Source organism: Actinomadura sp. NPDC049753, assembly GCF_040674655.1.
GTDB lineage: Bacteria > Actinomycetota > Actinomycetes > Streptosporangiales > Streptosporangiaceae > Spirillospora > Spirillospora verrucosospora.
Genome location: NZ_JBFARL010000021.1, coordinates 1 through 53,736, shown reverse-complemented (window position 1 = coordinate 53,736; position 53,736 = coordinate 1). Strand labels below are relative to the sequence as shown.

At 73.0% G+C, this 53,736-nt stretch carries 61 protein-coding genes and 6 tRNA genes (1 of these 67 only partly in view); 43 read left to right on the top strand and 24 right to left on the bottom strand.

Going from position 1 to position 53,736, the window contains the following annotated elements:
• The 5 genes from AB0K37_RS08710 to AB0K37_RS08690 form a co-directional block, all read left to right on the top strand.
• On the top strand, positions 1–15 hold the final stretch of the coding sequence (locus tag AB0K37_RS08710) for a DUF2461 domain-containing protein (protein WP_363976880.1). The gene continues 621 nt to the left of window position 1, outside the view; only the last 15 of its 636 coding nucleotides appear in the window; the start codon falls outside the window, past its left edge; the stop codon is at positions 13–15.
• 101 nt (positions 16–116) lie between these two features.
• Positions 117–188, top strand: a tRNA-Gln gene (locus AB0K37_RS08705).
• A 24-nt stretch (positions 189–212) separates the two neighbouring features.
• Positions 213–285, top strand: a tRNA-Glu gene (locus AB0K37_RS08700).
• Between the two features lie 576 nt (positions 286–861).
• Positions 862–934: transfer RNA gene (locus AB0K37_RS08695), tRNA-Glu, on the top strand.
• A 165-nt stretch (positions 935–1,099) separates the two neighbouring features.
• On the top strand, positions 1,100–1,798 hold the full coding sequence (locus AB0K37_RS08690; RefSeq protein ID WP_363976877.1) for a phosphatase PAP2 family protein: 699 nt from the start codon (positions 1,100–1,102) through the stop codon (positions 1,796–1,798).
• Here AB0K37_RS08690 and AB0K37_RS08685 read toward each other — a convergent pair.
• Positions 1,701–2,423, bottom strand: coding sequence for a TioE family transcriptional regulator (locus AB0K37_RS08685; protein WP_363976920.1), 723 nt, complete (start codon positions 2,421–2,423; stop codon positions 1,701–1,703). The genes AB0K37_RS08690 and AB0K37_RS08685 overlap by 98 nt on opposite strands.
• Positions 2,424–2,513: 90 nt before the next feature.
• Between AB0K37_RS08685 and AB0K37_RS08680 the strand changes: the two genes are divergently transcribed.
• Positions 2,514–3,653 carry an erythromycin esterase family protein gene (locus AB0K37_RS08680; RefSeq protein WP_363976874.1) on the top strand — a complete coding sequence of 380 codons (1,140 nt, stop codon included), beginning with the start codon at positions 2,514–2,516 and terminating at the stop codon, positions 3,651–3,653.
• Between the two features lie 51 nt (positions 3,654–3,704).
• Positions 3,705–4,037, top strand: coding sequence for a YnfA family protein (locus AB0K37_RS08675; RefSeq protein WP_363976872.1), 333 nt, complete (start codon positions 3,705–3,707; stop codon positions 4,035–4,037).
• Positions 4,038–4,043: 6 nt separating this feature from the next.
• Here AB0K37_RS08675 and AB0K37_RS08670 read toward each other — a convergent pair whose 3' ends face one another.
• Positions 4,044–4,967 carry an NADP-dependent oxidoreductase gene (locus AB0K37_RS08670; RefSeq protein ID WP_363976869.1) on the bottom strand — a complete coding sequence of 308 codons (924 nt, stop codon included), beginning with the start codon at positions 4,965–4,967 and terminating at the stop codon, positions 4,044–4,046.
• A 219-nt stretch (positions 4,968–5,186) separates the two neighbouring features.
• Between AB0K37_RS08670 and AB0K37_RS08665 the strand changes: the two genes are divergently transcribed.
• The gene (locus AB0K37_RS08665; RefSeq protein WP_363976866.1) at positions 5,187–6,176 is read left to right on the top strand and encodes an AraC family transcriptional regulator; all 990 of its coding nucleotides are present in this window, start codon (positions 5,187–5,189) and stop codon (positions 6,174–6,176) included.
• A 121-nt stretch (positions 6,177–6,297) separates the two neighbouring features.
• Here the strand turns inward: AB0K37_RS08665 and AB0K37_RS08660 are convergent, their stop codons facing one another.
• Positions 6,298–6,810, bottom strand: coding sequence for a cupin domain-containing protein (locus AB0K37_RS08660; protein ID WP_363976863.1), 513 nt, complete (start codon positions 6,808–6,810; stop codon positions 6,298–6,300).
• Positions 6,811–6,867: 57 nt separating this feature from the next.
• On the opposite strand from AB0K37_RS08660, the gene AB0K37_RS08655 reads away from it, so the two are divergent.
• Positions 6,868–7,581 (top strand): helix-turn-helix domain-containing protein, encoded by a 714-nt coding sequence (locus AB0K37_RS08655; RefSeq protein WP_363976860.1) that lies wholly within the window; start codon positions 6,868–6,870, stop codon positions 7,579–7,581.
• Positions 7,582–7,612: 31 nt separating this feature from the next.
• On the opposite strand, the gene AB0K37_RS08650 is transcribed toward AB0K37_RS08655, so the two are convergent.
• Entirely contained in the window at positions 7,613–8,599 is a 987-nt protein-coding gene (locus tag AB0K37_RS08650) for an NADP-dependent oxidoreductase (RefSeq protein WP_363976857.1), read from the bottom strand.
• 61 nt (positions 8,600–8,660) lie between these two features.
• Here AB0K37_RS08650 and AB0K37_RS08645 point away from each other — a divergent pair, with 61 nt between their 5' ends.
• Positions 8,661–9,683 (top strand): YafY family protein, encoded by a 1,023-nt coding sequence (locus AB0K37_RS08645; protein WP_363976854.1) that lies wholly within the window; start codon positions 8,661–8,663, stop codon positions 9,681–9,683.
• Between the two features lie 511 nt (positions 9,684–10,194).
• Here AB0K37_RS08645 and AB0K37_RS08640 read toward each other — a convergent pair.
• Together AB0K37_RS08640 and AB0K37_RS08635 are read right to left on the bottom strand one after the other, a co-directional pair.
• The gene (locus tag AB0K37_RS08640) at positions 10,195–12,249 is read right to left on the bottom strand and encodes an MMPL family transporter (RefSeq protein WP_363976851.1); all 2,055 of its coding nucleotides are present in this window, start codon (positions 12,247–12,249) and stop codon (positions 10,195–10,197) included.
• A 115-nt stretch (positions 12,250–12,364) separates the two neighbouring features.
• Entirely contained in the window at positions 12,365–12,925 is a 561-nt protein-coding gene (locus AB0K37_RS08635) for a helix-turn-helix domain-containing protein (protein ID WP_363976848.1), read from the bottom strand.
• 211 nt (positions 12,926–13,136) lie between these two features.
• Here AB0K37_RS08635 and AB0K37_RS08630 point away from each other — a divergent pair, with 211 nt between their 5' ends.
• From AB0K37_RS08630 to AB0K37_RS08590, 9 genes are all read left to right on the top strand, one after another.
• On the top strand, positions 13,137–13,583 hold the full coding sequence (locus tag AB0K37_RS08630) for a hypothetical protein (RefSeq protein ID WP_345174862.1): 447 nt from the start codon (positions 13,137–13,139) through the stop codon (positions 13,581–13,583).
• An 89-nt stretch (positions 13,584–13,672) separates the two neighbouring features.
• Positions 13,673–14,017 carry an NADH-quinone oxidoreductase subunit A gene (locus tag AB0K37_RS08625; RefSeq protein WP_363976845.1) on the top strand — a complete coding sequence of 115 codons (345 nt, stop codon included), beginning with the start codon at positions 13,673–13,675 and terminating at the stop codon, positions 14,015–14,017.
• A gap of 8 nt (positions 14,018–14,025) precedes the next feature.
• On the top strand, positions 14,026–14,886 hold the full coding sequence (locus tag AB0K37_RS08620) for a hypothetical protein (RefSeq protein ID WP_363976842.1): 861 nt from the start codon (positions 14,026–14,028) through the stop codon (positions 14,884–14,886).
• Positions 14,879–15,742: a complex I subunit 1 family protein gene (locus AB0K37_RS08615; RefSeq protein WP_363976840.1), complete on the top strand. Its 864-nt coding sequence runs from the start codon at positions 14,879–14,881 to the stop codon at positions 15,740–15,742. The genes AB0K37_RS08620 and AB0K37_RS08615 overlap by 8 nt, the downstream gene beginning before the upstream one ends.
• Before the next feature lie 9 nt (positions 15,743–15,751).
• Complete coding sequence (locus tag AB0K37_RS08610) at positions 15,752–16,294, top strand: NADH-quinone oxidoreductase subunit J (RefSeq protein ID WP_363976837.1); 543 nt, start codon at positions 15,752–15,754, stop codon at positions 16,292–16,294.
• Positions 16,291–16,596: an NADH-quinone oxidoreductase subunit NuoK gene (gene nuoK, locus AB0K37_RS08605; protein WP_363976834.1), complete on the top strand. Its 306-nt coding sequence runs from the start codon at positions 16,291–16,293 to the stop codon at positions 16,594–16,596. Before AB0K37_RS08610 ends, nuoK begins: the two co-directional genes overlap by 4 nt.
• A gap of 40 nt (positions 16,597–16,636) precedes the next feature.
• Positions 16,637–18,274, top strand: coding sequence for a proton-conducting transporter membrane subunit (locus AB0K37_RS08600; RefSeq protein ID WP_363976831.1), 1,638 nt, complete (start codon positions 16,637–16,639; stop codon positions 18,272–18,274).
• Positions 18,275–18,278: 4 nt separating this feature from the next.
• Positions 18,279–19,760: an NADH-quinone oxidoreductase subunit M gene (locus AB0K37_RS08595; RefSeq protein WP_363976828.1), complete on the top strand. Its 1,482-nt coding sequence runs from the start codon at positions 18,279–18,281 to the stop codon at positions 19,758–19,760.
• On the top strand, positions 19,760–21,127 hold the full coding sequence (locus AB0K37_RS08590; RefSeq protein ID WP_363976825.1) for an NADH-quinone oxidoreductase subunit N: 1,368 nt from the start codon (positions 19,760–19,762) through the stop codon (positions 21,125–21,127). The genes AB0K37_RS08595 and AB0K37_RS08590 overlap by 1 nt, the downstream gene beginning before the upstream one ends.
• A 16-nt stretch (positions 21,128–21,143) precedes the next feature.
• On the opposite strand, the gene AB0K37_RS08585 is transcribed toward AB0K37_RS08590, so the two are convergent.
• Together AB0K37_RS08585 and AB0K37_RS08580 are read right to left on the bottom strand one after the other, a co-directional pair.
• Complete coding sequence (locus tag AB0K37_RS08585) at positions 21,144–22,277, bottom strand: hypothetical protein (protein ID WP_363976822.1); 1,134 nt, start codon at positions 22,275–22,277, stop codon at positions 21,144–21,146.
• Between the two features lie 124 nt (positions 22,278–22,401).
• A complete protein-coding gene (locus AB0K37_RS08580) occupies positions 22,402–22,800 on the bottom strand; it encodes an NUDIX domain-containing protein (protein ID WP_363976819.1) in 399 nt (132 codons plus the stop codon).
• An 83-nt stretch (positions 22,801–22,883) separates the two neighbouring features.
• On the opposite strand from AB0K37_RS08580, the gene AB0K37_RS08575 reads away from it, so the two are divergent.
• Positions 22,884–23,843: a LysR family transcriptional regulator gene (locus AB0K37_RS08575; RefSeq protein ID WP_363976818.1), complete on the top strand. Its 960-nt coding sequence runs from the start codon at positions 22,884–22,886 to the stop codon at positions 23,841–23,843.
• Here the strand turns inward: AB0K37_RS08575 and AB0K37_RS08570 are convergent.
• The 5 genes from AB0K37_RS08570 to AB0K37_RS08550 form a co-directional block, all read right to left on the bottom strand.
• Positions 23,840–25,072 (bottom strand): NAD(P)-binding domain-containing protein, encoded by a 1,233-nt coding sequence (locus AB0K37_RS08570; RefSeq protein ID WP_363976815.1) that lies wholly within the window; start codon positions 25,070–25,072, stop codon positions 23,840–23,842. The two genes, AB0K37_RS08575 and AB0K37_RS08570, sit on opposite strands and share 4 nt — an antisense overlap.
• A gap of 95 nt (positions 25,073–25,167) precedes the next feature.
• Positions 25,168–25,470, bottom strand: a complete 303-nt coding sequence (locus tag AB0K37_RS08565; RefSeq protein ID WP_363976813.1) for a DUF202 domain-containing protein — start codon at positions 25,468–25,470, stop codon at positions 25,168–25,170.
• Complete coding sequence (locus tag AB0K37_RS08560; protein ID WP_363976810.1) at positions 25,467–25,856, bottom strand: DUF202 domain-containing protein; 390 nt, start codon at positions 25,854–25,856, stop codon at positions 25,467–25,469. The genes AB0K37_RS08565 and AB0K37_RS08560 overlap by 4 nt, the downstream gene beginning before the upstream one ends.
• 96 nt (positions 25,857–25,952) lie before the next feature.
• A complete protein-coding gene (locus AB0K37_RS08555; RefSeq protein WP_363976807.1) occupies positions 25,953–26,630 on the bottom strand; it encodes a MerR family transcriptional regulator in 678 nt (225 codons plus the stop codon).
• A gap of 103 nt (positions 26,631–26,733) precedes the next feature.
• The gene (locus AB0K37_RS08550) at positions 26,734–27,453 is read right to left on the bottom strand and encodes an IclR family transcriptional regulator (protein WP_345174887.1); all 720 of its coding nucleotides are present in this window, start codon (positions 27,451–27,453) and stop codon (positions 26,734–26,736) included.
• Positions 27,454–27,586: 133 nt separating this feature from the next.
• Here AB0K37_RS08550 and leuC point away from each other — a divergent pair, with 133 nt between their 5' ends.
• From leuC to AB0K37_RS08530, 4 genes are all read left to right on the top strand, one after another.
• Positions 27,587–29,038 (top strand): 3-isopropylmalate dehydratase large subunit, encoded by a 1,452-nt coding sequence (leuC, locus tag AB0K37_RS08545; RefSeq protein WP_363976804.1) that lies wholly within the window; start codon positions 27,587–27,589, stop codon positions 29,036–29,038.
• Between the two features lie 9 nt (positions 29,039–29,047).
• Positions 29,048–29,635 carry a 3-isopropylmalate dehydratase small subunit gene (gene leuD / locus AB0K37_RS08540; RefSeq protein ID WP_363976801.1) on the top strand — a complete coding sequence of 196 codons (588 nt, stop codon included), beginning with the start codon at positions 29,048–29,050 and terminating at the stop codon, positions 29,633–29,635.
• Between the two features lie 203 nt (positions 29,636–29,838).
• Positions 29,839–30,027 (top strand): hypothetical protein, encoded by a 189-nt coding sequence (locus AB0K37_RS08535; RefSeq protein ID WP_218935032.1) that lies wholly within the window; start codon positions 29,839–29,841, stop codon positions 30,025–30,027.
• Between the two features lie 158 nt (positions 30,028–30,185).
• Positions 30,186–30,464: an HU family DNA-binding protein gene (locus AB0K37_RS08530; protein ID WP_021598708.1), complete on the top strand. Its 279-nt coding sequence runs from the start codon at positions 30,186–30,188 to the stop codon at positions 30,462–30,464.
• Positions 30,465–30,587: 123 nt separating this feature from the next.
• Here the strand turns inward: AB0K37_RS08530 and AB0K37_RS08525 are convergent, their stop codons facing one another.
• Together AB0K37_RS08525 and cofC are read right to left on the bottom strand one after the other, a co-directional pair.
• Positions 30,588–30,800, bottom strand: a complete 213-nt coding sequence (locus AB0K37_RS08525; RefSeq protein ID WP_363976798.1) for a hypothetical protein — start codon at positions 30,798–30,800, stop codon at positions 30,588–30,590.
• A 10-nt stretch (positions 30,801–30,810) separates the two neighbouring features.
• Positions 30,811–31,467 carry a 2-phospho-L-lactate guanylyltransferase gene (gene cofC, locus AB0K37_RS08520; RefSeq protein ID WP_345174897.1) on the bottom strand — a complete coding sequence of 219 codons (657 nt, stop codon included), beginning with the start codon at positions 31,465–31,467 and terminating at the stop codon, positions 30,811–30,813.
• Positions 31,468–31,572: 105 nt separating this feature from the next.
• Here cofC and AB0K37_RS08515 point away from each other — a divergent pair, with 105 nt between their 5' ends.
• The 3 genes from AB0K37_RS08515 (at position 31,573) to AB0K37_RS08505 (ending at position 34,732) form a co-directional block, all read left to right on the top strand.
• Positions 31,573–32,529: a lysophospholipid acyltransferase family protein gene (locus tag AB0K37_RS08515; protein WP_363976795.1), complete on the top strand. Its 957-nt coding sequence runs from the start codon at positions 31,573–31,575 to the stop codon at positions 32,527–32,529.
• Between the two features lie 17 nt (positions 32,530–32,546).
• Positions 32,547–33,536 (top strand): NAD(P)H-dependent glycerol-3-phosphate dehydrogenase, encoded by a 990-nt coding sequence (locus tag AB0K37_RS08510; RefSeq protein WP_363976917.1) that lies wholly within the window; start codon positions 32,547–32,549, stop codon positions 33,534–33,536.
• A 71-nt stretch (positions 33,537–33,607) separates the two neighbouring features.
• Positions 33,608–34,732, top strand: coding sequence for a D-alanine--D-alanine ligase family protein (locus AB0K37_RS08505; protein WP_360350947.1), 1,125 nt, complete (start codon positions 33,608–33,610; stop codon positions 34,730–34,732).
• Here AB0K37_RS08505 and AB0K37_RS08500 read toward each other — a convergent pair.
• Entirely contained in the window at positions 34,729–36,597 is a 1,869-nt protein-coding gene (locus AB0K37_RS08500; protein ID WP_363976792.1) for a beta-propeller domain-containing protein, read from the bottom strand. The genes AB0K37_RS08505 and AB0K37_RS08500 overlap by 4 nt on opposite strands.
• 159 nt (positions 36,598–36,756) lie before the next feature.
• Here AB0K37_RS08500 and AB0K37_RS08495 point away from each other — a divergent pair, with 159 nt between their 5' ends.
• Positions 36,757–37,329 (top strand): acetamidase/formamidase family protein, encoded by a 573-nt coding sequence (locus AB0K37_RS08495; protein WP_363976789.1) that lies wholly within the window; start codon positions 36,757–36,759, stop codon positions 37,327–37,329.
• Here AB0K37_RS08495 and AB0K37_RS08490 read toward each other — a convergent pair.
• From AB0K37_RS08490 to AB0K37_RS08470, 5 genes are all read right to left on the bottom strand, one after another.
• On the bottom strand, positions 37,326–37,667 hold the full coding sequence (locus tag AB0K37_RS08490) for a carboxymuconolactone decarboxylase family protein (RefSeq protein WP_363976787.1): 342 nt from the start codon (positions 37,665–37,667) through the stop codon (positions 37,326–37,328). The two genes, AB0K37_RS08495 and AB0K37_RS08490, sit on opposite strands and share 4 nt — an antisense overlap.
• A 169-nt stretch (positions 37,668–37,836) precedes the next feature.
• Positions 37,837–38,712 carry an NAD(P)-dependent oxidoreductase gene (locus AB0K37_RS08485; RefSeq protein ID WP_363976784.1) on the bottom strand — a complete coding sequence of 292 codons (876 nt, stop codon included), beginning with the start codon at positions 38,710–38,712 and terminating at the stop codon, positions 37,837–37,839.
• Positions 38,709–39,443, bottom strand: a complete 735-nt coding sequence (locus AB0K37_RS08480; protein WP_363976781.1) for an SDR family oxidoreductase — start codon at positions 39,441–39,443, stop codon at positions 38,709–38,711. The genes AB0K37_RS08485 and AB0K37_RS08480 overlap by 4 nt, the downstream gene beginning before the upstream one ends.
• Complete coding sequence (locus AB0K37_RS08475) at positions 39,440–40,870, bottom strand: aldehyde dehydrogenase (RefSeq protein WP_363976779.1); 1,431 nt, start codon at positions 40,868–40,870, stop codon at positions 39,440–39,442. The genes AB0K37_RS08480 and AB0K37_RS08475 overlap by 4 nt, the downstream gene beginning before the upstream one ends.
• Before the next feature lie 92 nt (positions 40,871–40,962).
• Positions 40,963–41,667, bottom strand: coding sequence for an enoyl-CoA hydratase-related protein (locus AB0K37_RS08470; protein WP_363976777.1), 705 nt, complete (start codon positions 41,665–41,667; stop codon positions 40,963–40,965).
• A 74-nt stretch (positions 41,668–41,741) separates the two neighbouring features.
• Between AB0K37_RS08470 and AB0K37_RS08465 the strand changes: the two genes are divergently transcribed.
• The 11 genes from AB0K37_RS08465 (at position 41,742) to AB0K37_RS08415 (ending at position 49,114) form a co-directional block, all read left to right on the top strand.
• Entirely contained in the window at positions 41,742–42,317 is a 576-nt protein-coding gene (locus tag AB0K37_RS08465; protein ID WP_363976774.1) for a TetR/AcrR family transcriptional regulator, read from the top strand.
• 94 nt (positions 42,318–42,411) lie between these two features.
• Positions 42,412–43,911: a protein kinase gene (locus AB0K37_RS08460; protein ID WP_363976771.1), complete on the top strand. Its 1,500-nt coding sequence runs from the start codon at positions 42,412–42,414 to the stop codon at positions 43,909–43,911.
• 229 nt (positions 43,912–44,140) lie between these two features.
• Positions 44,141–44,214: transfer RNA gene (locus AB0K37_RS08455), tRNA-Leu, on the top strand.
• 5 nt (positions 44,215–44,219) lie between these two features.
• Positions 44,220–44,292 (top strand) — tRNA-Leu (locus AB0K37_RS08450).
• Positions 44,293–44,317: 25 nt separating this feature from the next.
• Positions 44,318–44,401: transfer RNA gene (locus AB0K37_RS08445), tRNA-Tyr, on the top strand.
• A gap of 60 nt (positions 44,402–44,461) precedes the next feature.
• Positions 44,462–45,049, top strand: a complete 588-nt coding sequence (locus tag AB0K37_RS08440) for a helix-turn-helix domain-containing protein (protein WP_363976769.1) — start codon at positions 44,462–44,464, stop codon at positions 45,047–45,049.
• Between the two features lie 10 nt (positions 45,050–45,059).
• Positions 45,060–46,256: a cytochrome P450 gene (locus AB0K37_RS08435; protein WP_363976766.1), complete on the top strand. Its 1,197-nt coding sequence runs from the start codon at positions 45,060–45,062 to the stop codon at positions 46,254–46,256.
• Positions 46,256–47,035, top strand: a complete 780-nt coding sequence (locus AB0K37_RS08430; protein ID WP_363976764.1) for an SDR family oxidoreductase — start codon at positions 46,256–46,258, stop codon at positions 47,033–47,035. The genes AB0K37_RS08435 and AB0K37_RS08430 overlap by 1 nt, the downstream gene beginning before the upstream one ends.
• The gene (locus AB0K37_RS08425; RefSeq protein WP_363976761.1) at positions 47,032–48,372 is read left to right on the top strand and encodes a cytochrome P450; all 1,341 of its coding nucleotides are present in this window, start codon (positions 47,032–47,034) and stop codon (positions 48,370–48,372) included. Before AB0K37_RS08430 ends, AB0K37_RS08425 begins: the two co-directional genes overlap by 4 nt.
• Entirely contained in the window at positions 48,369–48,563 is a 195-nt protein-coding gene (locus AB0K37_RS08420; protein ID WP_179833341.1) for a ferredoxin, read from the top strand. The genes AB0K37_RS08425 and AB0K37_RS08420 overlap by 4 nt, the downstream gene beginning before the upstream one ends.
• A complete protein-coding gene (locus AB0K37_RS08415) occupies positions 48,560–49,114 on the top strand; it encodes a nuclear transport factor 2 family protein (RefSeq protein ID WP_360350912.1) in 555 nt (184 codons plus the stop codon). The genes AB0K37_RS08420 and AB0K37_RS08415 overlap by 4 nt, the downstream gene beginning before the upstream one ends.
• Positions 49,115–49,129: 15 nt before the next feature.
• On the opposite strand, the gene AB0K37_RS08410 is transcribed toward AB0K37_RS08415, so the two are convergent.
• Both AB0K37_RS08410 and AB0K37_RS08405 read right to left on the bottom strand, forming a co-directional pair.
• Entirely contained in the window at positions 49,130–49,642 is a 513-nt protein-coding gene (locus AB0K37_RS08410; protein WP_363976757.1) for a DUF3515 domain-containing protein, read from the bottom strand.
• Positions 49,596–49,829, bottom strand: coding sequence for an Lrp/AsnC ligand binding domain-containing protein (locus tag AB0K37_RS08405; RefSeq protein WP_345174931.1), 234 nt, complete (start codon positions 49,827–49,829; stop codon positions 49,596–49,598). Before AB0K37_RS08405 ends, AB0K37_RS08410 begins: the two co-directional genes overlap by 47 nt.
• Before the next feature lie 133 nt (positions 49,830–49,962).
• Between AB0K37_RS08405 and AB0K37_RS08400 the strand changes: the two genes are divergently transcribed.
• The 3 genes from AB0K37_RS08400 to thiD all read left to right on the top strand — a co-directional run bounded on the left by AB0K37_RS08400 (position 49,963) and on the right by thiD (position 52,742).
• Positions 49,963–50,883 (top strand): thiamine-phosphate kinase, encoded by a 921-nt coding sequence (locus AB0K37_RS08400; protein ID WP_363976754.1) that lies wholly within the window; start codon positions 49,963–49,965, stop codon positions 50,881–50,883.
• 102 nt (positions 50,884–50,985) lie between these two features.
• Positions 50,986–51,867 (top strand): cellulose binding domain-containing protein, encoded by an 882-nt coding sequence (locus AB0K37_RS08395; RefSeq protein ID WP_363976751.1) that lies wholly within the window; start codon positions 50,986–50,988, stop codon positions 51,865–51,867.
• A gap of 71 nt (positions 51,868–51,938) precedes the next feature.
• Entirely contained in the window at positions 51,939–52,742 is an 804-nt protein-coding gene (gene thiD / locus AB0K37_RS08390) for a bifunctional hydroxymethylpyrimidine kinase/phosphomethylpyrimidine kinase (protein WP_363976748.1), read from the top strand.
• Positions 52,743–52,848: 106 nt separating this feature from the next.
• On the opposite strand, the gene rpmB is transcribed toward thiD, so the two are convergent.
• Positions 52,849–53,043 (bottom strand): 50S ribosomal protein L28, encoded by a 195-nt coding sequence (rpmB, locus tag AB0K37_RS08385; RefSeq protein WP_067632165.1) that lies wholly within the window; start codon positions 53,041–53,043, stop codon positions 52,849–52,851.
• Between the two features lie 185 nt (positions 53,044–53,228).
• Between rpmB and AB0K37_RS08380 the strand changes: the two genes are divergently transcribed.
• On the top strand, positions 53,229–53,736 hold a 508-nt coding region (locus tag AB0K37_RS08380; protein WP_363976745.1), incomplete at its 3' end, for a DAK2 domain-containing protein.

The window sequence follows — 53,736 nt, the reverse complement described above, 5'->3', positions numbered from 1 at the left end:
GACTTCACTCGCTGACGCTCCGGTCGGCCAATCGTTTTGGCGCTGCTCCCGCTGTCCTGTATTCTCTTCGAGGCGCGAGCAACCAGCCGGAAACGGCTCGGGAGCCCGTACCTCACTGGGGTATGGTGTAATCGGCAGCACGAGTGATTCTGGTTCACTTAGTCTAGGTTCGAGTCCTGGTACCCCAGCTGCGTCCGCTCAGGCGGACACACGCCCCCGTCGTCTAGTGGCCTAGGACGCCGCCCTCTCAAGGCGGTAACGGCGGTTCGAATCCGCTCGGGGGTACGTTGGCGGGCTTCCCTGCTCGTTGGGCCTTCGGCCTCAACTTCGCCGGGGCCCGCAGTGTCTTCCCAGGGGGGCGACCCCCTGGAACCTCCGATGTTCGGGCTTCGCCCTCACTTGGTTGGGGCGTACGCCTAGAGGGTTTTTCTGCGACGTCCAAGAGGCGTTTTCTCTCGCGTTTACGCGTTTTCCTCGTCTTGGCTGAATTCGCGGTTGTGTCGGCTGCCGCACCCCTCGCCCGCCTAACCGTGGTACGACGAGCCCTCAGCATGTTCGGTGCTCAAGCCGACGAATTTCCGCAATGGCGGATTCGGGCCGGTTGTCGTCGTGGAGGCGTAGCTTGCGACAGCGAGCGTTGAAGCCGGGACGACCTGGGAGACATGGTCGCGTGGCCGTCCGTGCCCCTCCAGCCACGACAGTGCGATCGAGTTTGTGCGTTCGTAGGAGCGTCGGGTTCGGGGGCAGGTCGTCGTGAGGGCGGGGGCGCTGGGAGGTTCGGGTGGAAACCGGTTCGAGGTGGGGGGTCGGGTCCGGTAAGCTAGGCGAGGCCGCGCGGGAGACCGCGAAGGTCATGGTCCTGCCCCCGTCGTCTAGTGGCCTAGGACGCCGCCCTCTCAAGGCGGTAACGGCGGTTCGAATCCGCTCGGGGGTACCTGGTAAGTCTCTGGGCGCGCACGTCTGCGCCACCTCTTCCTCACGAACTCGGTGACGAGCATTTTCAGCGCTCCACCAGGAGATCTCTGCGTTTCCCTCACGAGGCGCGCATTCTGACGTGCCGATGAGGTGCTTCCGGCGCGGGCCGGGGAATGCTCCGGCCGTGAGGTGGGGGTCCAAGAGCTGGTACGCGGTGCTCGTGGCGGTCATGGTGCTCGTCACTGTGGACGTCCTGCGGGACGGTCCGCTCCGCCACCTCGACCACGTCGTGCACGGCTGGAGCGACGCGCACATCCAGGGCTGGCGGCTGACGGCGGTGGACCTCTTCGCGGCACTCGGCCAGCGGGGCTATCTGGCGAGGGTCATCGTCCCGCTCGCGATCATCGCCGCGGTACGGGGGCGGTCGGTGCGGTACCCGCTGGCGAGCGTGCTGATCGTGGGCGTCCTCTCGCTGCTGCAGGTGCTGCTGAAGGCGGCGATCCCCCGGACGTTCCCGATCAGCGAGACCGATGTGCTGTTCGTCCGCGGCGACGCCTACCCGTCCGGCCACACCCTCAACGGGTTCGTGCTCGTCTGGGTCATCCTCGAACTGGTGGTCGTCGCGTTCCCCGCGACGTCCGCGGCCCTGCCGCCGCGCCGCCGCCGCGACATCGCCGTGGTGACGGGGACGGTCACGGCGGTGGCCCTCACGGTGGTCGACAAGCACTGGCTCACCGACTGCCTGTTCAGCCTCGCCCTCGGCCCCCTCCTGCTGCAGGGCCTGCTCATCCTGGATCCCTTCGCCACCCGGCGCGGTCGAGAACGTCCAGATAGCGGCTCAGCTCACCGGACGCGGCGAGCATGGCGAGGCCCCGTGCGGTGAGCCTGCGCCGCCAGTCGTCCAGCGCCTCGGCCAGGGGCCCGGTGCCGCCCGCCGTCCGGACCTGCCGGACCACCGTGGCGATGTGCTCCAGCGGGTAACCGCCGCGCCTGAGGAGATGGGCGAGCTCGGCGTCGCGGACGTCGCTCGCGCGGAAGACGCGGTACCCGGTCGCCGGGTCGCGGGCGGGGACGAGGATGCCGATGCCCTCCCAGTTGCGCAGCGTCGCGGGGGTGACGTCGAGGCGGTGGGCGAGTTCGCCGATCGTCAGCGGCCCGGGGACGCCCGGGCGCTCGGCGCCCGGCTCCGCCATCAGATGGTCCACCGCGTTCCTCACCGCCGTGAGGGTCTCGCGGTCGCGGAGCACCTGCTCGTGGCCGCGGTCGATGACCAGCAGGGCGTCGTCGAGGGCACCGTCGTGGACCGCGTTCATGATCCGGCCGCCGGCGGCGTGCCCGAACGCCGGGACGAGGGCGAGGAAGGCGCGCAGGGCGGCCGCGTGCACCTCGGTGTAGATCCGGTAGCCGCTGGGCGTGCGGTCGGCGGGCGGGAGGAACCCGTCGCGCTCGTAGTTGCGCACGGCCTGCGCCGAGAGGCCGTGCCCGCGCGCGAGGTCGGACGGTCGCAGGGTGATCACCGCTTTGAGGCTTCGGACGGAGGAACGACGGTCACAGGCGGGAAAGTCTCAACCGTCTTTTCAAGGATACGATTTCACCACATGAGTCAAGACATTCGCGACTTCGTGCCCGCCTCATGTGATCTTCTGGCGTTCGGCGAGCCGACGCACCTGGAGCCGTCCTTCGGGCGGCTCCGCAACGAGCTGTTCGCCCGGCTGACGGGCCACGGCTTCCGGTCGATCGCCATGGAGACCGACCGGGTCGCCGCCCTCGCCGTCGACGACTTCGTCCGGGAAGGGAAGGGGAGCCTCGACGCCGTGATGAGCGAAGGCTTCTCGCACGGCTGGGGGGAAGTGGACGCCAACCGGCGGCTCGTCGCCTGGATGCGGGAGTACAACGAGGGCCGTCCCCCGCACGAGCGGCTGGCCTTCCACGGTTTCGACGCTCCCATGGAGACCCTCAGCGCACCCAGCCCGCGCGCCTACCTCGAACACGCCCGCGACTACATGGGACTCGACCTCGACATCGCCTCCCTCTCCGGCGACGACCGGCGGTGGAGCCGCCCGGAGGCGGTCATGGATCCGGCCATGTCGATCGGTGCGACGCCCGAGGCCGGGAAGCTGCGGACGATCGCCGACGACATGCTCCTCGCGCTCTACGAGCGCGCCCCGAAACTGATCGCGGCGACGTCGCGCGCCGAGTGGTCCAGGGCGGAGATCCACCTCACCGCCGCCCTCGGCCTGCTGCGGTACCACAAGCGGGCGACCCAGCGACTGGAGCGGGACGCGCGCATCTCGCGCCTGGCGGCCGCCCGCGACGCGCTCATGGCCCAGAACCTCCTGGCCGTCCGGAACGCGGAGGACCGGCGCGGCCCGACCTTCGTCTTCGCGCACAACACCCACCTGCAGCGAAACCCGAGCCATATGCGCATGGGGGACATGGACCTCACCTGGTTCGGCACCGGCTCCGTCATCGCGTCCCTGCTGGACGAGCGGTACGCCTTCGTCGCCGGGAGCCTGGGCCGCAGCGAAACGATCAAGCTCGGGGAACCGGAGCCGGACACCTACGAGGGCGGCATGCAGAGCCGCATCACCACCTGGGGCCTGACACCGGCCGCCGCGATCCCGCCCGCCCGCCGGCGCGCCGACACCGTCCCCGAGCAGGGCTACTTCCCCCTGGACCAGGCCGTCATCGACACGGCCGACGCGGTCCTGCACATCAGCGACGGCGCGGTCGTCTGACCGTTCCCGGGGCCGCGCCGGAGCGGTTCCGCGCGTGAGTACCGTTCCGGTATGACGATCGCGCGCTCCCTCGCCCTGTTCGCCCTCGCCGCGGTCGCGGAGATCGGCGGCGCCTGGATGATCTGGCAGGGCGTGCGCGAGCACCGGGGCGGCTGGTGGATCGGCGCGGGCATGGTCGCCCTCGGCCTGTACGGCTTCGTCGCGACCTTCCAGCCCGACGCCCACTTCGGCCGCGTCCTGGCCGCCTACGGGGGCGTGTTCGTCGCCGGGTCCCTGGCCTGGGGCATGGCCGTGGACGGTTTCCGCCCCGACCGCTGGGACGTCGCCGGGGCGGCCGTCTGCGTCCTCGGCGTCCTGATCATCATGTACGCCCCGCGCGCCTGATCGCCTTCAGGGGACGAGGATGGTCCTGCCGTTCGCGCGGCCGGCTTCGGCGTCCCGGTGCACGGACGGGAGTTCCGCGAGCGGACGGGCCGCCGCGACGTCCACCCGCACGGCGCCGTCGTCGACGAGAGTGATGAGTTCGGCGAGCTGAGCGGGGTCGTTGCGGGCGACGAAGTGCGCGGCCGTCACGCCCGACCCGGGCGGGGGCTTCACCGGGACGGTGATCGAGACGAGGGAGCCGCCGGGGCGGACGGCGCGGCACAGTGCCCGCGCGGCCTCGGGCGGTGTCGGGACGAGGTTGAACACCAGATCCACCGGACGGTCGAGCGCCTCATGCGGGGGGACCCGCGTGTAGTCGATGATCTGCTCGGCGCCGTAGCCGCGGACCCGGTCGGAGCTGCGCGGACCGGCGGTGGCGATGACGTGGGCACCGGCGCGCCGGGCCAGCTGGACGGCGAACATGCCCACGCCGCCGCCCGCGCCGTTGACGAGGATCCGCGTGCCCGGCTCGATGCGGGAGTGGTCGAACAGCCCTTGCCAAGCGGTCAGTCCGGCGACCGGGATCGCCGCGGCATGGGCGAGCGGGAGTCTCGAAGGCGCGCGTACGAGCCGGGCGGCGGAAGCGGTGAGGTATTCGGCCGCAGCGCCGCCCTCGTCGAGGCGGCCGACGACGCGGTCGCCGATCGCGAAGCGTTCGACGCCGTCTCCTGTCTGGACGACCGTCCCGGCGGCCTCGGAGCCGAGAGTGAAAGGCAGGCCCAGTGGGACGATGTCCCGCATCATGCCGGCCCGGAAGCCGACGTCCGAGGGGTTGAATCCGGCGGCCGCGACACGCACCAGCACCTCGCCCGGTCCCGGGGCCGGACGGGGGACCCGCTCATAGCGGATCACGTCGGGCCCGCCGAAGGCGTGGACGCGCGCCGCCATCATCGTCGCGCTCCGGCTCGCGGCGCGCCGATCCGATCGAAGTCCTGGTGTCATGAGTCGTCCTTGGCGAAAGAGGGAGGGGGACCGCGCTCCTCACGAGCGCGTCCTTGCTGATCTTTAGTGATTCGACCGTAGGCCCGGTGTCGTGGACGACCAATGCGTGCTCATCTCGGATTCTTAAGCGAGCGTCTCCCGGATGAGCACCATCGCTAGGATCCGAGGATGGATGTGCTGAGCGACGTGATAGCCGTGATGCGCACCGGTGAGCCGCGGTCGGCGCTGGTCGAATGGTCGGCGCCGTGGGGGCAGCGGTTCCGGACAGTGCCGGGAGCGGCGGGATTCCAGATTGTCTTGCGCGGTTCCTGCTGGTTCATTCCTGAAGATGGCGACCCGTTCTCGCTGGCCGCCGGTGACGTGGTGTTCCTTCCGCATGAGAGCAGGCACGGCCTCGCCGACGCTCCGTCCACGCCCTTGGCCGAGCACGCCTGCGAACCGCAGGACGACGCCAGGTTCGAGCGCAGGCACGCCGCCCCGCCGGTCGGACGGGCGGGCTCCGGTTCTCCGGCCACGGTGATGCTGTGCGGGGCCTACGAACTCGACGCCGCCCGCGTCCACCCAATGCTCGACGATCTGCCTTCGGTGCTCCATCTGCCCGCCCGGCTGGGACGCCATCCCCGCCTGCGCGCCGCGGTCGAGCTGCTGGGCGCGGAACTCGAGGACCCTCAGCCGGGCAGCGGGGCCCTCGTGCCCTCGCTGCTGGACACGCTGCTGCTCTACATCCTGCGGGCATGGTTCGCCGATCAACCGGTGGGCGGCGGGGCCACCGGGTGGGCGGCGGCGCTCGCCGACCCGGCGATCAGCACCGCCCTGGAGGCGCTCCACGACGATCCCGCGCGTCCCTGGACCGTCGCCGGCCTGGGCGCGCACGCGGGACTGTCGCGGGCCGCCTTCTCCCGTCGTTTCACGGCGCTCGTGGGGCGGCCACCGCTGGCCTACCTGACCTGGTGGCGGTTGACGACCGCGACGCGGCTGCTGCGCGACTCCGACGCCCCTCTGAACGTCGTGGCGGAACAGGTCGGATACGGCTCGGAGTACGCATTCGCCAACGCGTTCAAACGCGAGTTCGGCCTTCCGCCCGGACGTTACCGGCGCGACGGCCGCTCTCCAGGCAGGCCGGAGCCGGCGGACTTCGATCTCGCCCCGCGCGCCTGAGGTCACTCCTCGGCATGCCGTAGATCTTTCGGCAGACCTCGGGCGGCACCGCGTCCTAGGCCGGCATCGGAACGGGACTCACGTCATCGCTCATCTCCCGATCCTCAAGCCTTCCGCAACCTCAGGGGCAACCCGGGCGGGACGCGCCGACGGCGTTCGGGGGAGGGCCGAGGATCTCGACGTGGTGGCGTGCCGCCACGTGCCCGAGCGCCGCGGGGTCGAACGGTTCCGGGTCGGGGAGCCGGAGTTCGCGGGCCGGGGCGCCGGCTTCGGCGGCGAAGTCCTCGAAGCCGCACGGCGTGGTGATCTGCAGGCAGCGCAGCGGTTCCTCGGAGCCGACGACGAACGTGTGGGGCAGGCCGACCGGCAGGAGCACGAAGTCCCCGGGACGGGCGACGAGCTCCTCCCCGTCGCACAGGAAGCGGGCCGTGCCCGACAGGACGTAGAACATCTCGTCCTCTTCCAGGTGGCGGTGCAGCGGCGGCGCGAATCCGGCCGGGTTGAGGAACTCCGCGACGGTGACCCCGCCCCGGGTCTGCGCGCCCGCGGCCTTGACGGTGACGAGGTTGCCGAGGAACCACAGCGCCTGGCCCTCGGCGCTTCCCAGGACGTAGGGACGGTTGAGGGATGACACGGCCGCCTCCATTTGGAGAGACAACGTCTATTGAATAAGACGCTAGTATGCTTCGGCATGGGCGTCAATGACAGCTCGTCCGGCCGCGGGAGGCGCCGGTACGACTCGCCGCTGCGCGACCGGCGGGCCCGGCAGACCCGGCAGGCGATCGTCGCGGCGGCGAACCGGCTCTTCGCCGAGCGCGGCTACGCCGCCACCTCCCTCGCCGACATCGCCAAGGACGCCGAAGTGGCGCGGCCGACGGCCTTCGCCGCCTTCGGCTCCAAGGCCGCGCTGCTCCGCGAGGTGGTGGACCAGGCGCTCGCGGGCGACGACGAGCCGGTACCGGTCGCCGAGCGCCCGTGGTTCCGGCCGGTGCTGGAGGGGACCACGCCGGAAGCGGTCGTGAACGCCTACGCCGAGGTCTGCCGCCTCATCGGCGGGCGCGCCGCCGAGATCTTCGAGGTCGTCCGCCGGGCGGCCGACGAAGGCCCCGAACCGGCGGAGTTGTGGGAGACGATGCAGCGCAACCGCCGCATCGGCGCCGCCATGGTGGTCGACCGCATCGAGTCGCTGGGCCCCGCGTCGCACAACCTCGGCCACGAGCGCGCCGTGGACGTCGTGTGGCTGTTCAACGACCCGTCCCACTACCGGGCCCTCGTCACGACACGAGGCTGGAGCCCCGAGGACTACACCGCCTGGCTGTCCGGCCAACTCCGCCACGCCCTAGGTCTCGGCGACCCGAGGCCCACGTCAAGCGGTGACGCGGTACGAGCCGAAGACGGCACGTAGCGCGAGTGACCGCGTTCCGCCGGAAGGGCGGTCACGTCAGCCGCACGGAGACGTTGCCCCGGTGGTCGCCGCGGAGCATCGACAGGAAGGCGCCGGGCACGCCGTCGATGCCGGTCTCGATCACGGTCCGCGGATACACGAAGCGCCCCTGTTCGAGCGACGCGCGGAAGTGGTGGTGCCAGGCGGAGACCTGCTCGGGCGTGTGGTGGCAGGAGAACGGGAGCAGTTCGACCTGCCTGGCCTGGGCTGCGGCCCGGTCAGGCTCGGGGAAGCGGTCGGAGGCGCCGCCCAACTGGGTGGACAGCGAACCGCACAGAGCGAACCGTGCCCCCGGCACGGCGACCTGGAGCGCGGCGTCGTACAACGCCCCTCCGACCGTGTCGAAGAAGACGGTGATGCCCTCGGGAGCCAGCTCCTTGAGGGCGGCGACCGGGTCGTGGTGGTAGTCGAAGGCGCCGTCGAAGCCGAGTTCGCCGACGAGGTAGTCCGCCTTGGCCTGGCTGCCCGCGCTGCCGATGACCTTCTTCGCGCCCAGGTTGCGGGCGATCTGCCCGGCCAGGGAGCCGACGCCTCCGGCAGCGCCGGAGACGAAGACGATGTCGCCCTGGCCGACCTTCGCCACATCGGCGATGCCGTAGTAGGCGGTCGGTCCCTGCGCCAGGTAGTGACTGGGGTCGGGGTAAGCGTCCCGGTCCAAGGTGAAGTAGGAGGCCGCCGGGCCCGCCGAGTGCGTGCTCCAGCCGCTCATCGACTGGACCAGGTCGCCTTCTTTCAGGTCGGGGGAGTCCGAGTGCAGCACAGTGCCGATCGCCATGACACCGACCCGCTGGCCCGGCTGCCAGGCCGGGATCGGAAGGCTGCAGTCGGGGCGCATGAGTTCGAGGTAGGTGGCGGCAAGGCCCAGGTAGTCCGTGCGCACCACGACCTCCCCGTCGATCTGCGTCTCAGCGACGGTGAAGTGCCCGGGACCGGGGACGGCTTCGATCTGGGCGGTCAGGTGAATCTCGCGAGTCATCATGTCGGCGACGCTATCCGCCCTTCCGGCCACTTTCTGACCGGAAGGGCGGGATGATGGAGATATGGCCAACACCAGTTCCCGCACGCTCGCGCTGCTGTCGCTACTGCAGTCGCACCGCCACTGGTCCGGCGCCGATCTGGCCGAACGCCTCGGCGTCTCCGAACGCACCCTGCGCCGGGATGTCGACCGCCTGCGTGAGCTGGGGTACCCGGTGCTGGCATCCCGGGGCACCGACGGCGGCTACCAGCTGGCGCCCGGCGCCGTCCTGCCGCCGCTGCTGCTCGACGACGAGGAAGGAGTGGCGCTGGCGGTCGGCATGGGCAACGCGGCGCAGAGCGGGATCGCGGATGTGGAAGAGGCGGCGGTGCGCGCGTTGACCAAGGTGATGCAGGTTCTGCCGCCCCGTCTTCGGGCGCGGGTGAACGCGCTGCGCGCGATGACCGTCTCCGCGACGCCCGCCGGTCCGGTCGTCCCGGCGGAGGCCCTGACCGCGATCGCCCAGGCGTGCCGGGACCAGGAACGGCTGCGCTTCGAATACACGGCGCGCGGGGGCGTGCAGACCGAACGTGAGGTGGAACCGCACCGTCTCGTGGCGCTGGGAGGACGCTGGTACCTGGTGGCCTACGACCTGGCCAGGCACGACTGGCGCAGCTTCCGCGTCGACCGGTTGACCCGGCCGCACGGCTCAGGTGCCGGTTTCCGGCAGCGGCCCCTGCCCGGCGGGGACGCCGCCGCGTTCGTGCGAGCCTCGGCCCAGGTGCCCACCGCCCACACGGTCGTCACGCTCGTCCACGCGCCCGCCGAATACGTGCGCCGGATGGTCGGCCAATGGGGCGAGATCGAACCGGTCGACCAGGACCGGTGCCGGCTCACGATGGTGTCCACCAGCCTGGACTGGCCCGCCCAGGCGCTCGGCAACGTCGGCGCCGGATTCGACGTGATCGGACCGCCCGAGTTCGTCGATCACCTGAGGGACTGGGGGACGCGATTCCTCAACGCCGCCGAGGGGTCGTCTTCGCGGTCCTCGACTCGTGGCGGACATGCGAGAGGGGCGGCCCCCCCGACCGCCCCTCCGCGTCCTTGAAAGAACGCCCCGCCCAGCGGGAGCCATTCCCGGCTCCGGGGCGTTCGATGAGCATGTTAGTCGAATGCGCGTTGTCGAAGAACTGGAAATGAGGATTCTCGTAAGTGCGGAGGGAAGGTGACCGGCTTCGCCCGTCTGTCCGACCGTAGTCCTACTTGCCCGCATGTGTCGGAGAGGTCGCGTCCGTGAGGGCTGCGGGGGAGGGGAGAACATTCACGATCACGTCTCCCCGGAGGGGGTATTTATGCGGGAATCCTCTCCTGACCTTGGGCGTTACCTGGCATCATGTGTCGATGTAAAGGTGAGGCGGAGGGGGCTTGGGGGCCCACCTCCACAAGGTGATTCCCGGGTGGATGAGAGTCGGATTTGTCGCGATCGTTGGAATAGATAATGCCTTTGATAATGGATTCTGCGGGGTGCCGAGAACTGGAATGTTTGGTTAGGCTTCCCTGTGTTCGAAGAAGGCGCGGGCTCTCGGGTGCGATCAGAGCGCCGAGAGCCCGCGTGCAATTCACGGCAATTTCGCGCCGATCGCTTCGGCCGGCGGGCCGGTGGGGGACGGGGATCCCGGCATGCGGGCGGGCCACCAGAAGCGGTGCCCCGCGTCCAGGGCCAGGGCGGGGACGATGACGGAGCGGACGAAGAAGGTGTCCAGCAGGACCCCGAGGGACACCAGAACGCCGATCTGCACCATCATCGTGATCGGCATGACGCCGAGGACGCCGAACGTGGCGGCCAGGACGAGTCCGGCGCTGGAGATGACCCCGCCGGTGACGCCGAGGCCGCGCAGGACGCCGGCGCGGTGTCCCGCGCGGGTGACCTCCTCCCGGATCCGGGAGACGAGGAACAGGTTGTAGTCCACGCCGAGCGCCACCATGAACAGGAAGCCCATGAGCGCGACCTGGATGTCCAGGGCGGGGAAGCCGAACCCGTACCGGAACAGCAGCCAGGCCGCGCCCAGCGCGGCGAAGTAGGACGCGACGACCGTGGCGACCACCAGGAGGGGCGCCACCAGTGCGCGGAGCAGCGCCATCAGGACGAGCAGGACGACCCCCAGCACGAGCGGGATCACCACCCGCCGGTCGTGGGACTGCGCGTCGGCGAGGTCGATCGACCGCGCGGTGCTCGCCCCGAAGTCGGCCTCCGGAATCGCGCCCCGCAACGCACGGACCGTGCCCTTCGCCGCCTCGCTGTCCGGCGGGTCGGTGAGGACGACGTCGAGCTTGGTCAGGCGTTCGTCGGTCGAGCGCTCCGGCGCCCCGACGCGCGCGACGCCGGGGGACGTGCGGAGGGCGGCGGCCACGGTGCCCGGTTCGTCGGTGACGACCTGGAGCGGACGTCCCTGGCCGCCCGGGTAGTGCTGCGCCAGCAGCCGTTCCCCGACCGTCGAACCGGGCGTCGTGGTGAGGAAGTGGGCGCGGTCGAGGCCCGTGCCGATGCCGAGGCAGCCCGCCGCGAGGGCGGCGAGCACCGCCAGCCCGCCCACCCAGACCAGCCGGGGGCGTGCGGCGATGCGGGCGCCGGTGCGGTCCCACAGGCCCCGCGCGGGCGGGGCGTCGCCGTAGCGGGGGATGCGGGGCCAGAACACCCAGCGGCCGAGGATCACGAGAAGGGCGGGCAGCAGCGACATGACGACGACCAGGCCGCCGAGGACGCCGATGGCGCCGATGGGCCCGAGCGCGTAGTTGAACCCCATGCGGGCGGCGAGCAGGCACAGCAGGCCGAGCGAGACCGTCGCGGCGGACGCGGCGATCGGGGCGGCGGAGCGGCGCAGCGCGGCGGCCATCGCGCGGTGGCGGTCGGGGTGGCGGCGCAGTTCCTCCCGGTACCGGGCGAGCAGGAGGAGCGCGTAGTCGGTCGAGATGCCGAAGACCAGCGCGTTCAGGATGGTGGACGTCCCGTCCGCGACGTAGAGGCCGGCGTGCTCGCCGAGGAGGTAGACCACGGCGCCCGTGATCTGGAGCGCGATCGCCGCGTTCACGATCGGCAGCAGCCACAGGATCGGGCTGCGGTAGGTGAGCAGCAGGGCCAGGGCGACCAGGACGACCGTGGCGATCAGGACGGGCCTGTCGACCTTCTTGAACGCGTCGCCCACGTCCAGCGCAGATCCGGCGGGGCCCGTGAGCCTGACCTCGAGTCCCGGCGGCGTGCCCTGGTTCACCTGGTCGCGAAGCCTTCCGGCGTTGTCGGCGAGGGCGTCGTCGTCGCGCAGCGGGACGGTCAGCATCAGCGCCCTGCCGTCGCGGGACGGGACGGGCGCCGCGATCGGGCCGGCCGCGACCGGGGCGAGGGCGCGGCGGTCGGCCTCGGCCTTCGCGCGGTCCGTGCCGGTGACGCCCGACGGCCGGACGTAGGCGAGGATGCCCGGCGCCATGTCGCCGTCCGCGAACCGGGCCGCCAGCTCGTCGACCCTCGTGGACTGGGCGCCGCGCGGGAGTTCGGCGGTCGAGTCGGCCTGCACGACGTCCGGCAGGCGGCTCGCCAGCGGCACGGCCACCGCCGTGACCGCGACCCAGAAGGCCAGGACCGCCCATTTCAGCAGGCGCCGTTTGCGTGAGAGCAGCATGAGGTGCTCTCCTTTCGTCGGGGGTTCGCGTTGCGTGGAAACACGCCGGTCGGCGTGGTGATGCGGGCTTCCGCCCGTCCGGGTCGGCGAGCGGCAACTCGGCGGCCCGGACCTCTCAGACCTCCGGGAACGCCAGGAACCTGGCGTGGAGGGTGCGCGCGTCCGCTGGCGGATCGTCGTCCGCGCGCTTGTAGCGGTAGAGGAGCGCGATGTACTCCTCGAAGAAGGGACGCACCTGCTCCGGCGTCAGCGCGAGGGTGGAGAACGAGAAGAGCAGGGCGTCCGCCCACGGGCCCATCCCGTCGCGTTCCCGCAGGTAGCGGTCCAGCATCTCCATCTCGTTCGCGAACTCCCGGCGGGTCAGCTCCTCCACCGCCTCGCGCATCCCCGGCGACTGCTCGCTGTAGGGCGGCAGCCGCCGGTCGCCGGGCACCGCCCGCCACCAGCGCTCCCGCCCGCGCGCCAGCTCGGGGACCTCCTCCACGAACCCGTGCCTGGCGAGCTGCCGCAGGTGGTAGCTCGTCGCGCCGGTGCTCTCGCCCAGCTCGCGGGCGAGGGTCGTGGACGAGACGGGCCCGCGCCGCATGATCTCGGCGATCCGCCGCCGCAGCGGGTGCGCGAGCAGCCGCACCCGCTGCGGGTCGGTGATCGTCTCCGGGGCCGGCTGTTCCTTCATGCCCGCGACGCTAGAAGTTGCAAAGAGCCTTTGCAAGGGGTCTTTGCAAGGTTCACCGGAGAGGATGAGCCACCGCGACCTGAGAGGGAGGCGCGGCCTGCCCCGCGGGTAGCGGCACGCCACGACCGTGGGCGTCCTGGCGCATGTCCTTGGCTGACGGATGAGGTTGTGGTCAACTTAAATCGCTGGCGATGGGGGGAGTGGGAGCCGAATGCAGCGTCATGTGGACGAGGTGCCGCCGGGAGCGTCGCTCGCCGAGAAGGTCGAGTGGCTGATCCAGAACCTCTGGCCGGCGGACGCGGAGCCGCCGCGCAACAACGTGGAGACGGCCGCGGCCATCGCGCACGCCACCGGTGAGGACATCTCGTCCACCACCGTGTGGAAGCTACGCACCGGGCGGCAGGAGAATCCGCAGCTGAAGACCCTGACGGCGCTCGCCACGTTCTTCGGCGTGCCGATCGGCTACTTCGGCTTCGCCGGGGAGTCCGAGCCCATCGGCGAGGACCTCACGCTGAAGGCCCTGCGCCGGGACGTCGAGCAGGGCATCATCCGGCCCGAGGTGCTGCGCGCCCTGGTCGACCTGTCCCCGGAGGCGCGCTGGGTCGTGGACGAGATGATCCTCGCCGCCGCCGAGGCCGACCGCGTCCGCCATGCCTGACGCCCCCGCGGGCGGCGCCGGGCGATGTTTCGGCGGGGAGCTGATCAGGTAGAGGGCGACTAGCACGTCACCCGTACCCCGGAGGGGCAATGTCGTCGTCCGCCGCCGTCCTCTCGGTTCTCGGGCTGGTGGCCGCCCTGGTCGCCGGGGTCTACGCCGTCTCGTTCGCGATGGCCCCCCGCGGGTTCGAGAGCGGGCCGTTCCTGTCGGGGGCGCGCCCGGCCGAGCACGCGGTGTCGCGGTACCACGTGCGCTGGTACACGGTGTCGATGGTCTTCCTGGCCTTCGACATGGAGATGGTCTTCATGTTCCCGTGGGCGCTCGTCGTCGCGTCGATCGGTGTCAAGGCGGTCGTCGAGATGTTCCTCTTCCTGGCGTTGCTGCTGGTCGGGGTCCTCTACGCGTGGCGGGAGGGGGCGTTCCGGTGGGCCTGAGACGGTCCATGGGACTCGGACGGCTCGCCGCGCGCCGCCCGTTCGTCGTCTCGGCCGCGGACGGGACGCGCGACCGGCTCGCGGTCGAGCGCGCGCTGCGCGGACGCCGGTGGCGCCCCGCCCTGTCGCCCGCGGAGACCGGGATGCTCGTGGTGTGCGGGAACCCCGGACCGGGGCTGGCCGAGGCCATCGACGTGGTCTGGCGGGACATGCCGGAGCCGCGCGTGCGCGTGTCCGCGACCGATCTGGAGGGCGTCGCCGGGGGCCCGCGTCCCGCCCTCGACCTGGACGCGGACATGGCCGACCGGGCCGACGACAGGGACGGCCTGAAGCTGGACGTCCTGCACGTTCCGCTCGGGCCTGTCCTGTCGTACTGGCCGGCAGGGCTGCGCGTCGATCTGACCCTGCAGGGCGACGTCGTCCAGGAGGCCGAGGCCACCGCCGTCGACAGCGGCGGCGGGACGTTCTGGACGCGGGAGCGCCGGGCCGCGTCCCGTCTCGACAGCCTGTCCCGGCTGCTGCACGTGGCGGGATGGGAAGCAGCCGGGGAGCGCGCCGCCGTGCTGCGCGACGACGCCCTGAACGGGGCCGCCGACGACGTGCTGGCGCGGCGGTTCGCGCCGTTCGCCCGGAAGGTCGGACGTTCGCGCGCGCTGGCGTGGATGACGCGGGGCTTCGTGAAGGAGCGGCTGGACGGCTGGCTCCGCGACATCGGCGCCGCCCTGGAAGGGCGGCCCGTCCAGCCGCGCGGGACCTGGGACGAGACGGCGGTCGTCCTGCCGGCGCTGCTCAGGGGAGCGGAACTGGCCGCGGCCCGGTTGATCGTCGCGAGCCTGGATCCCGATCTCGGGGCGGTAGCCGATGGTTGAGGTGCTGGTCCTCGGCGTCCTCGCGGTCGCGGCGGCGTCGTTCGGCGGCGCGCTCGCCGGACGTCCGGCCGAGCCGTTCCGCGAGGCCGCGCGGCTGCTGACGGTGCAGCGGCGCGTCACGGCCAGAGCGGACGTGCTGCTGACCAGGATCGGTGCGGTGTCGCTGCCGGTGGCGGCGGCGCTGGCGGCGCTGGTGGTGCCGTTAGGCGACCGCGTCGCGGCCGGGACGCGGATCGGCGTCGTCTGGTTCAACGCGATGGAGGTCGCCGCGTGGGGGTCGGTGTGGCTCGCGGGCTGGGGCGTCAACTCGGCGTTCGGGCTGGTGGCCGGATATCGGTTCCTCGCGCAGGGGCTCGCCTACGAGCTGCCGCACATGTTCGCGCTCATCACCGCCGCGCTCGCCGCGCACTCCCTCGACCTGCGCGCCATCGGGCAGGCGCAGGACGGGCTGTGGTTCGCGGTCTGGATGCCGGTCGCGTTCGCCGTCTACCTGGTCTCGGCGGCGGCGATGGCGTTCTGGGGGCCGTTCGACCATCCCCTCGGCGCCGACGTGGCCGGGGGCGTCCTCGCCGAACTGTCCGGTCCCGACCGGCTCGTCTTCCTGGCGGGACGCCACGGGCTGCTGGCGGTGGCCTCGGCCGTCGCCGTCCCGCTGTTCCTCGGCGGCGGCTCGGGGCCGCTGCTGCCGGCGTGGCTGTGGTCGCTGGTGAAGACGTGCGCCGTCCTGGCGCTGCTGGTCTGGACGCGGCGGCGCATCCCGGTGCTGCGCATGGACCGTGCCATGACCGCGGCGTGGACGGTCCTGATCCCGGCCTCGGTCCTGCAGATGCTCGTCGTCGCGATCGTCGTGGTGTGAGGGGGGACCGTGGAGGCCGTCGCGTTCTGGGTGCTGGCCGTCGCCGCCGTCGGGGCGGGCGTCGCCGTGTTCGTCGTCGACTCGATGGCGCGGGCGACGTTCGCGCTCCTGGCCTCGTTCCTGTGCGTCGGCGGCGAGCTGCTGCTGATCGACCTGCACTACCTCGGCGTCCTGATCGTCCTCATGATGATCATGGAGATGCTGGTGATGGCCGTCTTCATGGTCATGTACATGATGAACCCCGCCGGGCTGATGCCGATGACGATGACGCACAACCGGCGGGGCGCGTTCGCCATCTCCGGCGCCGCCTTCGCGGCGCTGGCCGCCGGGGTGTTCACCGTCCCGTGGCCCGAGCGCGCCGGGCGCCCGCCGCGCGACCCCACGGTGGCGCTGGGCGAGGCGATCATGGGGCCGAAGATGCTGGTCATGATGGTGATCGGCGTCGCCATCCTGGCCACGATGATCGCGACGGTGGTGCTGGCCGCGCCTCGGGGCCGCTACGACAGGGGCCGCTACGACAGGGGGCGCGACGGCGGGGAGGGGGCGCGGTGACGCTGGAGGCGTTCCTGCTGCTCGCCTCCGCGCTGTTCTGCGTGGGGCTCTTCGGGGCGCTGTCGCAGCAGTCGGTCGTGATGCTGATGATGGGCCTCGAACTCATGATCAACGGGATCGTGGTCGCCGCGGCGGCGTTCTGGTTCCGGGTGTCGCCCGGCGCGGCGGACGGGCAGGTGCTGGTCCTCGTCGCGATCACGGTGATGGCGCTGGAGATGGCGATGGGGTTCGCCGTCGTCACGGCCCTGTTCCGGGCCCGCGACGTGGACATGACCGACGACGCGGGGGACCTCAGGGGATGAGCGGAGCGCGTGGGGCCCTCCGCCCGCGGGGAGCGCGCGGATGACGTTCCTTCCCGGCTGGCCGGGCGGGCTCGCGGTGGACGGGCTGTCCGCCGTCCTGCTCGTGGCGCTCGGCGCCGTCCTGGCGGCGGTCCTCGTGTTCGCGGCGGGGGAGGGGTACGGCGCCCGCTTCTTCGGCCTGATGCTGCTGTTCGCCGCGGCGATGGCCGTCACGGTCACGGCGACGGACCTGGTCCTGCTGCTAATGGGCTGGGAGGTCATGGGCGCGATGTCGTACGCGCTCATCGGGTACGAGTGGTGGGACGAGCGACGGGTCCGGTCGGCGGGCGTCGCGTTCCTGACGACCCGGGCCGCCGACATGGGCCTCTACGCGGCGGCCGGCTTCGCGATCGCCGGGGCCCACTCCCTCCGGCTCGGCGACCTCGCCGCGTCCGGCGCCCCCTGGCGGGACCTCGTCGCGGCCGGACTCGTGGTGTCGGCACTCGGGAAGTCGGCGCAACTCCCGTTCTCCTTCTGGCTGTCCCGCGCCATGGACGGCCCGAGCCCGGTGTCGGCGCTCCTGCACTCGGCCACGATGGTCGCCGCAGGCGCGTACCTGCTGATACGCGTGCATCCGCTGCTGGCCGCGACCGGCTGGGCCGCCACACTGGTGACCTGGGCCGGGGCCGTTACCGCACTGGTCCTGGGCGCCGTCGCGCTCGCGCAGCGCGACCTCAAGCAGCTTCTCGCCGCGTCCACATGCGCGCAGATCGGCTTCATGGTGCTCGGAGCCGGCGCCGGCGCGCTGGGCGGCGGCACGGCGCACCTCGTCGCGCACGCGGCGGTGAAAAGCCTCCTGTTCCTCTGCGCGGGCGTGTGGCTGGGCGTGCTCGGGAGGAAGCGGTTGGACGCGTTGCAGGGTGCGGCACGGCGGCATCGGACGGTCGGCGCGGCGTTCGGAGCGGGCGCGCTCGCGCTGGCCGGCGTCCCGCCGCTGTCGCTGTGGGTCACCAAGGACGAGATCCTCGCGGGCTCCGGCGGCTCGCCGGCCCTCCTCGCGGTGGGACTCGCGGCGTCGGTCCTGTCGGCCGCCTATGCCGCGAAGGCCCTGCTCGCCGCGTTCCGTCCGGTGGCCGGAGGCGGGGCGGTCCGGGTGCCGTTCGCGCAGCGGGCGCCGCTGGTCCCGCTCGCCTTCGCGGGGGTCGTGCTCGGGGCGCTCGGCCTTCCCCCGGTCGCGGACGCCTGGCGGCGGCTGCTCGGTGTGCCGGATGAAAGCGGACCCGAAGCCTGGTTGCTCGCCCTCTCCGGTGTTCTGGCCGTGCTCACGGTGGGCGCGGTCATGGCCGTCCGGCGGATCCCTGAGCCGGCGTGGGCGCTGCACTGGCTCTGGCTGGAGGTCGCCGTCACGGTCGTGGTGGTCCGTCCGGCGTTCGCCGCGGCTCGATCGCTCGCCCGATTCGACGACCGGGTCGTCGACGGCGCGGTCCGGGGCGTCGCGCGCGGCGTCCGGGCGATCGCCGGGCTGGCCGGGCGCCGCGTCGAGTTCCGGGTGGACGGCCTCGTCAACGCGGTCGGGCGCGCGGCGCGCGGGCTCGGCGCCCTGGCGCGGCGCCCGCAGACGGGGCAGGTCCACATGTACTACGCGCAGGCCGCCGTGGTGCTCGCGGTGCTCGTCGTCGTCGCCGTCCTGGCCGGGTGAGCCGATGCTGAGCCTGGTGGTCTTCCTCCCGCTGGCGGTGGCGCTCGCGCTGCCCGCCGTCCCGCGCCGCGCGGTCCCCTGGACGTGGATCGGCGCCAGCGTCCTGGACCTCGCGCTCGTCATCGGGATGTGGGCCGCGCACGGCACCGGCGGCGGGGTCGCGTACGAGACCGACGTGCGGTGGATCCCGTCGGTCCGGGCCGGCTACCACGTCGGCGTGGACGGCCTGTCGCTGCCGCTGCTGGCCCTGACCGCCGTGCTGTTCGCCGCGTGCGCGGTGTACTCGCTGCGGCAGACCCACCGGGTGCGGGCGTTCGCGATCCTGTTCCTCTTCCTGGAGACCGTCTGCCTGGGCCTGTTCGCGGCCCTCGACCTGCTGCTGTTCTTCGTCTTCTTCGACCTGTCGATCGTCGGCATGTACTTCGTGATCCTGCTGTGGGGGCACGGCGACCGGACGCGGTCGGCGCTGGTGTTCTTCCTCTACACGTTCCTCGGATCGCTCGTCCTGCTGCTCGGGTTCATCGGCCTCTACCTGGGCGCCGACCCGCACACGTTCGACATGGTCGAACTGACCCGGAACCCGCCGCCGAGCGGCGGCCTGGCGGCGCTGACGCTCCTCGCCGTCGGGATCGGACTCGGCGTCAAGACGCCCGTCGTGCCCTTCCACACCTGGCTGCCGCCCGCGCACACCGACGCGCCCGCCGCGGGGTCGGCGATCCTCGCCGGAGTCATGCTGAAGATGGGCACCTACGGGCTCATCCGGATCGCGATGCCGATGCTGCCGGACGCCTGGCGGCGCTACGCCCCGGTCTTCCTCATCGTGGGGCTGGTCGGCGTCCTGTACGGGGCGCTGGTCGCGCTGGCGCAGGACGACCTCAAGCGGCTCGTCGCCTACACGTCGGTCAACCACATGGGGTACATCGTCCTCGCGCTGGGCGCGGCCGGGTACGCCGCCGGCGACGCCGACGCGCGGCGGCTCGCCGTCACCGGCGCGGTCACGCAGATGGTCAGCCACGGCCTGGTCACCGGCGCGCTCTTCCTGCTGTGCGGCGTCCTGTACGACCGGGCGGGCGGCTACGACCTCGGGCGGTTCGGCGGCATCGCGCGCGGCGCGCCCGTCTTCGCCGCGCTGACCGCGGTGGCCGCGTTCGCCTCGCTCGGGCTGCCGGGCCTGTCCGGGTTCGTCGCCGAGTTCCAGATCTTCGCCGGGACGATCGGGAGCGGCGCGGCGGCGACGGCGGTCGCCGGCGCCCTGGCCGTCCTCGGCATCCTCGTCACGGCCGCGCTGTTCCTGCGCGTCCTGCACCGCGTCGTGCTCGGCCCGCCCGGAGAGCTGACCCCGTTCGTCACCGACGTGCGGCGGCCCGAACTGGGCGCGCTCGTCCCGCTGCTGGCGCTGTCGCTGGTCATCGGCGTCGCGCCGCGCTTCCTGCTCGACACGATCGAGCCGCTGTCGGCCGCGGTCGTCGCGCTGGTGGGCCGCTGATGAACGAGAACCCCGCCGACCTCGCCCCCGAGCTGTGCGTGCTGGCCGCCGCCGTGGCCGGGCTGATGACGGGGATGTTCCTGCCCCGTGCGCGCCAGTGGCCGGTCCCGGTGGTCTGCTCGGCCGGACTCGTCGCGGGCCTGGCCTTCGCGGGGGCCGCGGCGACCCGTCCCGGCCTCATGGCGTTCGACTCCTTCTCCGTCGACGCGATCACGCACGTCACCCGGATCACCGTGCTCGGCTCGACGCTCGCCGTCGTCCTGCTCGCGGCCGGGCGGGTCCGCGGCCATCCGAGGGAGAGCGAGCACCACGTCCTGATCCTGCTCTCCGCACTCGGGACGGTCATGCTCGGCGCCTCGTCCGACCTGCTCGTCCTCGTCGCCGCGTACCTGCTGGCGAGCATCCCCGCCTACGCGCTCGCCGGGTTCGGCAAGGACGCGCCCGGGACCGAGGCCGCGCTGAAGTACTACCTGATGGGGGCGCTGCTGGGCGTGCTCATGCTCGGCGGCGTGACGCTGCTGTCCGGCGTGGGGCGCGGCACCGCCTACCCGGTGCTGCGGACCGGGCTCGCCGGCGCGCCCCCGGCGGCGGTCGCGGCGGGCCTCGTCGCGCTCCTCGCCGGGCTCCTGTTCAAGGCGGGCGCCGTCCCGGGCCACTACTGGGTGCCGGACGTGACCGAGGGCGCCCCGCCCGCCGTCGCCGCGTACGTCACCACCGTCCCCAAGATCGGCGCGTTCGCCGCCCTCTACCGCTTCGGCGCCGAGACCTCCCCGGACGGCTGGGCCGCCCTCCTCGCCGTGGTCGCGGCGGCGACGATGACGCTCGGCAACCTCGCCGCGTTCGGGCAGGACAACGTCCGCCGCCTGCTGGCGTACTCGACCGTGAGCCAGGCGGGCTACCTGCTCGTCCCGGTCGCGATGGCGGGACGGACCGACCTGGCACGTCCCGCGCTGCTGTACTTCGTGGCCGCCTACGCGGTGACGAACCTGGGCGCCTTCGCGGTCGTGGTCGCCGCCGGCCGCGACGACCTGGCCGGATACACCGGGCTGCTGCGCGCCTCGCCGCCGCTCGGCCTGTCCCTCGTCGTCTGCCTGCTCGGTTTCGTCGGGACGCCGCCGACCGCCGTGTTCGTCGGGAAGGTCCTGATGTTCGGCGCCGCGCTGGACGGCGGTCACGCGTGGCTCGCGGTGGTCGCCGCCGTGAACACCGTCGCCAGCGTCTTCTACTACCTGCGCTGGATCGTCCCGCTGTTCCGGCGGCCGCCCCGCCCTCCGCCCCGGGCGCGCGGCGCCACCGCGCTCGCCGCTGCCGCCGCCCTGCTGTCCCTGGCCCTCGGCATCGCCGCCGGCGTCGCCCTCGCCGCCTGAGGGGCGTCACGGCCGCCTAGGGGGCGTAGCGGCGGGCCAGGGTGCGGAACGCGAGCTTCGGCTCGAAGTGGCCCGTCTTCTCGTAGCCGAGCCCCGTCTCGGGCGGCAGCACCCTGACCAGGGAGAACCCGGCCATGTCGAGGTCCCTGGCGGGGTCGGGGGAGTACGGGCCGTCGGGTTCGATGAAGTCGTAGACGAACGCGCCGTACACGCCCTCGGCCTCGTAGACGTCCAGCAGCTCGGAGATGTAGCGGGCCTGCGTCCCCTCGTCCCGGACGTAGCCCGGCGGGATGACGGGCGGGTCCTGCGACCAGTCGACGATGTCGAACCCGTCGCCGCCGCGCCTGTCCGCGCCCCGGTAGGTGCAGCATCCGAACTCGGTGATGACGACGGGCTTGCCGAACCGGTGCAGGGCCCGGACGTCCTTGACGTAGGTCGCCTCGTTCGTCTCGTCCCGGTACAGGTCGACGCCCACGACGTCGAAACCGCGCCAGGCGACCTCCTCCCAGACGCCGGAGGTGTAGGTGAGGCGGCCGCCGAACAGCGGTCGGACGGTCCTGAGCGCCCGGCCGAGGAACGCGTTCAGCCGCTCGTTGTAGCCCTCGCCCGCCGGGGTCCCGAGGTTGGCGGCCCGCTCCCGCCAGTCCTTGCCGGGCACCAGCCCCTCCATGAAGATGGTCAGCTCGCAGCCCACCGAGACGCCGACGCCGGCGTGGGTGCGGCGGAGCCCCTCGGCCGCCTTGGCGACGGCGGTGAGGAACGTCAGCGTCGTCCGCGCGTCCCGGTCGAAATGCCGGGCCTCGAACCACACGAACATGCCCTCCCGCGCCGCGCAGCGGGCCGCGAGCATGAGGCGCTCCAGGTTCGAGCCGAGCAGGATGATCGCGTTGCAGTGGAGGTCGCGGCGGATCGCCCGGATCTCGCGCCGCACGTACGCGGGCTTCCACACCTCGCGTTCGGTGTCGTAGTTGACGCCGTGCTGCGGCAGCGGCCGCCTCCGGGCCGGCGCGGCCTGCGCGGCGCCGGTCATCGGGTCAAAGGCGATCACCGCCGCCCCGGACACGGCGGCCGCCGCCGTGCCGGCGAGCACGGTCCTGCGGCTCATCCGCGCCGCGGGCGCCTTCCGCGCCGTCGGTCCTCGCTGTGGCAACGTCTGCTCCTCGCTGGTCGAGCCGCCCGCCACCGAGCCTTCCGGGGACGGGCGTGCCCGGGCAGCGGCCACCGGACCACGCCCGCGGCGACCAAAGTCGCCGGGCGCGGCGTCCGAAGGTCGATCAGGCGAGCAGGCCGTGCCGCTCGGCGAGGTCGAGGGCGGCCTGCGCGGCCGGTGCGAGCAGGTGGCGGTCGCCGCGCCCCACGTAGACGTACTCGTCCACCTCGCCGGCCGCCGCCATCGCGCCCCGGTACGCGGCGGTGAAGCAGGCCATGCGGACGTGGGCGAAGGCGGGCTGGTCGTGGGCGGGGGCCCGGATCACGCCCAGTTCCCGGAAGGACGCCCGGTCGAGCTCCAGGTCCAGCTCCTCGCGGACCTCCCGGGACAGGGCCGACCAGTCGTCCTCGCCCGGCTCCCGTTTCCCTCCGGGCAGGTACAGCAGGTCGCGGCCCCGGGACCGGACGGCGAGCATCCGGCCGTCCGACACCTGGATCCACGCGACGACGTCGAGATCTTCCACGGGCGGTCATTCTCCTCCAGCCCGCGCGGCGGCGCGCAGGGAGGCCGCGCCGTGCGGGCGGCAGCGGGTCGTATGCTCCGGGGGTGCGCGCCGAAGCCCTCGATCCGGTCCTGCTGCGGACCTTCGTCTCCGTCGCCGACCTGGGCTCCTTCACCGCCGCGGCGGCCGCGGAGGGCTACACGCAGTCGGCCGTCTCGCGGCAGATCGCGGCGCTGGAGGACGTCTGCGGGGTGGAGCTGTTCGCGCGCGGCGCCCGGGGCGTGCGGCCGACACCCGCCGGGGAGTACCTGCTCCCGCACGCGCGCGCCCTCCTCGACCGGCTCGCCGACACGGCCCGCGCCCTCGACGGGCTGCGCCGGCTCGACACCGGGACCCTGCGGCTCGGCGCGTTCGCCACCGCCAACGCCGCGCTCGTCCCCCGCGCGCTCGCCCGGTTCCGGGCCCGGCACCCGGGCGTCCGGCCGCTGCTGCGCGAGGGCACCACCGAGCGCCTGCTGCCGATGCTGGAGGCGGGCGACCTCGACATCGCGCTGGTCAGCACGCACAAGGTCCCCTCGATCGCCGCCGACGACCTGGTGACCCTGCTGGACGACGCGCTGCTCGTCGCGCTGCCGTCCGGCCACCGGCTCGCCGCGCGCGAACGCGTCCCGCTCGCGGAACTGGCCGACGAGCCGTGGATCGTCGCCGACGACCCGGCGGCGATCGCGGCGCTTCACGCCCGGTGCGAGGCGGCCGGGTTCGTGCCGCAGACGCCGCTGCGCGTCGCCGAGTGGATCTCCAAGCTGGGGCTGGTCGCCGAGGGTTTCGGCGTCACGCTCGTCCCGGCCGTGGCGGCCTCCGCCATGGCGCGGGACGGCGTCGTGCTGCGCGCCGTGACGGCCGGCCGCCCCCGCCGCGCCGTCTACGCGGCGGTGGGGCGGCACGCGCGCCGGTCCCCGGCGGTCACCGCGTTCCTCGCGCACCTGCGGGACGTGGCCGCCGAGCTGCGGTCCGAGGGCGGGCCCGGGGATCCGGCCGGCGCGGCGGGGGAGCCCCGGCCCTAGGGGACGGCCGCGACGATCTCCACCTCCAGCAGGGCGTCGGGGTGGAAGAGCCGGGACACCTCGACGGTCGTGCTGGTGGGCGGCGGACCGGTGAAGTACCGCCTGCGGACGTCGCCGTACTCCCGCAGCCGGTCCAGGTCGGTGACGAACGTCCGGATGTTGACCACGTCGCCGAAGCCCGCGCCGTGGGCGGCGAGGATCCGCTCCAGCAGCGACATGATCACCTCCGACTGGCGGGTCATGTCGCCCGGCTTGTCGATCTCGCCGTCCGCGTCGAGGGCGATCTGCCCCGACACGTACAGCATCGGGCCCTGCGTCACGTACGCGGTGTGGGAGTAGGCCGGGTTCGGCGGGGCCGGGACGGTATCGGGGTTGCCGAGCGTCACGCGCATGGGCGGGGTCCTCCTGATGTGGTCGGTGAGGGCGACGAGGTCGTGGCCGCCGAGCCCGGCGGCGAGGGCGGCGTCCGTCCGCGCGCGGACGATGGGCAGGACGCCCGCGGGCGGGGAGCCGTCCAGGGCGAGGCCGAGGTCCTTGGCCGCGAGCGCGAGCGTGAAGCGCGGCGGGTCGCCCTCGGTGTGCTCCTTGAGGCGGAGGGCCAGGGGGCTGATGCGCGTCAGCGCGTCCAGGGCGAGGCCGGAGTCGACGCCCAGCCGGTCGGCCAGGGCCAGCGTCTCGCCGAGAACGGCGAAGTTCCCGACGAGCGCGCTGTTGACCACCAGTTTGAGCGCGGCCCCCGAGCCGGGCGGTCCGATGTGCCGGACCTCCCCGAGGGCGGCGAGGGCGCCGGCGCAGCGGGCGAGGTCGTCCGGCTCGGCCCCCGCGAGGACCACCAGCTCGCCCGCCTCCGCGTGCGGGACGCTGCCGGACACCGGCGCGTCGACGTACCCGATCCCCGCGGGAAGCCGGCCCCGGACGTCGTGGACGGCGTCCGGGCCGATCGTCGACATGTCGGCGATCACGGCGCCGGGCGGCAGGGCCGGGGCGGCGCCGTCCGGGCCGAACAGCACGTCGTCGACGGCGGCCGCGTCGGTGAGCATCGTGACGACCAGCTCGCGGTCCCGCGCCGCCTCGGCGGGCGTGCCGCGGACGGCGGCGCCCGCCTTCGCGAGCGGGGCGGCCCGGGAGGGCGTGCGGTTCCAGACGGTCAGGTCGTGCCCGGCGGCGATCAGGCGCCGGGCCATCGGGACGCCCATGCGTCCCAGTCCGAGAAAGGCGATTCGTGTCATGGCGCGTCCGACGTTAGACGGCGAGCACTCATGTCACCAGCGAAGACTTCGCACGCCAGCCATGCGCGGCACGCATGGCTCGACCGGGACGCGCCTCAGAAGGCGAAGGCGGCGGCGACGCCCGCCAGCAGGATGGCCAGACCGGTCGTGATCAGGATCGAGACCGGGTCGGCCGCGCCCGCCCCGGAGGGCAGGGTGCGCCGGGCGTGGAAGCTCCTGCGGGTGCGGCGCAGCATGAGCGCGGCCCCGCCGCACACGACCGCCGCGGCGAGGACCGTGCCCGGGGCCGAGGGGGCCAGGCGCACGCACAGCAGCCCCGCGCCGATCAGGGCCAGGGTGGTGCGCGACCATGCCAGCGCCGTCCGCTCCGGCTGCGCGCCGGGGTCCCTGAGCCTCACCGGGTGATCAGCAGCGCGATCAGCAGGACGATCGCGGCGCCCGCCAGCCCGTAGGAGATGACCGGGGCCAGCGCGGGCGGCGGCAGCGTCTCGGCGCGCCGCAGCGCGCGCTCGGTCCGCAGCCACCGGCGGAACGCCAGCGCCGCGACCAGGGCGCCGCCCGCGGCGAAGCCGACCGCGAGCACCTGCCGCAGCGGCGATTCGATCAGGTCGCCCGCCAGGGCGAGGCCGATGCCGCCCGCGATCAGCGCCAGCGCCGTGCGGATCCAGGCCAGGAACGTGCGCTCGTTGGCCATGGTGAAGCGCGGATCGGGGTCGTCGCCCTCGGCGAGCAGGCGGTCGGTCCACCTGCCGCCGGAGGAACCCGGAGGCGTCGTCGCGGTCATCGCCTTTCATATTAAGCGAAGAAAGTGAAAGCCCTAATTCGGGGGCGTGAATGGCAATTCCGACCGTCTATCCCGGAAAAGCCTGGTGGGACCCGGTCAGGCCGGCGGAGCGGGGTCAGGCGGGGGGGAGGTGCGCGGGGCGGGCACGGTGGGGCCGAAACGGCGCGCCGAGGCATCCTCCTGGGCCAGCCGGTGCAGGGACGCGAAGACCTGTTCGTAAAGGATGGTCGACACCAGCAGCGAATGGACGGTCCGGGCCCGCGGGGCGCCCTCCGCGACCCGTCCGATCTCGTGCTCGGCGACCTCGGCGGCGGCCTTCACGTAGGGGCGCAGGTCCTTGAGGGTGATCGGGAAGCCGAGGCGGCGCAGCGCCACGAACGCGTGGGCCAGCAGGTCGCGGGCGGGGGCGCGGTCGCCGACCTGCCAGCCGAGCTCGCGGACGATGGCGTCGACGTCCTCGCGGGCCGCCCGCCAGTGCGGGTCGTGCGGCGCGGCGACGTGCGGGCCGGCGGCGTGGTGGGTGGTGGCGAACAGCTCGTGCATGCCGACCCGGTCGTCCTCGACGGCCTCGATGACCTCCTGGATCGCCGAGATCGGCATGTCGCCCACCTCGCGCAGCGCGCTGATCAGCCGGAGCCGCTCCAGATGCCGCCCGTCGTACTCCGAGCGCGTGGCGCTGACCGTCGAGCCCTTCGGCAGCAGGCCCTCCCGGATGTAGAACTTGATCGTCTGGACCGTCAGCCCGCTGCGGTCGCTGAGCTCGGAGATCTGCACGTTGCACCCCCTTTACCGAAGGCAACGGTAGCGAGGTCGGAGGCGCGGAGACCGGCACAATCCCAGGTCCGCCCGGCTTGTGGCGTTTCGCCCCACGGCCGGATCAGGACGCGGTGCGGCGCATGCCTTCGGAGATCTTCTCGGCGGCGGCGGCGACGGGCGCGGCGTGCAGGCGCCCGGGGGAGCGGGTGAGGCGTTCGAGGGGACCGGACACCGAGACCGCCGCGATGACCCGTCCGGCCGCGCCGCGGATGGGGGCCGAGACGGAGCCGACGCCCTGCTCCCGCTCGCCGACGCTCTGCGCCCAGCCCCGGCGCCGCACGGACGCCAGCGTCGTGGCCTCGAACTTGGCGCCGCGCAGCCCGCGGTGCAGCCGGTCGGGCTCCTCCCACGCGAGCAGGATCTGCGCGGCGGACCCCGCCGTCATCGGCAGCGCCGCGCCGACCGGGATGGTGTCGCGCAGGCCGCTGGTGCGCTCGGCGGCGGCCACGCAGACCCGCACGTCCCCCTGGCGGCGGAACAGCGACGCGCTCTCGCCGGTGTGGTCGCGCAGCTGGGCCAGGATGGGCTGCGCGATCGCGAGCAGGCGGTCCTCGCCCGCGGCGACCGCGAGCTCCGCCAGCCGCGGCCCGAGGATGAAGCGCCCCTGCGCGTCGCGGTGGACGAGGCGGTGGTGCTCCAGCGCGACGGCCAGCCGGTGGGCGGTGGGGCGGGCCAGCCCCGTCGTCTGGACGAGCTGGGCGAGCGAGGCCGGACCGGCCTCCAGCGCGTTCATCACGAGCACCGCTTTGTCAAGTACGCCGACTCCGCTAGAGTTGTCCATGCATTGATATTGCCGTCTCGTAATTTGAGATGCAAATCGAGGTGGCCGGGACCGCCCGGGCGACCGGGCCGGCGGCGCGCCGCCGGCCGGCACGACCAGCACAGCCGACGATCAGCACAGGTGAGGTGGAGTGATGGGCCGAACACTGGCCGAGAAGGTGTACGACGCGCACGTCGTACGGCACGCCGAGGGCGAGCCCGACCTCCTCTACATCGACCTGCACCTGGTCCACGAGGTCACGAGCCCACAGGCGTTCGACGGGCTGCGGATGGCGGGCCGCCAGGTCCGCCGCCCGGACCTGACGATCGCCACCGAGGACCACAACGTCCCGACCACGGACCTGCTCAAGCCGATCGCCGACCCGGTGTCGCGCACCCAGGTCGAGACGCTGCGCAAGAACTGCTCCGACTTCGGGATCCGGCTCCACCCGATGGGCGACGAGGGCCAGGGCATCGTGCACGTCATCGGCCCGCAGCTGGGCCTGACCCAGCCGGGCATGACCGTCGTGTGCGGCGACTCGCACACCTCCACCCACGGCGCGTTCGGCGCCCTCGCCTTCGGGATCGGCACCAGCGAGGTCGAGCACGTCCTCGCCACGCAGACGCTGCCGCAGATCCGCCCGAAGACGATGGCCGTCACGGTCGAGGGCGCGCTGCCCGAGGGCGTGACCGCCAAGGACCTGATCCTCGCGATCATCGCACGCATCGGCACCGGCGGCGGCCAGGGCCACATCGTCGAGTACCGGGGCGAGGCCGTCCGGTCGCTGTCGATGGAGGGCCGCATGACGGTCTGCAACATGTCCATCGAGGCCGGCGCCCGCGCCGGGATGATCGCCCCGGACGAGACGACGTTCGCCTACCTCAAGGACCGCCCGCACGCCCCGCAAGGCGAGGACTGGGACCGCGCCGTCGAGTACTGGACGTCCCTGCGCACCGACGACGACGCGGTCTTCGACCGGGAGGTCGTGATCGACGCCGCCGAGCTGACCCCGTTCGTCACGTGGGGGACGAACCCGGGCCAGGGCCTGCCGCTCGGCGAGTCCGTGCCCGACCCCGCGTCCTTCGACGACCCTGTCCAGCGCCAGTCCGCCGAGCGCGCCCTGGAGTACATGGGCCTGACCGCCGGGACGCCGCTGCGCGACATCGCGGTCGACACCGTCTTCGTCGGCTCCTGCACCAACGGCCGGATCGAGGACCTGCGCGCCGTCGCGGGCGTGCTGGAGGGCCGCAAGGTCGCCGACGGCGTCCGGATGCTGGTCGTCCCCGGCTCCATGAAGGTCAAGAAGCAGGCCGAGGAGGAGGGGCTGGACGCCGTCATCTCGGCCTCCGGCGCCGAGTGGCGCGAGGCCGGCTGCTCGATGTGCCTGGCGATGAACCCCGACAAGCTCACGCCGGGCGAGCGCAGCGCCTCCACGTCCAACCGCAACTTCGAGGGCCGGCAGGGACCGGGCGGCCGCACCCACCTGGTGTCGCCCGCCGTCGCCGCCGCCACCGCCGTCACCGGGCACCTGGCCGCCCCCACTGACCTCGGCGAAGCCGCCGGGGGGTCTGGGGGGTCGTCCCCCCAGAATGACGCCGACCTCTAAGGAAGCACGATGGAAGCGTTCACCACCTACACCGGGCGCGCGGTGCCGCTGCGCCGCAGCAACGTCGACACCGACCAGATCATCCCGGCCGTGTGGCTCAAGCAGGTCAGCCGCACCGGATTCGACAAGGGCCTGTTCTCCGCCTGGCGCGAGGACCCGGACTTCGTCCTGAACCAGCCGCGGTACCAGGGCGCGGGCATCCTGGTCGCCGGGCCCGACTTCGGCACCGGCTCGTCCCGCGAGCACGCCGTCTGGGCGCTGCAGCAGTACGGCTTCCGCGTCGTGATCGCGCCGCGCTTCGGCGACATCTTCCGCAACAACTCCACGAAGATGGGCCTGCTGCCGGTCGTCCTCACGGGCGAGCAGGTCGAGGCGCTGCAGAGCGCGGTCGAGAAGGATCCCGCCCTGGAGATCACCGTCGACCTGGGCGCGCGCGAGGTCCGCTGGGGCGCCGACACCGCGACGTTCGAGATCGACGACTACACCCGCTGGCGGCTGATGGAGGGCCTGGACGACATCGGCCTCACGCTGCGCCACGCCGACGCCATCGCCGACTTCGAGGCGGCCCGAACAGCGCTGCTCCCCACCACGGTGTAGCCCGCCCGAGATCCGCGACACGCCGCCCGTGGCGTCAGATACCCGGAAGTATCCGGCGTCACGGGCGCGCCCGAACGTACCCCGGGCGAGACGGTCGGCGCGGACGCGGGGAGAATCTCCCTAGTGTGCAACGACCGCCGACCGTTTGGGGACTCCAAGTGAGCACGGCCCCGTGGACCGGGCCTGAGTGGGACGATCCGACGTTGACGCAGCTCGCACGGCAGTTGCGTGACGCTCATCGCGCCGTGGCGCCGCTTCCGCCACAGGACCGGCAGCGGCTCATCCGGCACCTGCTGGCGATCACCGATCTGGCGAAACGGGACGCCGAACTGGCCGCCCGCAGGCTGGACGCGTTCCTCGCCGATTTCCAAGACGGGCCCGACGTCGGTTAGCGTGCGCAGTGGCCGGATCCGGTCCGGTCACCGGGCGAGACGGGGGCGAGACCGACAAAAACGCCAGCGACACGCCATCGTTTGCGTGAAGGTGATTGTGTCCATGGTGAGGGTCCCTTAGTTTCGTTCGGGCAAGGGGGGAACTAGAGGAGTAACCCATGAACAAGCGTGAGCTGGTCGACGCCATCTCTGACCGGCTGGGCAGCAAGAAGGCCGCAGCCGAGGCGGTCGACGCCATCCTGGAGGCGATCCAGAACGCGGTCGCCAAGGGCGACAAGGTCGCGATCACCGGGTTCGGTTCGTTCGAGAAGGCCGACCGGCCTGCCCGTACGGCCCGCAACCCCGCAACGGGCAAGACCATCGAGGTTCCCGCGACGTCCGTGCCGAAGTTCAAGGCGGGCGCCGACTTCAAGAACCTGGTGGCCGGCAAGAAGTAAGCGCCTCACCGCGTCAGCGCCCGGGACCGCGTGGTTCCGGGCGCTGACGCGTTTCCGGGCCCGTCCGGACGCGCCCCGTCCCGGCCGCGCTCGTTCGGCCGCGCTTGTTCGGGGATGCCCTGCTCAGGCGGGCGGAGTGGGAAGCGGGAAGGTCGACAGCGTCACCACCGAGACCCGCTCGCCGTCCAGTGCGAGGTTCACCCGCTGGCCGAAGCGCAGCAGCCGCAGGCCGCCCGCCGCGAACGCCTCGGCGTCGAAGGGCAGTTCCGTCCCGTCGTCGAGGAGCACGCTCCCCGAGCGGGTCTGCGCGTCGAACGCCTTCACCGTCCCCTGCATGCCCCAGACTCTAGGCCAACGAGGGCAGCCGGGAGGCGACGGCCGTGGTGCGGGGACCGGCGCCGAGCGCGAGCGCCGCGCGGAGGTCGTCCGGAGTGTCGACGTCGCGGCGTACGCTGTCGGTGCCGGGCAGAAGGATCTCCCGGGCGCCGCGGGCGCGGTGGGCGGTCCGCGAGCCGCCGCCGAACGCGGGGGAGAACGGGACGCCCGGGCGGGCCGTGTAGAGGGTCGTGCCGACGCCGGCCGCGTCCGGCACGAACGCCTCGGGCGCGGCGCTCGCGGCGTCCAGGACGCGGGCGAGTTCAAGAGGTCGCAAAGCGGGCAAGTCGGCTGAAAGCGCCCCGACGCCGGCGTCGGCGGCCAGCTCGCGGCCGCGGCCGGCGCCGTAGACCAGGGCCGGGTTCAGGCCGGCATCCGGGACGTCCGGAACGATCCGGGCGCCGAGGGCGGCGAGCTCGGCCGCCGGAAGGGGATCGTCGGTGACTACGATCACGTCGCGGACCCGGTCGCAGCGCAGCGCGGCGGCGACCGTGTCGGCCGCGACCGCGAGCGCCAGGGCCTCCCGGTGCGGCCCTGCCGCCGCCGACATGCGGGTCTTGGCCTTGGCTAGGACCTTCACGGGGACGACGAGCGACCACCGGAGCGGCGGCTTCCCGTGCGCTCGCACGGGGGGTGCTGGTGTAGACATGGCAACTCGACACTATGCGCCCGCAACCGCGACACTTGAGGACACCCCAGGTTCGCCTGCGGGCCGGATCGAGGGAGGGGCGGGATGAGCGGAGCGAAGCAGGGGGTCGCCCCCTCGCAGGAGGAGGGACGCCCGGGCCACCGCTACTCGCCGCGGTGGCGCATGCTCACGATCGTCATCCTGCGGCCGCTGCTGTACGGGCTGCTCAAGCGCGACTGGCGCGGCCGGGGCAACGTCCCGAGGAAGGGCGGCGTGATCATCGCCGCCAACCACATCTCCGAATCCGACCCGCTCGCGCTCGCCCACTTCGTCTACGAGTCGGGCCGCTACCCCGTCTACCTGGCCAAGTCCACGCTGTTCGACGTGAGGTTCATCGGCGCGGTGCTGCGGGGCACCGGCCAGATCCCGGTCTACCGCGACAGCGCCGACGCCGCCCTGGCCCTCAGGGACGCCGAGAAGGCCCTCCTGGACGGGGAGTGCCTGATGTTCTACCCGGAGGGCAGTTGCACCCGTGACCCAGAGCTGTGGCCGATGACGGGGCAGACGGGCGCCGCGCGGATGGCGCTGCAGACCGGCGCCAAGGTCGTCCCGGTCGCGAGCTGGGGCGCGCACGAGCTGATGCCGTACAAGAAGGGCGAGCAGAAGGGCCTGGCGGGCAGCCTGAAGAAGGGCGTCCACCCGCTGCCCCGCAAGACGATGAGAGTGATCGCCGGGCCGCCCGTGGACCTGTCGCGGTACGCGGGCCTCCCGCTGGACCGCGAGACCCTGCGCGCCGCCACCGACGACATCATGGCCGCGATCACCGCACTGCTCGGCGAGCTGCGCGGCGAGGAGCCGCCGGCCGAGCCCTTCGACCACCACAGGGTCCTGGAGGAGCGCCGCCGCGCCGCCCAGGCCGAGGCGGCCGCGGACATGGGGGCCGACCCGGCCGCGGACATGGGGGCCGACCCGGCCAGGGGCGCGGTCCCCGAGCAGGCCGGACCGGCCGGGCCGGAGTCCGCCGGGCGGCGCGCGGCCGAACCGAAGGCGGCCGACTCGTGACCTTCCGTACCGCCGTGATGGGCTCCGGCTCCTGGGGCACCACGTTCGCGATGATGCTGCACGACGCCGGCGGCGAGGTCACCCTCTGGGGCCGCCGGCCGGAGGTGGTCGAGGGCATCAACGAACGGCACGAGAACACCGACTACCTGCCGGGCGTCCCGCTCCCCGAGAGCATCCGCGCCACCCTGGACCCGGCGGAGGCCCTGCGCGGTGCCGACTTCGTCGCGCTCGCCGTCCCCGCGCAGACGCTCCGGCACAACCTCGGCGGCTGGGTTTCCCTTCTGCCGCGCGAGGCCGTCCTGGTCAGCCTGATGAAGGGCGTCGAGCTCGGCACCACCCGGCGGATGTCGGAGGTGATCCGCGAGGTCGCCGACGTCCCCGAGGAGCGCGTCGCCGTCTTCAGCGGCCCGAACGTGGCGCGCGAGATCGCCACCGGCGAGCCCAGCGCCGCCGTCGCCGCGTGCGTGGACGAGGACGCCGCGCGCGGCCTGCAGGCCGCCACCATGACGTCCTACTTCCGCGTCTACACCTCCACGGACGTGATCGGCGTCGAGCTGGGCGGCGCCGTGAAGAACGTCGTCGCCCTGTGCGTCGGGATGTCGGTCGGGCTCGGGTTCGGCTCCAACACCCAGGCGCTGCTGATGACCCGCGGGCTGGCCGAGATCGCCCGGCTGGGCGCCGCCCTCGGCGCCGACGAGCACACCTTCGCGGGCCTCGCCGGGATGGGCGACCTCGTCGCCTCCTGCGTCTCGCCGCTCGCGCGCAACCGGACGTTCGGCGAGAACCTCGGCCGCGGCATGACCCTGGACGAGGTCATCGCCGTCACCAAGCAGACCGCGGAGGGCGTGAAGTCGGCCGAGGCGGTGCTGGAACTGGCGCGCAAGCACAACGTGGAGATGCCGATCACCGAGGCCGTCACCGCCGTGCTGCACCGCGGCATACCGATCAAGGAGGCGGCGATCTCGCTGATTTCGCGGTCTCCCAAGCCCGAGCGGTACGGGGTGTGACGGCGTGGCAGCGCAGCGCGCCCGGTTCGCTCGTGGCCGACCCGTGCTGATCACCGGTAGGGTCGGGCGTCATGTCCCAGGTTTCTAGGATCCGAGTGGCGGTGGTGTTCGGCGGGCGCAGCTCCGAGCACGCGATCTCCTGCGTCACCGCCGGCGCCGTCATGGCCGCCATCGACCGGGACCGGTACGAGGTCGTGCCGATCGGCATCGCCCGCGACGGGCGCTGGGTGCTCCCGCCCGCGGACCTGCGCCTGGCGATCGAGGGCGGCCGGCTCCCGGAGGTGACCGGGGAGGGCGGCGTCCTCGCGCTGCCGTTCGACCCCGACAGCCGCGGCCTGATGGTGGTCCGGCCGGGAGAGGTGCCCGCGGCCCTCGGCGACGTCGACGTGGTCCTGCCGCTGCTGCACGGCCCCTACGGCGAGGACGGCACGATCCAGGGCCTGCTCGACCTCGCCGGCATCCGCTACGTCGGCGCCGGCGTGCTGGCCAGCGCGGTCGGCATGGACAAGGGGTTCATGAAGCTCGTGTGGCAGGCGCGCGGCCTGCCCGTCGGCCCGTACGTGCTGGTCGGCGACCGGGAGTGGCGGCGCGAGCGCAAGCGCAAGGTCGACGAGATCATCAGGGAGCTCGGCCTGGCCGACGGCACGCCGGTGTTCGTCAAGCCGGCCCGCGCCGGGTCGAGCATGGGCATCACCCGCGTCACCGACGAGGCCGGCCTGGAGGCCGCGGTCGACGCGGCCCGCGAGCACGACCCCAAGGTCATCGTGGAGGCCGCCGTCGAGGGCCGCGAGATCGAGTGCGGCGTCCTGCAGGGAGTGGACGACGGCCCCGCCGAGGCCAGCGTGCCCGCCGAGGTGCTGATGGGGGGCGGCCACGACTTCTACGACTTCGAGACGAAGTACCTCGACGGCTCCACCACCATGGCGATCCCGCCGGACCTGCCGCCCGCGGCGATCGAGGAGGTCCGCCGCATCGCCGTGCAGGCGTTCGACGCGCTCGACTGCGAGGGCCTCGCCCGGGTCGACTTCTTCCACACGCCCGACGGCCGCTGGATCCTCAACGAGATCAACACGATGCCCGGCTTCACCCCGGCGTCGGCGTTCCCGCAGATGTGGGCGGCGACGGGACTGGACTACCCGGCGCTGGTCGACCGGCTCATCCAGACGGCGCTCCAGCGCTCGACCGGGCTGCGCTAGCCGAAGGCGAGCCGGTCGCCGCCCTTGAGGGTGGCCGCGTCGACGGCGCGCGCGCCCGCGTCCGAGAACGTCCAGAGGGTGTCGCCGATGACGAGTGAGCGCCCGGCACCGCCGGTGAAGTCCCGGCCCGGGGACCGGACGGTTCCGAGCCTCGTGACGCCCGAACCGGTGACCTTGAGGGCGAGCGCCTCTGGTGGGCCGCCGTCCCGCCGCGTCACCGGTACGACGGTGAGACCGGTCTTCGGCCAGTACAGGAACGCGTGCGGTTCGAACTCCGCCTGGGAGGCCGCTCCGGGGAGCTTGTAGGCGTCCAGCCTACGGGGCCCGGTGGAGACGTCGAAGAGTGACACCTGGAGACCGCTCGTCCGGCCGGATGAGTCGGCGTCCTGCCCCACCCCCAGCAGCTTCCCGTCCGCCGTCGGATGCAGGTAGGCGGAGTAGCCGTTGATCTTGAGTTCGCCGGTCGTCCGGGGGTGGCGGGGGTCCGTGAGATCGACGACGTACAGCGGGTCCGTCTGCCGGAACGTCACGACGTAGCCGGTGGCGCCGATGAACCGGACGGAGTGGATCCGCTCGCCCTTGCCGAGGCCGTCGAGCCTTCCGATCTGGTCGAGTCGTGCGCCGTGCTGGGCCAGGACGTACACCGAGCTCTGCGACGCCTGCCTGCCGGGTTCGTTCGGGCTGGTCGTCGCGGCCAGGCGGAGGTTCCCCTCCTGCTCCGACATCGAGTACTGGTTGAGCAGGAAGCCCTTGACCGAGCCCGAGGCCACGTACCTAGGACGCTCGCTACCGCGGACGTCGAACTTGTAGACGTCCGTACGCGGCTCGACCGCCTTCTTACGCGACCACGCGAAAAGCTCCGGGGGAGTGCCGGTGATGTAGAGGTTCTTCCCGTTGCCGTAGACGGTCGAGCCGTCAGCGGTCACCGCGACCGGCCGCGGGTCGCCGAGGCCCTTCGCCAGGTCGAGCGTCAGCACGGTCAGCATCGAGGAACCCGCGTACGAGGACGGGCGGCTGACCTGGTCGCACGGCGTCCGGTACGTCGCCCCGCCCTCCACCTCGAAGGACGGGAGCCAGGCGTCCAGCGGGGCCTTCCACACGGCCTCCCGGTTCGCCGCGACGGCCTTCTTCTCGCCGTCGCCACCGGGGAAGTAGATGCGCGGATGCGACCTCACCACCACGCGGACCGTGGAGCCGGTCTGCCGCGCGTCCACGTAGTCGGCGCCGGACGTCATCGTCCCGGTGACCCTGGGCTTGCCGGACAGATCGACCAGCGTGAGGCGCGTCGTCTGCGTCGGCTCGGGCAGCGGCCGACCGGGCGCTGACCGGCCCGGTACCGGACCCTCGAAGGGGACGGCCATGGCCTGCCGCGTAAGCACGAGCACACGGTCACCACTGAGCAGCAGCTCTCCGTCGTCGTAGCGGGTGCCGCCCGGGAGCTCCACCGTGTGCGCCACCTTGCGCGACGCCGGGTCGATGACCCTGAGCCGTCCCCGGGCGAACGCGACGATCCGGCGGCCGTCGGTCTTCACGAGATCGGGCTCGTCCGCGTCCGGCTCATGCGAGTTCGTGGTGGAGTGCTCCGGAGCGGGCGCGGGGGCCCCGGGGACCTTGCCCGCGCCTTGCGCCTTCGCCAGGGCCTCGAAGCCGCCGCCGCCCGGCACGCTGACGAGCCCGTAAGGTCCGACCTTGTCCAAGGTGGCGCTGCGCAGCTCGTCGAGGAGCGCGTCACAGCCGCCATAGGCGACGAGCCGCACCGGCGGCGGCTGGGAGTCCCGGTCGTGGACCTGCCCTGACCTGACGCACCCGGCCGCTCCGGCCAGCAGGAGCGTTGTCGCGACCGGGAGGAGGATGCGACCACGCATGGACCTTGGACGCGCGCGTTCACGGCCCGGTTCCCGGGGACTCGGGGATTTTCCGGTGAAGGCCGTCTTACGCGAGCGTCAGGAAGCCGAAACCGTCCGGAAACAGCGGCTGGTCAGGATCGGAGCATCACCTGATCCCTGCGGAAGGAGCTCTGCCCGATGCCTTCACCAGCCGTGTTCGACCTCGGCGACCCCGGGATGCGGGACGTTCTCGGACACTCCCACTGGCACCCCGACATCCCGGGTGTGGCGGAGGTCATCACGGGCGGGTCCGTCCGGATGGAGTGCCCCGGCCGGGAACCCGGCGGCGGCATCCTGCTGTGCGGGCCGCTCGTCGTCGTCGGCGCGGAGCCCGGCGACGTGATCGTGGTGGACGTGCTCGCCGTCGGGCGCCCCGGCGGCGGGCGCGACGCCGGCGGCCACCCCGGGATCATCGGCTGCGCGCCGTCCGACCCCGTGGCCGTGCCCGGCGAGGCGCGCGGCCGCGACGTCGGCGGATGCCTCATCGCACCGCTCACCGCCGGCTCCCGGATCCTGCTGCCGGTGCACGTGCGCGGCGCGAAGCTGTCGGTGGGCGACCTGCACTTCCCGCGGAGGGGCGCCTACGACTGCGGCGAGCCCGGCGTGCGCGGCTGGATCGACCTGCGCGTCAGCCTCACCCGGCAGGGCGTCGAACGGTTCCGCGTGACCGGGCCGATGCTGATGCCCGACCCGACCCCGCGCCTGTGCTAGCCGTCCCGCCGCGCGCGCTTCTCGTGCCTGGCGATCAGCGTGTCGATCTGGACGCTCAACTTCGACCCGAGCGGCCAGCCGATGTAGTGGGTGAGGAACACGCCGATCTCGCGCAGCTCGTCCGGGGACAGCTCCCCGTTGGCCAGCGCCGCCGGGATCTGGATGTCGAGGACGTCGTTCAGCCCCTGACCGGCGAGGGCCCCGACGAGCAGCAGCCGCCGGTCGCGGATGCTCAGCCCCGGCCGCGTCCAGATGTCGCCGAACAGGTGCTCCACGGTGATGCCGAAGAAGTCGCCGGGCCCGTCCGAGACCTCCCAGCCGTAGACCTGACGCATCATCTCCAGCCCACGCTCACGCCGCCCCACGGCTTCGCCGCGCTCACCCCCTGGTTCGCTTCGCTCAGGGGTGTTCTCTGTGGAGGGGCGACCCTCCACACCTCCCGGTTCGCTTCGCTCAGGCGTGTTCTCCGTGGGGGGACGACCCCCCACGCCCCCCGGTTCGCTTCGCTCAGTCATCGGCCTCTCCCGCCAACCCCAGCCCCGCACCGAACCGGTCGAGGGCGATCCGTGCGAGCGGGGTCTCGACTCCCAGTTCGTCCGCCAGCTCCAGCGCGAGCGACAGGTCCTTCTCGCCGAGATCCCGCGTGTGCCGCAGGATGTCGTACAGGTCGTCGTCCGGCTCCAGCGGCGCGGTCGTCGGCCGCAGCATGATCGAGCCCGCGCCGCCGGTGATCGCGTCGGTGTGCCGGACGACCCTGCCGAGCTTGCGCAGCGACACCCCCGCCGCCTCCGCGAGCCGCTGCGCCTCCGCGGCGGCCGTGAACGAGATGAAGTGCAGCATGTTGCGGGCCAGCTTCGCGCGGGTGCCCGCGCCGACCGGCCCCATGTGCAGGACGAGGTCCGCCCAGGCGCCGAACGGCTCGCGGCACCGCTCGAACGCCTCGTCCGTCCCCCCGACCATGACCGCGAGGCTGCCCGCGCTCGCCCCCATGAACCCGCCGCTCACCGGCGCGTCCACCACCTCGATCCCGTAGCGCCGCGCTCGCGAGGCCAGGTCCTCGGCGGTCCGCGCGCGGATGGTCGAGTGGACGGCCAGGACCGTGCCCGGACGCGCGCTCGCGAGCACCTCCTCGGCCACCTCCGTCACCTGGGCGTCGTCCCGGACCATGACCGAGACCAGGTCGCAGTGCGCGGCCACCTCGGCGACGCTCCTCGCCGCCCGCGCGCCCGCCTTCACCAGCGGCGCCACGGCCTCGGCCCGCGCGTCGTACACGGCCAGGCCCCTGCCCGCTAGGTGGGTCGCCATCGGCGCCCCCATCTGCCCGAGCCCGATGAAGCCGACCGCCATGCGTTCACCCGGCGGGGGGACGCGCGCATCGCTCATGCCCGGAACACCTCGCCGCCGTCGACGTTGACGATCTGGCCGGTGATCCACGCGGCGTCGTCCGACAGCAGGAACAGGCAGGCGCCCACCAGGTCCTCGGGCGACCCCATCCGCTTGAGCGCCATCTTGTCCCGGACGATCTTCTGCGACATGCCGCCCGGCACCACCGTCCGGTTGGCCTCGGTGTCGATCGGGCCCGGCGCGATCGCGTTCACGCGGATGTTCATGCCGCCCAGCTCGTGCGCGAGCTGCTGCGTGAGCCCGTTGACGCCGACCTTGGCGAGCCCGTAGAAGCCCGAGTACTGCCACGCCGCCGTGGACGACTGGTTGACGATCGAACCGCCGCCGCGCGCCTGCATGTGGGGGTAGCAGGCGCGCGCGCACAGCAGCGCGCCGTCCATGTTCACCGACATGAACTTCTTGTAGTAGTCCCAGTCGACGGTGAAGAGGAAGTCCAGCTTCATCGTTCCGAAGATGGCGGCGTTGTTGACGAGATGGTCGATCCCGCCGAACCGCTCCGCCGCCTCCCCGGCCATGGCGTCCACGGACGCGGGGTCGGACACGTCCGTCCGCACGAACAGGCCCTTGATGTCGTCCGCGACGTCCCGGCCGCGCTCGTCCACGTCCGCGACGACCACGTGGGCGCCCTCGGACGCCAGGGCGCGCGCGTACGCCTCGCCGATTCCCTGCGCGGCCCCGGTGACGACCGCGACCTTTCCCTCGAACCTCACACGCCCTCCGCGATCGCCTTGGTCTCCAGGTACTCCTCGAAACCGGCCACGCCCATCTCGCGGCCGATGCCCGACTGCTTGTAGCCGCCGAAGGGGACGTCCGCGCCGTACCAGACGCCGCCGTTCACGCTGACCGTCCCGGTGCGCAGCCTCCGCGCGACACCGCGCGCCCGCTCGACGTCCCCGCCGTGCACCGCGCCCGACAGCCCGTACGGCGAGTCGTTCGCGATCCGCACCGCGTCGTCGTCGCCGTCGTGCGGCAGGATCACCAGCACCGGCCCGAAGATCTCCTCCCGCGCCGCGCGCGAGTCGTTGGTCAACCCGGTGATCAGTGTCGGCTCGATCCAGAACCCCCTGTCCCGGCCCTCCGGGCGGCCGCCGCCGCAGGCGAACGCGCCGCCGTCCTTGACGGCCAGGTCCAGGTAGCCCTCGATCCGTTCGCGCTGACGCGCCGAGATGACCGGGCCGCAGATCGTCCGGTCGTCCTGCGGGTCGCCGGCGCCGAGCTTCGCCAGCGCCCCGGCGGTGATCTCCACGGCCTCGTCGTGGCGCCCGCGCGGGACGAGGATCCGGGTCGTGATCGCGCAGCCCTGACCGGCGTGGGTGATCCCGGCGAACGCCGCGTACGAGCACGCGGCCCGCAGGTCGGCGTCGTCCAGGACCACGAACGCCGACTTGCCGCCGAGCTCCAGGAACACCCGCTTGAGCGTGCCGGCCGCGCTCGCCATCACGTCGCGTCCCGTCGCCGTGGACCCGGTGAACGACACCAGGTCGACGCGGGGGTCCCGTGTGAGCTGGGCGCCCAGCGCGTGATCGGACGAGGTGACGACGTTGACCACGCCCGGCGGGATGTCGGTCTCCTCAGCGATGACCTCGCCGAGCACCGCCGCGCACCAGGGCGTGTCGGGCGCGGGCTTCAGCACCACCGTGTTGCCCGCCGCCAGCGCCGGACCCAGCTTGGCGAGGTTGATCTGGTGCGGGAAGTTCCACGGGGTGACGGCGCCGACGACGCCCACCGCCTCCCGGACGACCCGCCGGTGGCTGGGCATCCCCATCGGCTCGGCCCGCCCGAGGTCCCGCTCCCAGCCGTACTCCTCGACCAGGTCCGCGAACCACGCGAGGTCGTCGACGGGCGCGTCCAACTGGGCCCCGAACGTCAGGAACCTCGGCGCGCCCACCTCCTTGATCGTGAGTTCGCGCAGCTCGCCGGCCCGCCGCCGCAGCCCCTCCCGGAGCTGCCGCAGGCACCGCGCGCGGAAGGCGTGGTCGGTCGCCCACCCGGTCTCGTCGAACGCGCGGCGCGCGGCCGCGATCGCCCGGTCCATGTCGTCTGCGGAGGCGTCGGCGGCGGTGCCGAGCACCTCCTCGGTCGCGGGATTGATCGTCTCGAAGGCGCCGCCCGCCCCGGGGACGAGACGCCCGTCCACCAGAAGCAAGCGATCGTTTGTTCTGGACACCTGTCCAGACTACAGTTCAGCCCCCGCCGGGACGCAAGGCGCTCCCGCGAATTCGCGTGCGGTCACGTGGGAGCGGGCAGTGCGGACAGGGCGAGGGTTGTTTCGTTCCTCAAGGCATCTGCCTCGGGGAGAGGGCCCTGTGCCAGGAGGGACGCTCGCGCGGCCTGGAGGGCTGGGGCGGGGAGGGACGCTATCCGGGCGGCCAGGGCCTGTGCCGTCTCCAGGGCTTCGCCGGGTGGGGTGAGGGCGGTCAGCAGGCCCCAGTTCGCGGCTTCCCGGGCCGGGATGCGGCGGGCGGTCAGGAGGGCGTCCAGGGCTCGGGGCTGCCCCACCAGGCGGGGGAGCCGGACGGTGGCGCCGTCCAGGGACGGGAGGCCGTGCTCGAAGTTGAGCAGGCCGAACTCGGCGGTCTCCGACGCCACGCGGAGGTCGCACCACAGGGCCAGTTCGAAGCCGCCGCCGAAGCAGTAGCCCTCGATCGCCGCGATCACCGGCTTGGACGGGCGGGCGCGCGTCACCGCCATCGGGGGCGGGCCGTCGGCGGTCGGGGCGGGGAATTCGCCCGCGGCCATCGCCTTCAGGTCGTTGCCCGCGCAGAAGGCGCCGCCGGCGCCGGTCAGCACGGCGACCTTCGCGTCGCCGTCCTCGAAGTCGCGGACCGCGCCGGCCAGCCGCCGGGCGGTCGGCCCGTCGACCGCGTTGCGGCGGTCCGGACGGTCGAGGGTGATGACGTGGACGGGGCCGCGGCGTTCGGTTCGCACGCTCATGAAGCGCCTCCTGTCTAGATCGATCGTCATACTAGATAGATCGATCTAGTGAGGGCAATGGCTAGGGTGTCCCCATGACGCGCGACACACGGACCCGGCTGCTGGAGGCCAGCGCCCAGCTGTTCCGCGAGCAGGGGTACGCCGGGACGGGGCTCAAGCAGATCACCGCGGCGGGCGAGGCGCCCTGGGGGTCGCTGTACCACTTCTTCCCGGGCGGGAAGGAGCAGCTGGGGGCTGAGGCCGTGCGGCATTCGGGCGATCGGTACCTGCGCCTGTTCGATCTCGTGTTCGCGCGGGCCGACCGGGACCTGGAGCGGTCGGTTCTCGACATGTTCCGGCTGAGCGCGGAGGCGTTGGAGAGGTCGGAGTGGGGCGACGGGTGCCCGATCGCGACCGTGGCGCTGGAGGTCGCCAGCACGAGCGAGCCGCTGCGGCACGCGTGCGCGGAAGTGTTCGCGTTGTGGGAGCTCTCCCTCGCGCGGAGGCTGGCCGAGGGCGGGATCCCGGACGAACGCGCGAAGGATCTGGCCACCTACGTGCTGAGCGCCTTCGAGGGGGCGCTCGTGCTCAGCCGGACGGCGCATGACGTCCGTCCGCTGGAGGTGACCGCCGAGATGGTGGCCCGGACGCTGCGGGCCGAGCTCGGCTGACGGCGCGGGCCCGGAGAGATCGCGGACCGGGCCGCGTGAAGTGTGGGGATGTGCCAGGCTTGTAGGGCCGATTGCCGTCCCGAGGAGTATGTCCGTGCCGCACGCCGACCTGCCGGAACGCATCGGCCCCTACCGGGTCGTCGACCGTCTCGGCGAGGGCGGCATGGGGACGGTGTACGCGGGGCTGGACGCGTCCGGGCGCAAGGTCGCCCTCAAGGTGATCCGGCGGGAGTACGCGGCCGACCGGCAGTACCGCGCGCGGTTCGAGGCGGAGGTCGCGGCGGCGCAGCGGGTGCGCCCGTTCTGCACGGCGCCGGTCCTGGACGCCGACCCCGCGGCCGACCCGCCCTACCTGGTGACCGAGTTCGTCAACGGCCCCAGCCTGGACGACGCCGTCGCGAAGGAGGGGCCGCTGCGCGGCGCCGACCTGGAGGCCGTCGCGGTCGGCATCGCGACCGCGCTGACCGCCATCCACGACGCGGGGGTGGTGCACCGCGACCTCAAGCCCGCCAACGTGCTGCTGTCCACGTTCGGGCCGCGCGTCATCGACTTCGGCATCGCCCGCTCGCTGGACGGGACGCGCCTCACCGCGACCGGCGGCATCATCGGCACGCCCGCGTTCATGGCCCCCGAGCAGCTGGACGGGCGCGGCGCGAGCCCGGCGTCCGACGTGTTCGCCTGGGGCGCGACCGTGGCCTTCGCGGCGCGCGGCGGGCCGTGCTTCGGCGGCAACTCGCTGCCGGCGGTCATCCACCAGATCATCAGCGGCGAACCCGAACTGGGCGGGCTGGACGGCACGCTGCTGAAGGCCGTCCAGGCGGCGCTGGCCAAGGACCCGGCGCGGCGGCCGTCCGCCCAGTCGCTGCTGGACGGCCTCATCTCCAGCGGGGTCCGGCAGCCCGCGCCCTCCACGCGGCACACCCGGGCGCCCGGCCGGCACCGCGCCGAGACGCCGCCCCCACCGCAGACCCCGGGCGGGGACCGCACCGAGCCGCCCTCCCGGCCGCGGACCGAGACGCCCGGGACGCAGGCGCCGGGGGCCGCTCCGGCCCTCGCCGCGGGGGAGGCCGCGGCGCTCGTCGAGGGGCAGTACCGGCAGGCCGCGCAGGCCGGCGACCCGGCCGCGATGCGCAACCTCGCCGTCCTGCTCAGCGGGCAGGGACGGACCGCCGAGGCGGAGAGCTGGAGCCGCTACGCCGACGCGATCGACGCCCGGCAGGCCGTCTACCAGCAGCCGACCGGGTACCAGCAGCAGACCGGCTACCAGCAGCCGACGGGCTACCAGGGGCAGACGGGCTACCAGGGCCACCCGACCCAGGCGCCCCACCAGTACCCGGCCGCGCGTCATCCGCACGGCAAGCCGCCCATGAACAGCCTCGCGATCTACGCGGTGTCCATGGGCGCGGTGGGGCTCATCACCTGCGGGCTGCCGTCCATCCCCGCGATCATCGCCGGGCACATGGCCTGGGTGCGGCTGCGGCGCTCTGGCGAGCGCGGGCTCGGGCTCGCGGTGACGGGGATCGCGCTCGGCTGGATCATGGTCGCGTTCTGGGCGCTGGTCGCGTTCGGCGCGGCCCTGCCGGACGAGAGCTGAGCCGAAAACCCGTTGCGGCCGCCGCGCCGCCGGTGGCACCGTTGACGACGTCAGCCCGTCCGAGACGGCGACGGTGACGCGAGACGTCCGAGAGGAGGACCGGCCATGGCTCTGGAGCAGTATCGACTTCGACTGCCCTCGGCGTCGCATGCCCGCCCCGGCCGGTATCCCGTCTCCTAGAGGCCCCGGCCGAGCCGCCGCGAGCGACGCCCGTCCAGGCGAGTTTCCCGCGGCTCTACTCCAACAGGCAGAGAGACCACTCTCAGGAAGTGGACGTTCCGGGTTCGAATCCCGGGAGCCGCACGCATGCCTCCGTAGTCCAACGGCAGAGACGGCAGCATGAGGTGCTGTGCGCTGGGGGTTCGAATCCCTCCGGAGGTACGGCGCGGGCCCGCGGCCCGCGCGAGGGGCGGCGCCGACGTTCGGAGAGTCGGGCTTGGCTGTAACCCAAGTGTCGCTGACTGAGTGGGTTCGAATCCCACCCGCCTCACCCGGGGACGACGCGCCGGAGCGTTGCGCGCGGCCCACTTCTGAACTAATGTCTGGACACGTGTCCGGAAAACCCGAACCCCTGACCGAGTCCACCCGGCGCCGCCTCACCGAGCGGCAGGCCGACACGGTGCGGCGGCTGACCGACGCCGCCGTGGTGGAGGTCGCCGAGACCGGCTACGAGGGCCTGACCGTCCGCAACGTGGCCCGCCGCGCCGGCGTGGCGCCCGCGACCGCGTACACCTACTTCGCCTCCAAGAACCACCTGATCACCGAGGTGTTCTGGCGGCGGCTCAGCGCCCTGCCCCCGGTCGAGGCGGACGGGACGCTGCGCGAACGGGTCGTGGGGACGCTCCGCGAGATCGCGCTGCTGGTGTCGGACGAGCCGGACCTCGCGGCGGCGTGCACCACCGCCCTGCTCGGCACCGACCCCGACGTCCGCGAACTGCGGATGCGGATCGGCTACGCGATCCGCGAACGGCTCCGCGCCGCGCTGCGCGAGCACGACGACCCCAAGATCCTCGGCGCGCTGGAACTGGCCTACACCGGCGCGCTCCTGTACGCGGGCATGGGCTACACCTCCTACGCCCGCATGGCCGACCGGCTCGCCGAGATGGCGGAGCTCATCCTGCCCGAACCCCCCGAGTGAGGTGACGGCCGTGGACCCTGCCGCGCAGGTCTCCTACAGCCCCTTCGACTACGCCGTCCACGAGGATCCCTACCCCCTCTACGCGCGCCTCCGCGAGGAGGCGCCCCTCTACCGCAACGACGAGATCGGCTTCTGGGCGCTGTCCCGGCACGCCGACGTGTCCGCGGCCTTCCGCGACCACGCGACCTTCTCCAACTCCCACGGCGTGTCGGTGGAGCCGAGCGCCTGGGGCCCCCACGCGCCCCGGACGATGTCGTTCCTCGCGCTCGACCCGCCGCGCCACACCCGCATGCGCGCCCTGGTGTCCAAGGGGTTCACGCCACGGCGGGTCAAGGAGCTGGCGGACGGCATCCTGGCGCTGACCAGGCGCCACCTGGAGCCGGCCCTGGAGAAGGGCGAGTTCGACTTCGTCTCCGACTTCGCGGGCCTTCTTCCGATGGACGTCATCTCGGAGATGATGGGCGTCCCCGAGGCCGACCGGGCCGAGGTGCGCCGGCTCGCCGACACGGTCGTCCACCGGGAGGAGGGGCTGAACGACGTCCCGCCCGCGGGGATGGAGGCGGCGCTCACCCTCGCCGGCTACTACCAGGACATGGTCGCCGAGCGGCGCCGCGCGCCGACCGCCGACCTGACCTCCGCGCTCCTGGACGCCGAGATCGACGGCGACCGGCTGGCGGACGAGGAGGTCATCGCCTTCCTGTTCCTGATGGTGGTCGCCGGGAACGAGACCACCACCAAGCTGCTCGCCAACGCCCTGTACTGGGGGGCGCGCAACCCCGACCAGGGCGCCAAGCCGCTTCGCGACCCGGCCCGCGTGGACGACTGGGTGGAGGAGACGCTCCGCTACGACACCTCCAGCCAGATGCTCGCCCGGAAGGTCGTGCGCGACGTCGAGCTGCACGGGCGGCGCGTCCGCGAGGGCGACCGCCTGCTCCTGCTGGTCGGGTCGGCCAACCGCGACCCCCGCGTGTTCGACGACGCCGACGCCTACGACCTCGACCGCGACACCTCGCAGCTCGTCAGCTTCGGCGGCGGACGGCACTTCTGCCTCGGCGCGAACCTGGCTCGGCTGGAGGCGCGCATCGCGCTGACCGAGTTCGTGCGCCGCGTGTCCTCCTACGAGGTCGACCACGACGGCGCCGAGCGCGTGCACTCGGTGAACGTCCGCGGTTTCGCCGCCCTGCCCCTGCGCGTGGAGGTGCGCTGATGCCCAGGTTCGACCCCCATCCGCGGCGGCGCCCGGCCGTGGTGACCGGCGCCTCGTCCGGGATCGGCGCGGCGACGGCGACGGCGCTGGCGATGGCCGGGCACCCGGTCGCGCTCGGCGCTCGGCGCGTCGGCAAGTGCGAGGAGCTGGCCGCGACGGTCCGGGCCGGCGGGGGAGAGGCGTTCGCGCACCCGCTGGACGTCGCCGACTCCGACTCCGTCAAGACGTTCGCCGCGGCGGCCGCCGACGCGCTCGGCCCAATCGAGGTCGTCGTCTCCAGTGCCGGCGACCTCTCCGCCGGGCGCCTGCACGAGCTCGACACCGCCGAGTTCCTCGCGCAGGTGCAGGTCCACCTCGTCGGCGCGCACCGGCTCGTGTCGCAGTTCGTCCCCCCGATGGTCGCGCGGCGGCGCGGCGACATCGTGTTCGTCTCCTCCGACACCGTCCCCGCGCCGCGCTCCTGGACGGGCGCCTACGTCGCCGCCAAGAACGGCGTCGAGGGGATGGCCCGCACCATGCAGATGGAGCTGGAGGGGACCGGCGTGCGGGCGTCCATCGTCCGGCCGGGGCCGACCGCGACCGGCATGGGCATGAGCTGGGACGCGGAGACGACCGGCGCCGTCCTGGAGGACTGGGGCAAGTGGGGCCACGCCCGCCACCCCTACTTCCTGCGCCCGTCCGACGTCGCAGCCGCCGTCGCCGCGATCGTCGCGACCCCGCGCGGCGCCCATCTCCGGCTCGTCGAAGTCCAGCCAGAAGCACCGTTGGAGGAGTCGTGACCGCACTGGTGGAGCCGCGCGTCGTGTCGGGCGGGCCCGACCACCTGGAGGAGCTGCGCTCGGACCCGATCGGGCTGATGAGGCGGGTCCGGGAGGAGTGCGGCGACGTCGGCGAGTTCCGCCTCGCCGGACGCCGCGTCGTGCTGCTGTCGGGCGCGGAGGCCAACGAGTTCTTCTTCCGCGCCCCCGACGAGGAGCTCGACCAGGCCGAGGCCTACCCGTTCATGACGCCGATCTTCGGCGAGGGCGTGGTGTTCGACGCCACGCCGGAGCAGCGCCGCGAGGCCCTGCACAACCAGGCCCTCAAGGGCTCGTTCATGAAGGGGCACGCCGCGACGATCTCCGCCGAGGTCGACCGGATGGTCGCCGGCTGGGGCGAGGAGGGCGAGATCGACCTGCTCGACTTCTTCGCCGAGCTGACGATCTACACCTCGTCCGCGTGCCTGATCGGGCGCAAGTTCCGCGAGCAGCTCGACCGCCGGTTCGCCGACCTGTACCACGACCTCGAACGCGGCACCGACGCGATCGCCTACGTCGACCCCCACGCCGACATCGACAGCTTCCGGCGGCGGGACGCGGCGCGCGCGGCGCTGGTGGAGCTCGTCCAGCAGATCATGGACTCGCGGCCGCCGAACCCGCCCAGGGAGGACCGCGACCTGCTCGACGTGCTGATGTCGGTCAGGGACGCGGACGGCACGCTCAAGTTCGACGCCGACCAGGTCACCGGCATGTTCATCTCGATGATGTTCGCCGGGCACCACACCACGTCCGGGACCGCCGCCTGGACGCTCATCGAGCTGCTCCGCCACCCCGGCGTCCTGGACGGCGTGGTCCGCGAGCTGGACGAGCTGTACGCCGACGGCCGCGAGGTCTCCTTCCAGGCGCTGCGCGCCATCCCGAACCTGGAGTCGGCGATCAAGGAGGCGCTGCGGCTGCATCCGCCGCTGATCCTGCTGCTGCGGGTCGCGCAGTCCGACCAGGAGGTGGTCGGGCACCGCATCCCGGCGGGCACCATGGTCGGCTGCAGCCTCGCCGTGTCCAACCGGATCGAGGCCGACTTCCCCGACGCCGACGCCTTCCACCCCGAGCGCTACGCCGCGCCCCGCGAGGAGGACGTGCTCCACCGCTGGACGTGGGTGCCGTTCGGCGCCGGCCGGCACCGCTGCGTCGGCGCGAACTTCGCGATGATGCAGCTCAAGGCCATCTTCTCGGTGCTGCTGCGGGACTGGGAGTTCGAGCCCGCCCAGCCGCCGGAGAGCTACCGCGACGACCACTCGAAGATGGTCGTCCAGCTCGCCCAGCCCTGCGCCGTCCGCTACCGCCGGAGGCGCCGGTGAGGATCGAGGCCGACCTGGACCTGTGCCAGGGACACGCCATGTGCGAGCTGGAGGCCCCCGACGTCTTCGAGGTGCCGTCCAAGGGCAAGGTCCGCGTCCTCGACGCCGAGCCGCCCGAGGACATGCGCGCCGAGGTGGCCTCCGCCGTCCGCTACTGCCCGACCCAGGCCCTCAAACTGCTGGAGACATGATGCCCGCGTTCCCCCGTGAAGAGCTCGACGCGATGGTCGAGCACTGGCTGGAGGCCAACCGCCGCTGCGAGGAGGCCGGCGACTGGCGCCCGCTCGCCGACCTCTACACCGAGGACGCCACCTACGGCTGGAACATCGGCCCCGACCAGGACTTCATGGCCGTCGGCCGGGACGAGATCCGCGACATCGCGCTCGGCTCGGAGATGGGCGGCCTGGACGGCTGGACATATCCGTACCAGAGCATCCTGATCGACGAGCGCAGGGGCGAGGTCGTCGGGTTCTGGAAGCAGGTCGCCGACGCGAGCCGCCCCGACGGGACGCCCTACGAGGTGCTCGGCATCGGCGGGTCCTGGTTCCGGTACGCGGGGGACCGGCGGTGGTCGTGGCAGCGCGACTGGTTCGACCTCGGCAACGTCACCTCGGTGTTCGTCGAGATGATGAAGGCCGGGGTGCTGTCGGACGGGATGAAGCGGCGGCTGGAGCGGGCGGCGTCCGGCGAGCCGATCCCCGGCTACTACCCGCGGGGGGAGAGCCCCGTCCCGATCTGGTGACCAGGGGGTCGCCGGTCAGATCTGCCCCTCGGGCTTCGCCGGGATCGTCGCCTTGATCGCCGGCCCGAGCTCGATCAGCACGTCGCCGGCCGGGTTGTACTTCGGCGGCACCGTCACCTCGACGTAGGCCTGCCGCCCCACCGCGGTGAAGGTCACGGGCCGGTCGGCGGGCTGCCCGAACCAGTCGATCCCGTTGATGGTCACGAGCTCCGAGGTCTGGCGGAGTGTGGCGGGAAGGGGGACGCCGCAGCGCAGCGCGATCGCGGGGGAGCCCCACGCGGCGGTCAGCGGGGAGTCGGGGGAGGTGTCGCGGCGCTTCTGCCCGTGCACCTTCTCGGGCAGTCGCAGCCCCTGGCAGAGCCGCCGGGTCGCCGCGTCCGGGTTCGGAACCGGGACCTGCACGGCCCCGTCTCCGCACGCCGCGGCGAGCAGTGCCAGGCAGCCGAGGACGGCGAGGGAGCGGTGCGCTGCCGCGGGACGTTCAGATATGGACGATCGGGCACGTGAGGGTCCGCGTGATGCCCTCAACGCCCTGGATCTGCGCGACGACGAGCTTGCCCAGCTCGTCAACATTCCGCGCCTCCGCTCGGACGATCACGTCATAGGGTCCGGTGACGTCCTCCGCCCGGGTCACGCCGGTGATGCCGGAGATGTGGTCCGCCACCTCGGCTGCCTTGCCGACTTCGGTCTGGATGAGGATGTAGGCCTGCACCATCACGTCCTCCCCAAGCGGAGAATCAACCGTCGGAGGGTTCACCGTATCGTGTTACGCGCCGCCGCGGGCGGTCGGGGTACGGCGTGCCCGGTACGAACCGGAAGAAAACCGAGAAAGCGGGGGAACGGCGCAAATGGGCACGATCGGGGAGCTGGGCGAGTTCGGCCTGATCGGCCGCCTGACCCGGCGGCTGCCCCAGGGCCCGGCCGTCCGGCTCGGCCCCGGCGACGACGCCGCGGTGATCGCCGCGCCGGACGGGCGCGTCGTCGCCACCACCGATCTGCTCGTGGAAGGGCGGCATTTCCTCCTCGACTGGTCCGGCCCCTACGACATCGGACGCAAGGCCGCCGCGCAGAACCTCGCCGACGTCGTCGCGATGGGCGCGAACCCCACGGCGCTGCTCGTCGGCTTCGCCGCCCCGCCCGGAACCCGCGCCGACTGGGCCGAGCGGCTCTACGACGGGCTCGCCGACGAGTGCCGCGCGGCGGGGGCGTCCGTCGCGGGCGGCGACGTCGTGGCCGCGCCGCAGGTCACGCTCGCGATCACCGCGCTCGGGGACCTCGGCGGGGCGGCGCCGCTCACCCGGTCCGGGGCGCGCCCGGGCGACGTCGTGGCCGTCCGGGGCAGGCTGGGCTACGCCGCCGCCGGGCTCGCGCTGCTGGAGGCCGGGCGGGACGGGCCCGAGGAGCTGATCGCGGCGCACCGCCGTCCCGAGCCGCCCTACACCGCCGGTGAGGAGGCGCGGACCCACGGTGCCACCGCGCTGCTCGACGTCAGCGACGGGCTCGTCCAGGACCTCGGGCACATCGCCGGCGCGAGCGGCGTGCGGATCGACCTCGACTCCGCCTCCGTGCCCGTCCCGGAGATCCTCGGGCCGGACGGGCTGCGCCACGCGCTCACCGGCGGCGAGGACCACGCGTTCGCCGGGACGTACCCGGCGGACGCCGTCCTGCCGCCGTCCTGGAAGCGGATCGGGACCGTCGCCGAAGGGGCCGGGGTGCGCGTGGACGGGCGCCCGCCGCCCCCCGGAGCATGGGATCATTTCCCAGGCTGAACGCCCCGGTGGACTCAGCGCGTACAGCCGTGTGCGTTGACACATCCGGTAGGCATGCTTGGGACGGTTTTGGTATACATCCTGTGATCGAAGAGGAATGGGATGGGACGACACTCCAGGCTTGAGCAACCGGACGACGACCCCGCCGAAGCGTCGCGAGGGCCGTACTTCGGGGCTCCGGTCGACCCCTCTTACGACCTCTTCTCCGGGCCGACCGACGACCGCGTGTACGTCTCGCCGCACGACCAGGTGAGGTCGGGTCCGCCGCCGGTCGCCGAGCGCCAGCACGACCCGCCGCCCGACCCGTACCGCTTCGCCCCGCTCCCCGGGGACTATCCCGGCGACTACCCGGGCGCTCCCGCGGCGGCGTTCCCCGAGCAGCCGCGCGGGCTGCCGCCCGAACCCGGCGGCACGCCCGGCGCGCCGGAGTCCGGCGACTCCGCCGCGGACGACTCCGGCAAGAGCGGCTGGACGAAGATCGTTTCCGTGCTGCCGCTCCCGCTGCTCCCGATCGTCGCGCTCGTCATCGCCGTGGGGATCGTCTCCTACGCGCTGAGCACCCAGCAGATCTCCCTCAACTTCGCGGGCGGCTCCCCGAAGACCTCCCAGACCGACCCGCGCGACAACCAGATCACCGAGCGCGGCCCCGGCGGGCGCGCCAGCCGCGGCGCGGGACGCCCCGACGGCCTCGTCATCGGGTTCCGCGTCGCCTCCCGCACCCCCGGAGGGTTCAAGGCGACCGCCACCATCGCCAACAAGGGGCAGCGGCCCGTCAGCGCGTGGGCGCTGGCCTTCAAGATCCCGAACGTCTCGGTCACGGCCGTGCAGGGCGCCACCGTCGTGCGGACCGGCCGGGTCCCCTTCGTCCGCGGCCGCACCGCCATCGCGCCCGGCGGCTCCGTGAGGATCGTGTTCGCCGCGCAGGGCACCCCGTCCAGGCCGTCCGCCTGCGTCCTCAACAGGCTGCCCTGCACGCTGGTCTGAGATCAGGCGCTTTCGGGGAGACGCCCTCCGGCGGATCGCCGCTTCCCGCAGATCACCATAAAGTGGGCTGTATGACGCGTACTGCCTCCGCCCCGCCCCTCGTGCTCACCATCGCGGGCTCGGACTCCGGCGGCGGCGCCGGCATCCAGGCGGACCTGAAGACCATGCTCGCGCTCGGCGTCCACGGGATGAGCGTCGTCGCCGCCGTCACCGCCCAGAACTCCCTCGGCGTCCAGGGCTACTGGGAACTGCCCCCCGAGGCCGTGCGCGCCCAGCTCGACTCGGTCCTGTCCGACATCGGCGTCCACGCGATCAAGACCGGCATGCTCGCGTCCACCGCCCTCGTCGAGGTCGTCGCCGAGGCGCTCGCCGCGTCCGACGCCCCCGCCGTCGTCGACCCGGTCGGCGTCTCCAAGCACGGCGACTCGCTGCTCGCGCCGGAGGCCGTGGACGCCGTCCGCTCGGCGCTGCTGCCGGCCGCGACCGTCGTCACGCCCAACCTGTACGAGGTGGAGCAGCTCACCGGCGTCAAGGTCGTGGACGAGTCCGGCCTGCGCGAGGCCGCCGAGGCGGTCAAGGCGCTCGGCCCCGCCTGGGTGCTGATCAAGGGCGGCCACCTGCCGGGCGAGCCCGCCGACCTGCTGTTCGACGGGGAGCGCGAGCACCGCTTCACCGCCCCCCGGCACGACAACCGGCACACCCACGGGACCGGCTGCACGCTCGCGTCCGCCATCGCCTCGCACCTGGCGCTCGGCGACGACGTCCCGGCGGCGGTGGCCAAGGCCAAGGAGTACGTGACGGGCGCGATCGCGGCGGGCTTCCCGCTCGGCGCCGGCATCGGCCCCGTCGACCACGCCTGGCGGTACCGCGACTGAACGGCGCCGCGACCGCCCGAGAACGCGAAAGTCGGCTCACCGGGAATCCCGATGAGCCGACCGAAGCCGTGAAGCGGACCGCCCGCCCGGGGCGGTCCGGCAGGACTCAGACCGTCGGCTTGACGATCTTGCCGGCCTTGATGCAGGACGTGCAGGCGTTGATCCGCTTGGTGCTGCCGTTCACGACGGCGCGCACGCGCTGGATGTTGGGGTTCCAGCGGCGCGGGGTGCGGCGGTGCGAGTGGGAGACGCGCATGCCGAAACCGGGTCCCTTGCCGCAGACGTCGCAGACGGAAGCCACGGGAAACTCCAAGTGGTGTCGATGCTCTGATCGGAGCGCCACCCGGCTGCCGCCTCGGGCGGGCCGGGCATCATGGACGCTCACTGATGAGCGCCACGAACGTGGCGCGTGGACCAGACTAGCCGACAGCGCGACGGGTTAGCGAATCGGCGGCGCCGCGACCCGGCGGCGCGGAAGGGAGCACGGTGGCCCTCGATGATGCGGCGGTCCTCGACCCCGCGGCGGTGCGGCGGTGGTGCAGGCTCGCGGCGGAGGCCCTCGGACGGACGAGGGCCGAGATCGACGCGCTCAACGTGTTCCCCGTCCCGGACGGCGACACCGGCACCAACCTGCACCTGACCGTCGTGGCGGCGGCCGACGCCCTCGACGAGCCGCCGGGCGGCGCGGACCCGTGGCGGACCCTGGCGCAGGGCGCGCTGCTCGGCGCCCGGGGCAACTCCGGTGTGATCCTCAGCCAGGTGTTCCGGGGGCTCGCCGACGTCCTCGGCCCGATGGAGGCGCCCCCGGACGGCGCGTCCCTCGCGGCCGCCCTCGACCACGCGTCCGTCCTGGCCCGCGGCGCCGTCGAGCACCCCGTCGAGGGCACGATCCTGAGCGTCCTCGCCGAAGCCGCCGCGGCCTGCGCGGCGGCCCCCGGTACCGGGCTCCCGGAGGCCGCGCGGGCCGCCGCCGCGGGCGCCCGGCAGGCGCTGC

Coding starts and splice junctions, on each gene's coding strand:
- AB0K37_RS08595 (WP_363976828.1), top strand. CDS start 18,279: ATGCTGAGCCTGGTGGTCTTCCTCCCGCTGGCGGTGGCGCTCGCGCTG.
- AB0K37_RS08655 (WP_363976860.1), top strand. CDS start 6,868: ATGGGCGTCAATGACAGCTCGTCCGGCCGCGGGAGGCGCCGGTACGAC.
- AB0K37_RS08670 (WP_363976869.1), bottom strand. CDS start 4,967: ATGATGGCGGCGCGCGTCCACGCCTTCGGCGGGCCCGACGTGATCCGC.
- AB0K37_RS08620 (WP_363976842.1), top strand. CDS start 14,026: ATGGGACTCGGACGGCTCGCCGCGCGCCGCCCGTTCGTCGTCTCGGCC.
- AB0K37_RS08640 (WP_363976851.1), bottom strand. CDS start 12,249: ATGCTGCTCTCACGCAAACGGCGCCTGCTGAAATGGGCGGTCCTGGCC.
- AB0K37_RS08525 (WP_363976798.1), bottom strand. CDS start 30,800: ATGCAGGGGACGGTGAAGGCGTTCGACGCGCAGACCCGCTCGGGGAGC.
- AB0K37_RS08430 (WP_363976764.1), top strand. CDS start 46,256: ATGCCCAGGTTCGACCCCCATCCGCGGCGGCGCCCGGCCGTGGTGACC.
- AB0K37_RS08405 (WP_345174931.1), bottom strand. CDS start 49,829: ATGGTGCAGGCCTACATCCTCATCCAGACCGAAGTCGGCAAGGCAGCC.
- AB0K37_RS08630 (WP_345174862.1), top strand. CDS start 13,137: ATGCAGCGTCATGTGGACGAGGTGCCGCCGGGAGCGTCGCTCGCCGAG.
- AB0K37_RS08505 (WP_360350947.1), top strand. CDS start 33,608: ATGTCCCAGGTTTCTAGGATCCGAGTGGCGGTGGTGTTCGGCGGGCGC.
- AB0K37_RS08515 (WP_363976795.1), top strand. CDS start 31,573: ATGAGCGGAGCGAAGCAGGGGGTCGCCCCCTCGCAGGAGGAGGGACGC.
- AB0K37_RS08590 (WP_363976825.1), top strand. CDS start 19,760: ATGAACGAGAACCCCGCCGACCTCGCCCCCGAGCTGTGCGTGCTGGCC.
- AB0K37_RS08615 (WP_363976840.1), top strand. CDS start 14,879: ATGGTTGAGGTGCTGGTCCTCGGCGTCCTCGCGGTCGCGGCGGCGTCG.
- AB0K37_RS08550 (WP_345174887.1), bottom strand. CDS start 27,453: ATGGACAACTCTAGCGGAGTCGGCGTACTTGACAAAGCGGTGCTCGTG.
- AB0K37_RS08645 (WP_363976854.1), top strand. CDS start 8,661: ATGGCCAACACCAGTTCCCGCACGCTCGCGCTGCTGTCGCTACTGCAG.
- AB0K37_RS08495 (WP_363976789.1), top strand. CDS start 36,757: ATGCCTTCACCAGCCGTGTTCGACCTCGGCGACCCCGGGATGCGGGAC.
- AB0K37_RS08500 (WP_363976792.1), bottom strand. CDS start 36,597: ATGCGTGGTCGCATCCTCCTCCCGGTCGCGACAACGCTCCTGCTGGCC.
- AB0K37_RS08510 (WP_363976917.1), top strand. CDS start 32,547: ATGGGCTCCGGCTCCTGGGGCACCACGTTCGCGATGATGCTGCACGAC.
- AB0K37_RS08490 (WP_363976787.1), bottom strand. CDS start 37,667: ATGATGCGTCAGGTCTACGGCTGGGAGGTCTCGGACGGGCCCGGCGAC.
- leuC (WP_363976804.1), top strand. CDS start 27,587: ATGGGCCGAACACTGGCCGAGAAGGTGTACGACGCGCACGTCGTACGG.
- AB0K37_RS08570 (WP_363976815.1), bottom strand. CDS start 25,072: ATGACACGAATCGCCTTTCTCGGACTGGGACGCATGGGCGTCCCGATG.
- AB0K37_RS08675 (WP_363976872.1), top strand. CDS start 3,705: ATGACGATCGCGCGCTCCCTCGCCCTGTTCGCCCTCGCCGCGGTCGCG.
- AB0K37_RS08400 (WP_363976754.1), top strand. CDS start 49,963: ATGGGCACGATCGGGGAGCTGGGCGAGTTCGGCCTGATCGGCCGCCTG.
- AB0K37_RS08650 (WP_363976857.1), bottom strand. CDS start 8,599: ATGATGACTCGCGAGATTCACCTGACCGCCCAGATCGAAGCCGTCCCC.
- thiD (WP_363976748.1), top strand. CDS start 51,939: ATGACGCGTACTGCCTCCGCCCCGCCCCTCGTGCTCACCATCGCGGGC.
- AB0K37_RS08530 (WP_021598708.1), top strand. CDS start 30,186: ATGAACAAGCGTGAGCTGGTCGACGCCATCTCTGACCGGCTGGGCAGC.
- AB0K37_RS08395 (WP_363976751.1), top strand. CDS start 50,986: ATGGGACGACACTCCAGGCTTGAGCAACCGGACGACGACCCCGCCGAA.
- AB0K37_RS08485 (WP_363976784.1), bottom strand. CDS start 38,712: ATGAGCGATGCGCGCGTCCCCCCGCCGGGTGAACGCATGGCGGTCGGC.
- AB0K37_RS08560 (WP_363976810.1), bottom strand. CDS start 25,856: ATGACCGCGACGACGCCTCCGGGTTCCTCCGGCGGCAGGTGGACCGAC.
- AB0K37_RS08635 (WP_363976848.1), bottom strand. CDS start 12,925: ATGAAGGAACAGCCGGCCCCGGAGACGATCACCGACCCGCAGCGGGTG.
- AB0K37_RS08415 (WP_360350912.1), top strand. CDS start 48,560: ATGATGCCCGCGTTCCCCCGTGAAGAGCTCGACGCGATGGTCGAGCAC.
- leuD (WP_363976801.1), top strand. CDS start 29,048: ATGGAAGCGTTCACCACCTACACCGGGCGCGCGGTGCCGCTGCGCCGC.
- AB0K37_RS08600 (WP_363976831.1), top strand. CDS start 16,637: ATGACGTTCCTTCCCGGCTGGCCGGGCGGGCTCGCGGTGGACGGGCTG.
- AB0K37_RS08625 (WP_363976845.1), top strand. CDS start 13,673: ATGTCGTCGTCCGCCGCCGTCCTCTCGGTTCTCGGGCTGGTGGCCGCC.
- AB0K37_RS08470 (WP_363976777.1), bottom strand. CDS start 41,667: ATGAGCGTGCGAACCGAACGCCGCGGCCCCGTCCACGTCATCACCCTC.
- AB0K37_RS08680 (WP_363976874.1), top strand. CDS start 2,514: ATGAGTCAAGACATTCGCGACTTCGTGCCCGCCTCATGTGATCTTCTG.
- AB0K37_RS08665 (WP_363976866.1), top strand. CDS start 5,187: ATGGATGTGCTGAGCGACGTGATAGCCGTGATGCGCACCGGTGAGCCG.
- AB0K37_RS08465 (WP_363976774.1), top strand. CDS start 41,742: ATGACGCGCGACACACGGACCCGGCTGCTGGAGGCCAGCGCCCAGCTG.